Annotated in this window: 47 protein-coding genes and 6 pseudogenes (2 of these 53 running past the window's edge); 30 read left to right on the top strand and 23 right to left on the bottom strand. The window is 59.9% G+C overall.

Annotated elements, in window-relative coordinates:
* The 6 genes and pseudogenes from arnF to arnC all read right to left on the bottom strand — a co-directional run.
* Positions 1-49 carry the start of a 4-amino-4-deoxy-L-arabinose-phosphoundecaprenol flippase subunit ArnF gene (arnF, locus tag NIBR502773_RS30240; RefSeq protein ID WP_141157764.1) on the bottom strand. It extends 365 nt beyond the left edge of the window, so 49 of the gene's 414 nt are visible here — the first part of the coding sequence; it begins with the start codon at positions 47-49; its stop codon lies beyond the left edge, outside the window.
* Entirely contained in the window at positions 46-393 is a 348-nt protein-coding gene (gene arnE / locus NIBR502773_RS30235) for a 4-amino-4-deoxy-L-arabinose-phosphoundecaprenol flippase subunit ArnE (RefSeq protein WP_141157763.1), read from the bottom strand. Before arnE ends, arnF begins: the two co-directional genes overlap by 4 nt.
* Positions 390-2,045, bottom strand: a complete 1,656-nt coding sequence (gene arnT, locus NIBR502773_RS30230) for a lipid IV(A) 4-amino-4-deoxy-L-arabinosyltransferase (protein ID WP_141157762.1) — start codon at positions 2,043-2,045, stop codon at positions 390-392. The genes arnE and arnT overlap by 4 nt, the downstream gene beginning before the upstream one ends.
* On the bottom strand, positions 2,042-2,926 hold the full coding sequence (arnD, locus tag NIBR502773_RS30225) for a 4-deoxy-4-formamido-L-arabinose-phosphoundecaprenol deformylase (RefSeq protein ID WP_115487322.1): 885 nt from the start codon (positions 2,924-2,926) through the stop codon (positions 2,042-2,044). The genes arnT and arnD overlap by 4 nt, the downstream gene beginning before the upstream one ends.
* Positions 2,926-4,917, bottom strand: coding sequence for a bifunctional UDP-4-amino-4-deoxy-L-arabinose formyltransferase/UDP-glucuronic acid oxidase ArnA (arnA, locus tag NIBR502773_RS30220; protein WP_141157761.1), 1,992 nt, complete (start codon positions 4,915-4,917; stop codon positions 2,926-2,928). Before arnA ends, arnD begins: the two co-directional genes overlap by 1 nt.
* Positions 4,914-5,950, bottom strand: a pseudogene (gene arnC / locus NIBR502773_RS30215) (undecaprenyl-phosphate 4-deoxy-4-formamido-L-arabinose transferase). Before arnC ends, arnA begins: the two are co-directional and overlap by 4 nt.
* 514 nt (positions 5,951-6,464) lie before the next feature.
* Between arnC and NIBR502773_RS30210 the strand changes: the two are divergent.
* A complete protein-coding gene (locus NIBR502773_RS30210; RefSeq protein WP_141157760.1) occupies positions 6,465-7,277 on the top strand; it encodes a M949_RS01915 family surface polysaccharide biosynthesis protein in 813 nt (270 codons plus the stop codon).
* 108 nt (positions 7,278-7,385) lie between these two features.
* A complete protein-coding gene (xerC, locus tag NIBR502773_RS30205) occupies positions 7,386-8,300 on the top strand; it encodes a tyrosine recombinase XerC (RefSeq protein ID WP_115487324.1) in 915 nt (304 codons plus the stop codon).
* Between the two features lie 16 nt (positions 8,301-8,316).
* On the opposite strand, the gene NIBR502773_RS30200 is transcribed toward xerC, so the two are convergent.
* Both NIBR502773_RS30200 and NIBR502773_RS30195 read right to left on the bottom strand, forming a co-directional pair.
* Positions 8,317-9,174: an SDR family oxidoreductase gene (locus NIBR502773_RS30200; protein WP_141157759.1), complete on the bottom strand. Its 858-nt coding sequence runs from the start codon at positions 9,172-9,174 to the stop codon at positions 8,317-8,319.
* A 100-nt stretch (positions 9,175-9,274) separates the two neighbouring features.
* On the bottom strand, positions 9,275-10,483 hold the full coding sequence (locus tag NIBR502773_RS30195; protein ID WP_141157758.1) for a multidrug effflux MFS transporter: 1,209 nt from the start codon (positions 10,481-10,483) through the stop codon (positions 9,275-9,277).
* A gap of 136 nt (positions 10,484-10,619) precedes the next feature.
* Here NIBR502773_RS30195 and NIBR502773_RS31530 point away from each other — a divergent pair.
* The 5 genes and pseudogenes from NIBR502773_RS31530 to NIBR502773_RS30175 all read left to right on the top strand — a co-directional run.
* Positions 10,620-11,327: pseudogene (locus tag NIBR502773_RS31530) on the top strand (MCP four helix bundle domain-containing protein); the annotation flags it as partial.
* A 42-nt stretch (positions 11,328-11,369) separates the two neighbouring features.
* Positions 11,370-12,233, top strand: coding sequence for a methyl-accepting chemotaxis protein (locus NIBR502773_RS31525; protein WP_371263379.1), 864 nt, complete (start codon positions 11,370-11,372; stop codon positions 12,231-12,233).
* Between the two features lie 199 nt (positions 12,234-12,432).
* A complete protein-coding gene (gene rbsK, locus NIBR502773_RS30185) occupies positions 12,433-13,353 on the top strand; it encodes a ribokinase (RefSeq protein ID WP_141157757.1) in 921 nt (306 codons plus the stop codon).
* Positions 13,354-13,379: 26 nt separating this feature from the next.
* Positions 13,380-14,711, top strand: coding sequence for an L-fucose:H+ symporter permease (gene fucP / locus NIBR502773_RS30180; protein WP_027605850.1), 1,332 nt, complete (start codon positions 13,380-13,382; stop codon positions 14,709-14,711).
* Positions 14,708-15,754 (top strand): aldose 1-epimerase family protein, encoded by a 1,047-nt coding sequence (locus tag NIBR502773_RS30175; protein WP_141157756.1) that lies wholly within the window; start codon positions 14,708-14,710, stop codon positions 15,752-15,754. Before fucP ends, NIBR502773_RS30175 begins: the two co-directional genes overlap by 4 nt.
* Here the strand turns inward: NIBR502773_RS30175 and deoR are convergent.
* Positions 15,751-16,509 (bottom strand): DNA-binding transcriptional repressor DeoR, encoded by a 759-nt coding sequence (deoR, locus tag NIBR502773_RS30170; protein WP_141157755.1) that lies wholly within the window; start codon positions 16,507-16,509, stop codon positions 15,751-15,753. The genes NIBR502773_RS30175 and deoR overlap by 4 nt on opposite strands.
* Before the next feature lie 128 nt (positions 16,510-16,637).
* On the opposite strand from deoR, the gene deoC reads away from it, so the two are divergent.
* From deoC to NIBR502773_RS30145, 5 genes and pseudogenes are all read left to right on the top strand, one after another.
* On the top strand, positions 16,638-17,321 hold the full coding sequence (gene deoC, locus NIBR502773_RS30165; RefSeq protein ID WP_141157754.1) for a deoxyribose-phosphate aldolase: 684 nt from the start codon (positions 16,638-16,640) through the stop codon (positions 17,319-17,321).
* A 189-nt stretch (positions 17,322-17,510) separates the two neighbouring features.
* Complete coding sequence (locus NIBR502773_RS30160; protein ID WP_074846798.1) at positions 17,511-17,870, top strand: response regulator; 360 nt, start codon at positions 17,511-17,513, stop codon at positions 17,868-17,870.
* Positions 17,870-18,481, top strand: a complete 612-nt coding sequence (locus NIBR502773_RS30155; RefSeq protein WP_065941511.1) for a chemotaxis protein CheC — start codon at positions 17,870-17,872, stop codon at positions 18,479-18,481. The genes NIBR502773_RS30160 and NIBR502773_RS30155 overlap by 1 nt, the downstream gene beginning before the upstream one ends.
* 12 nt (positions 18,482-18,493) lie before the next feature.
* On the top strand, positions 18,494-19,822 hold the full coding sequence (locus tag NIBR502773_RS30150; RefSeq protein ID WP_141157753.1) for an ATP-binding protein: 1,329 nt from the start codon (positions 18,494-18,496) through the stop codon (positions 19,820-19,822).
* Between the two features lie 2 nt (positions 19,823-19,824).
* A pseudogene (locus NIBR502773_RS30145) lies at positions 19,825-20,229 on the top strand (response regulator); the annotation flags it as partial.
* Positions 20,230-20,307: 78 nt separating this feature from the next.
* Here the strand turns inward: NIBR502773_RS30145 and NIBR502773_RS30140 are convergent.
* Positions 20,308-20,667 (bottom strand): helix-turn-helix domain-containing protein, encoded by a 360-nt coding sequence (locus NIBR502773_RS30140; protein ID WP_027605843.1) that lies wholly within the window; start codon positions 20,665-20,667, stop codon positions 20,308-20,310.
* A 99-nt stretch (positions 20,668-20,766) separates the two neighbouring features.
* Here NIBR502773_RS30140 and NIBR502773_RS30135 point away from each other — a divergent pair, with 99 nt between their 5' ends.
* Positions 20,767-21,516: an SDR family NAD(P)-dependent oxidoreductase gene (locus NIBR502773_RS30135; protein WP_141157752.1), complete on the top strand. Its 750-nt coding sequence runs from the start codon at positions 20,767-20,769 to the stop codon at positions 21,514-21,516.
* Between the two features lie 334 nt (positions 21,517-21,850).
* Here NIBR502773_RS30135 and solA read toward each other — a convergent pair whose 3' ends face one another.
* Entirely contained in the window at positions 21,851-23,035 is a 1,185-nt protein-coding gene (solA, locus tag NIBR502773_RS30130; RefSeq protein ID WP_141157751.1) for an N-methyl-L-tryptophan oxidase, read from the bottom strand.
* Between the two features lie 276 nt (positions 23,036-23,311).
* Here solA and NIBR502773_RS30125 point away from each other — a divergent pair, with 276 nt between their 5' ends.
* On the top strand, positions 23,312-25,093 hold the full coding sequence (locus tag NIBR502773_RS30125) for a GGDEF and EAL domain-containing protein (protein WP_141157750.1): 1,782 nt from the start codon (positions 23,312-23,314) through the stop codon (positions 25,091-25,093).
* Here NIBR502773_RS30125 and NIBR502773_RS30120 read toward each other — a convergent pair.
* The 4 genes from NIBR502773_RS30120 to NIBR502773_RS30105 all read right to left on the bottom strand — a co-directional run bounded on the left by NIBR502773_RS30120 (position 25,046) and on the right by NIBR502773_RS30105 (position 29,726).
* Positions 25,046-25,723: a dTMP kinase gene (locus tag NIBR502773_RS30120; RefSeq protein WP_257228091.1), complete on the bottom strand. Its 678-nt coding sequence runs from the start codon at positions 25,721-25,723 to the stop codon at positions 25,046-25,048. The genes NIBR502773_RS30125 and NIBR502773_RS30120 overlap by 48 nt on opposite strands.
* Before the next feature lie 178 nt (positions 25,724-25,901).
* Entirely contained in the window at positions 25,902-27,269 is a 1,368-nt protein-coding gene (locus tag NIBR502773_RS30115) for a glutamine synthetase family protein (RefSeq protein ID WP_141157749.1), read from the bottom strand.
* Positions 27,270-27,325: 56 nt separating this feature from the next.
* Complete coding sequence (locus tag NIBR502773_RS30110; protein ID WP_141157748.1) at positions 27,326-28,726, bottom strand: aspartate aminotransferase family protein; 1,401 nt, start codon at positions 28,724-28,726, stop codon at positions 27,326-27,328.
* Between the two features lie 211 nt (positions 28,727-28,937).
* A complete protein-coding gene (locus NIBR502773_RS30105) occupies positions 28,938-29,726 on the bottom strand; it encodes an SDR family NAD(P)-dependent oxidoreductase (RefSeq protein ID WP_141157747.1) in 789 nt (262 codons plus the stop codon).
* Between the two features lie 97 nt (positions 29,727-29,823).
* Between NIBR502773_RS30105 and NIBR502773_RS30100 the strand changes: the two genes are divergently transcribed.
* Positions 29,824-30,729, top strand: coding sequence for a LysR family transcriptional regulator (locus NIBR502773_RS30100; RefSeq protein ID WP_092484232.1), 906 nt, complete (start codon positions 29,824-29,826; stop codon positions 30,727-30,729).
* Between the two features lie 21 nt (positions 30,730-30,750).
* On the opposite strand, the gene NIBR502773_RS30095 is transcribed toward NIBR502773_RS30100, so the two are convergent.
* Positions 30,751-31,641, bottom strand: coding sequence for a LysR family transcriptional regulator (locus tag NIBR502773_RS30095; RefSeq protein WP_027605835.1), 891 nt, complete (start codon positions 31,639-31,641; stop codon positions 30,751-30,753).
* A 165-nt stretch (positions 31,642-31,806) separates the two neighbouring features.
* On the opposite strand from NIBR502773_RS30095, the gene NIBR502773_RS30090 reads away from it, so the two are divergent.
* The 6 genes and pseudogenes from NIBR502773_RS30090 (at position 31,807) to NIBR502773_RS31515 (ending at position 38,761) form a co-directional block, all read left to right on the top strand.
* Positions 31,807-32,889, top strand: a complete 1,083-nt coding sequence (locus NIBR502773_RS30090; protein ID WP_141157746.1) for a 4-oxalomesaconate tautomerase — start codon at positions 31,807-31,809, stop codon at positions 32,887-32,889.
* A 44-nt stretch (positions 32,890-32,933) separates the two neighbouring features.
* Entirely contained in the window at positions 32,934-34,247 is a 1,314-nt protein-coding gene (locus NIBR502773_RS30085) for a dicarboxylate/amino acid:cation symporter (RefSeq protein ID WP_141157745.1), read from the top strand.
* A 134-nt stretch (positions 34,248-34,381) separates the two neighbouring features.
* Complete coding sequence (locus tag NIBR502773_RS30080; RefSeq protein WP_027605832.1) at positions 34,382-35,686, top strand: CitMHS family transporter; 1,305 nt, start codon at positions 34,382-34,384, stop codon at positions 35,684-35,686.
* A 100-nt stretch (positions 35,687-35,786) separates the two neighbouring features.
* Positions 35,787-37,031 (top strand): OprD family porin, encoded by a 1,245-nt coding sequence (locus NIBR502773_RS30075; RefSeq protein ID WP_373682405.1) that lies wholly within the window; start codon positions 35,787-35,789, stop codon positions 37,029-37,031.
* Between the two features lie 59 nt (positions 37,032-37,090).
* A pseudogene (locus NIBR502773_RS31520) lies at positions 37,091-37,855 on the top strand (cache domain-containing protein); the annotation flags it as partial.
* A gap of 84 nt (positions 37,856-37,939) precedes the next feature.
* On the top strand, positions 37,940-38,761 hold the full coding sequence (locus tag NIBR502773_RS31515) for a methyl-accepting chemotaxis protein (protein ID WP_373682404.1): 822 nt from the start codon (positions 37,940-37,942) through the stop codon (positions 38,759-38,761).
* On the opposite strand, the gene NIBR502773_RS30065 is transcribed toward NIBR502773_RS31515, so the two are convergent.
* Positions 38,751-40,121 carry an LLM class flavin-dependent oxidoreductase gene (locus NIBR502773_RS30065; protein WP_141157742.1) on the bottom strand — a complete coding sequence of 457 codons (1,371 nt, stop codon included), beginning with the start codon at positions 40,119-40,121 and terminating at the stop codon, positions 38,751-38,753. The two genes, NIBR502773_RS31515 and NIBR502773_RS30065, sit on opposite strands and share 11 nt — an antisense overlap.
* A gap of 23 nt (positions 40,122-40,144) precedes the next feature.
* A complete protein-coding gene (locus tag NIBR502773_RS30060; RefSeq protein WP_141157741.1) occupies positions 40,145-41,101 on the bottom strand; it encodes an ABC transporter substrate-binding protein in 957 nt (318 codons plus the stop codon).
* 301 nt (positions 41,102-41,402) lie between these two features.
* Between NIBR502773_RS30060 and NIBR502773_RS30055 the strand changes: the two genes are divergently transcribed.
* The 5 genes from NIBR502773_RS30055 to NIBR502773_RS30035 all read left to right on the top strand — a co-directional run bounded on the left by NIBR502773_RS30055 (position 41,403) and on the right by NIBR502773_RS30035 (position 48,784).
* Complete coding sequence (locus NIBR502773_RS30055) at positions 41,403-42,272, top strand: oxaloacetate decarboxylase (protein ID WP_065941466.1); 870 nt, start codon at positions 41,403-41,405, stop codon at positions 42,270-42,272.
* A 170-nt stretch (positions 42,273-42,442) separates the two neighbouring features.
* On the top strand, positions 42,443-44,185 hold the full coding sequence (locus NIBR502773_RS30050; protein ID WP_141157740.1) for a class I SAM-dependent DNA methyltransferase: 1,743 nt from the start codon (positions 42,443-42,445) through the stop codon (positions 44,183-44,185).
* A complete protein-coding gene (locus NIBR502773_RS30045; RefSeq protein ID WP_141157739.1) occupies positions 44,182-45,810 on the top strand; it encodes a restriction endonuclease subunit S in 1,629 nt (542 codons plus the stop codon). Before NIBR502773_RS30050 ends, NIBR502773_RS30045 begins: the two co-directional genes overlap by 4 nt.
* On the top strand, positions 45,811-47,667 hold the full coding sequence (locus NIBR502773_RS30040; RefSeq protein WP_141157738.1) for an AAA family ATPase: 1,857 nt from the start codon (positions 45,811-45,813) through the stop codon (positions 47,665-47,667).
* Positions 47,660-48,784: a hypothetical protein gene (locus tag NIBR502773_RS30035; protein WP_141157737.1), complete on the top strand. Its 1,125-nt coding sequence runs from the start codon at positions 47,660-47,662 to the stop codon at positions 48,782-48,784. Before NIBR502773_RS30040 ends, NIBR502773_RS30035 begins: the two co-directional genes overlap by 8 nt.
* A 38-nt stretch (positions 48,785-48,822) precedes the next feature.
* On the opposite strand, the pseudogene NIBR502773_RS31510 reads toward NIBR502773_RS30035, so the two are convergent.
* The 3 genes and pseudogenes from NIBR502773_RS31510 to NIBR502773_RS30025 all read right to left on the bottom strand — a co-directional run.
* A pseudogene (locus NIBR502773_RS31510) lies at positions 48,823-49,299 on the bottom strand (methyl-accepting chemotaxis protein); the annotation flags it as partial.
* A gap of 159 nt (positions 49,300-49,458) precedes the next feature.
* Positions 49,459-50,088: pseudogene (locus NIBR502773_RS31505) on the bottom strand (PAS domain-containing protein); the annotation flags it as partial.
* Positions 50,089-50,302: 214 nt separating this feature from the next.
* Entirely contained in the window at positions 50,303-50,791 is a 489-nt protein-coding gene (locus tag NIBR502773_RS30025; protein WP_141157735.1) for a helix-turn-helix domain-containing protein, read from the bottom strand.
* A gap of 107 nt (positions 50,792-50,898) precedes the next feature.
* On the opposite strand from NIBR502773_RS30025, the gene fabF reads away from it, so the two are divergent.
* The 3 genes from fabF to NIBR502773_RS30010 all read left to right on the top strand — a co-directional run bounded on the left by fabF (position 50,899) and on the right by NIBR502773_RS30010 (position 54,670).
* On the top strand, positions 50,899-52,167 hold the full coding sequence (gene fabF, locus NIBR502773_RS30020; RefSeq protein ID WP_141157734.1) for a beta-ketoacyl-ACP synthase II: 1,269 nt from the start codon (positions 50,899-50,901) through the stop codon (positions 52,165-52,167).
* 72 nt (positions 52,168-52,239) lie between these two features.
* Entirely contained in the window at positions 52,240-52,620 is a 381-nt protein-coding gene (locus tag NIBR502773_RS30015) for a RidA family protein (RefSeq protein ID WP_141157733.1), read from the top strand.
* Positions 52,621-52,690: 70 nt separating this feature from the next.
* Entirely contained in the window at positions 52,691-54,670 is a 1,980-nt protein-coding gene (locus tag NIBR502773_RS30010) for a U32 family peptidase (protein ID WP_141157732.1), read from the top strand.
* Here NIBR502773_RS30010 and NIBR502773_RS30005 read toward each other — a convergent pair.
* Positions 54,648-55,550: a DMT family transporter gene (locus tag NIBR502773_RS30005; RefSeq protein WP_141157731.1), complete on the bottom strand. Its 903-nt coding sequence runs from the start codon at positions 55,548-55,550 to the stop codon at positions 54,648-54,650. The two genes, NIBR502773_RS30010 and NIBR502773_RS30005, sit on opposite strands and share 23 nt — an antisense overlap.
* 109 nt (positions 55,551-55,659) lie before the next feature.
* Here NIBR502773_RS30005 and NIBR502773_RS30000 point away from each other — a divergent pair, with 109 nt between their 5' ends.
* Complete coding sequence (locus NIBR502773_RS30000) at positions 55,660-56,103, top strand: Lrp/AsnC family transcriptional regulator (RefSeq protein ID WP_027605815.1); 444 nt, start codon at positions 55,660-55,662, stop codon at positions 56,101-56,103.
* Positions 56,104-56,410: 307 nt separating this feature from the next.
* On the opposite strand, the gene xylB is transcribed toward NIBR502773_RS30000, so the two are convergent.
* Positions 56,411-57,671, bottom strand: partial view of a xylulokinase gene (gene xylB, locus NIBR502773_RS29995; RefSeq protein WP_141157730.1) — the 3' portion only. It continues 200 nt past the right edge of the window; only the last 1,261 of its 1,461 coding nucleotides appear in the window; its start codon lies off the right edge, out of view; the stop codon is at positions 56,411-56,413.

Here is a 57,671-nt window from a genome sequence, read left to right as displayed (position 1 = left end):
CCAGGCCAACGCTGCCCAGGGCCAGGGCAACCCCATGCACGCGGCTCATACCTGGCGCCCCAGCAGCACCACACCGGCAATCACCAGCACCACACCCAGCCAATGCCGTGTGTCGATGGGCTCCTTGAACACACAGCGCGCCACCAGGGTGACCAGGACAAAATTGAGGCTGAGCATCGGGTAGGCGATGCCGACTTCCAGGCGCTGCAACACCAGCAACCACACCAGCAAACCAAAACCCAGGCACAGCAGGGCCGACCACAACCATGGCGAGCGCAGTTTCAGCGCCCAACCGTCGGGCTGGCCGCGCCAGCCTTCTACGGCGAATTTCTGCGAGACCTGGCCCATGCATGTCAGCAGGCAGGCCGCCAATAACAGGAGCAGTGTGATCATGGCGCAACCTGCGGGAACACCAGGATCACGATATTGCCTTGCTCGTAGCGCTTGCCGTCCTTGGGCAGCAAGTCCACTTCGGCGATTTCGTCGTCACCCTTGACGCGCATCACCACACCGACCGCGCCGTGTTTGCGCGCGTCGCTCATCCATTGCTGGACCTGTGTGGGGTCGACCTTGTGATGGGCCGCATCGTCGAAGGCCAAGCCATATTTCACTTCGCCGACGGTGTTATAGAGGGTCACGTCCGGGCGCTTGACGCGCCATGCGAGGGCGGAGGCTGCACCGAGGTCGTTGCTCAGCAACGCGCTGGTCTGGCTCAACTCCTGGAGGTGATCGATGATGAACTGGTCCGGGGTCTTGTTATAAACCACCGAATGGGGCAATGCGGCCGGGACCAGCGCCACCAGCAACCAGCTGCCGATCACCGGCGCTGCCCACAAGCGCAGCGGGCGCGAGGCCTGCAACAGGTTGGCAACGATCCAGCCGAACAGGAAGACAAACACCAGCACCAGGCTGAGGGTTTCACTGCCGTGCTCGTACACCGGTTTTTTCAGTTGGAACCAGGTCAGGGCCAGTAACGCCACAACGCCAATCACCAGGTTCAGCCAGCCGTTGATGCGCAATACACGACCACGGGCCTGGGCCAGTTTGTCGGCCAAGGTGTGGCCCATCAGCAACGCCAGCGGCAGCAGGCACGGCATGATGTAGGAAGGCAACTTGCCCTTGGCCAGGCTGAAAAACGCCAGCGGCATCAGCAGCCACAACAACAGGAAGGCGGTTTTCGCCGCGCGTTTTTCCTGCCACGCCTGTTTCAGGGTGGACGGCAACAGCGCCACCCACGGCAGGCAGAAGGCAATCAGCAGCGGCAGGTAATACCAGAACGGTTCGGCGTGCTGGGCATCGTCGCCGGCAAAGCGCTGGATATGCTCGTGCCAAAAGAAGAAGTTCCAGTAGTCCGGCTCCTGCAGGTGCACGGCCAGGGCCCACGGCAGGCTCACCGCAATGGCCACGACCACGGCGACCAGGCCGTAGCCGAGCAGTTCGCGAAAGCGCTTCTGCCAGATCGCGTAGGGCAGGGCGATCAACACCGGCAACAGCCACGCGAGGAAGCCCTTGGTCATAAAGCCCATGCCACAGGCAAAACCGAGCAGCGCCCAGGCCCCCAGGCGGCCGTTGCGGGTGGTGCTGTCGAAGCAGAACCACAGGGCGACGCCGGTCAGGTTGACCCAGAACGTGAACTGCGGATCGAGGTTGGCATAGCCCCCTAAAGCCGCCACGCTGACAAAACTCATGTACAGCACACTGCTGACCAGGCTTTTTTGCGGGTCATTCCACAAGCGGCGCGACACCAGGTACACCAGCAGGATGCTCAAGCCGGTGCTCAGCGCCGAGGCGAAGCGCACGCCAAACAGGTTTTGCCCGAAGATCGCCTGGCCCAGCGCGATCATCCAGTAACCGGCAGCCGGTTTTTCGAAGTAGCGGATCCCCATGAAGTGCGGCGAGGCCCACTTGCCGGTCAGCAGCATTTCCTGGCTGATCTGGGCATAGCGGGTTTCATCCGGAATCCACAGGCCGTGGGTGGTCAGCGGCAACAGGTAAAACACACCGAACGCCAGCAGGAGCAGGGGCAAGGCCCAACGCCGGATCATGCCTGCTGCACTCCGAGCCAACCCTCACGGCCGCTCAAGGCGCCGCGCACCAGGTGTTGCCGGGGCAGGGTGGTCAGGTCCGTAGGCAGCAAGTCGCCCAGGGGGTTGAAGTCGATGCCGCGCTGCCCTGCCTGGGCGAGCAACTGGCGAAAATCATTGGCCATCAGAATCCCTTCTACTTCTGCGTGGATCGTGTAGACGTTGAGCTTCGACTCGGCAAACCGGTCAAGAATGAAGCCGTTGAAGTCTTTGGCGGCCACCACCGGCCCGACGACTTCGTCGAAGGTCGGCAGGTCCACCGGAATTTGTGGCGTACCCGCGCTGCCATCGGCCAATGTCGGCCGAAACAGGCTGGTACCCCGGCAATCGCTGTTGTAGCGGAAGTTGAAACCTTGCTTGGCCTGCACCACACGCTCGTCGGCACGCCAACCGGCCGCCGCCGAACAGTCGATGCGCTCGCCGAGGATGTCGCTCAAGGTCTCCACGCCGCGTCGAATCTGCTCCACCAGCTGTGCATCGCTCCAACGCCCGGTGTTGGCCTGCCAGCCGTGGTGATCCCAGGCGTGCAGGCCGACTTCATGCCCCGCCGCCTTGGCCTGACGCATCAAGTGCCCCAGGTCGCGGCCGATCGGCTTGCCAGGCCAGGCGGTGCCGGCCAGCAGGATGTCCCAGCCGTACAGGCCGGCCGCGTTGGAACGCAGCATCTTCCACAGGAACTGCGGGCGAATCAGGCGCCACAAGTGGCGCCCCATGTTGTCCGGCCCGACACTGAAGAAGAACGTCGCCTTGACCCCGGCCTCATCCAGGGATTCGAGCAACCGTGGCACGCCTTCACGGGTGCCGCGGTAGGTGTCGACGTCGATGCGCAAGCCTGCCTTCATTACTTTTTGTCCGCGATTTCGAGCATGGCTTCACGCAGGAAGAAGTCCAGCGTGTTGCCGATGGTTTCGCTCATTTCCACGGTCGGCTCCCAGTTCAGCAGGCGCTTGGCGTTTTCGATGCTTGGCTTGCGGTGTGCCACGTCCTGGTAACCGGTGCCGTAGAACGCCTTGCTCTCGACGTCACGGAAACCGGCGAACGGCGGGAAGTTGCCGCGCAGCGGGTGCGCCTCGAACTGACGCAGCAGCTCTTCGCCCAACTGGCGGATGCTGGCTTCGTTTTCCGGGTTGCCGATGTTGATGATCTGGCCGTTGCAGGCATCGTTGTCGTTATCGATGATGCGCGCCAGGGCTTCGATACCGTCGGCGATGTCAGTGAAGCAACGCTTCTGCTCGCCACCGTCGAACAGGCGGATCGGCGTACCTTCCACCAGGTTCAGGATCAGCTGGGTGATCGCCCGGGAGCTGCCGATACGCGCCGAATCCAGGCGGTCCAGGCGCGGGCCCATCCAGTTGAACGGACGGAACAGGGTGAAGTTCAGGCCCTTGGCGCCGTAGGCCCAGATCACGCGGTCCAGCAGTTGCTTGGAGACCGAGTAGATCCAGCGCTGCTTGTTGACCGGGCCGACCACCAGGTTGGAGGTGTCTTCGTCGAAATACTGGTCCTGGCACATGCCATAGACTTCGGAGGTCGACGGGAAGATCACGCGCTTGTTGTACTTGACGCAGTAGCGCACCAGCTTGAGGTTTTCTTCGAAGTCCAGCTCGAACACGCGCAGCGGATTACGGGTGTATTCGATCGGTGTGGCGATGGCCACCAGCGGCAGAACCACGTCGCACTTCTTGATGTGGTACTCGATCCACTCGGTGTGGATGCTGATGTCGCCTTCGACGTAATGGAAGTTCGGGTGGCTGCGCAGGCGCTCGATGGCGTCGGAGCCGATGTCCAGGCCGTAGACTTCATAACGGTCGTCACGCAGCAGGCGCTCGGACAGGTGGTTACCGATAAAGCCGTTCACACCCAGAATCAGCACGCGGGTCCGGCGCGGCTTGCGGCCGGACTCGGCACCGCGCAGTACGGAGCCGTCGACCAGGCCCAGTTCGTTGGCCAGTGACGGGCCGGCCAGGTACAGGCCGTTGTCGTTGCGCTGGCCGAACTTGACCACCAGAGAGTCTTCGCCGCAGGCGATGCGCAGCGGGTTGACGCTGATCACACGGCCCGGCGCCAGGCCTTCATTGCCCTTGACCACTTCGGCTTGCCAGACGATGAGCTTGTGCTCGCCGACGGCGCAGAACGCGCCTGGGTACGGTTGAGTCACCGCGCGCACCAGGTTGAACAGTTCTTCAGCGGTTTTTTTCCACTCCAGCTTGCCGTCGGCAGCCGTACGGCGACCAAAGTAGGTGGCCTGGCTTTCGTCCTGGGCCGTCTCGCTCAGCTTGCCCGCAGCCAGTTGCGGCAGGGCGTCGCGCAGCAGGCTGGTGGCCGCATCACGCAGCTTGGCGTGCAGGGTCAGGCCGGTGTCGGTGCGCTCGATCACGACTTTTTGCTGGGCCAGGATCGCCCCGGCATCGGCGCGCTTGACCATGCGGTGCAGGGTCACGCCGGTTTCGGTTTCGCCGTTGACCAGCACCCAGTTGGCCGGGGCACGGCCACGGTATTTAGGCAGCAACGAGCCGTGCAGGTTGAACGCGCCTTTGCTGGCGGTGGCCAACAGCGGCTCGCTCAGCAGGTTGCGGTAGTAGAAAGAAAAAATGTAGTCCGGGTTCAGCTTGGCGATGCGCTCGATCCACAGCGGGTGGTTGGCGTCTTCCGGCGCGTGTACCGGGATGCCGTTGCGCGCGCAGAGTTGGGCGACGGAGCCGTAGAAATTGTTTTCCTTGGGGTCGTCGGCATGGGTGAACACGGCGGCAATGTCGTAGCCCGCAGTCAGCAGGGCTTCAATGCCCGCACAGCCAATATCGTGGTAAGCGAAGACAACGGCTTTTGAATTCATGACGAAACCTGATCGGAAGGAAAAGTAGTGGTGGAATGGGAAGACACCAGGCCGTCGACGACGACCACGGGTGCCGGTGCTGCCGGTTGGTTGCGCAGCACTTTTTCAATAAAGAAGCGGGGGCGGGCGCGCACGTCGCTGTACATGCGGCCCAGGTATTCACCCAGCAGGCCCATGCCGATGAACTGGCCGCCGGTGAACACGAACAGCACCGCGAACAGTACGAACAGACCGTCACCGGCCCAGTCAGCACCGAAGGCCAGGCGCATCACGATCAACGCAAAGGCGAAAAATACGCCCAGCGCGGCCAGGCTGAAGCCGACGATGGAGAGCAGGCGCAGCGGGGTGGTGGTCATGCAGGTCAGCAGGTCGAACATCAGGCTGATCAGGCGCATGGCGCTGTATTTGGATTCGCCGTGTTCACGCTCGGCGTGGTGCACCAGGATCTCGGTGGTGTGACGGGCAAAGCCGTTGGCCAGGATCGGGATGAAGGTGCTGCGCTCGCGGCAGGCGAGCATGGCGTCGACGATGGTGCGCCGGTAAGCGCGCAACATGCAGCCGTAGTCGCTCATGGCCACGCCGGTGGAGCGTTGCACGGCGAGGTTGATCAGGCGCGAAGGCCAGCGGCGAAAGGCTGAGTCCTGGCGATTGTTGCGCACCGTGGCGACCACGTCGTAGCCCAGGGCGGCCTGTTCAACCAGGCGCGGGATTTCTTCGGGGGGTTCTGCAGGTCGGCGTCGAGGGTAATCACCACGTCGCCCCGGCACTGCTCGAAACCGGCCATGATCGCCGCATGCTGCCCGTAGTTGCGATTGAGGATCACCGCCACCACGTTGCTGCCGTCTTGCGCGGCGGCGTCTTCGAGCAATTGGGCGGAGTTGTCGCGGCTACCGTCATCCACCAGGATGATTTCGTATTCGTAGGCCAGTTGCTTGCAGGCGGCAGTGGTACGACGCAGCAGTTCAGGCAGGCTTTCTTGTTCGTTGTAGACCGGGATAACGATCGACACGCAATGAATAGGGTAGGGTTTCAAAGATTCATGACCTCAGGGTTAGAGCAACTTGGAGCGTAAGACAACAGCAATCAATGGCCGAAAAGGCCGGCGCTTGGTTAAACCTTGCGTGGGTTTGTGATGTTCATCCGACCGTCCTGGTGGGCTAATGGGGGGCTTCCATGGGCATAAGGGAGTAAAGACCAAAATCTACAAAGGTAAAGCGGAATCAACGAGTTAGTTGGCACAACGCGGTTCGTTCTCAAGTCCTGACCCCAAGATTAAGCGTAAAAATGTTCAACGAATATGAAAGCCAGATGAAAAACTCGTTTATTTGACAGGTAGACAGCTAGTGTTCAGCTACACAACTAAGTCACTGAGGGCATTATTTATTGGGTGAAACAGGAACGGTTTACATGACGCGGGGCGGACTCGAAAGGCATCGGCCGCCGGATTGCGCCTTACCACCGCCTGCTACGTGTTTATATTGAAGAATCTTCTCTGCAATGCGCCTCAAGTGCCGGTAAAGTAAGCCATCTCTTGCCAGGGTACTCGGATGAATAGCGTGCAGCGTATAAGCGGCCAATGGCGGCCCGTTTTGATCGGATTGTTGATGACGGCGGCCTGCGTCACCGCCGTACGGGCAGATGATGGCGTGGCCCTGACCGCGCTCGCCCAAGTCCCTGAGGGGGTTGAAGTGCGCGGCAGGCAGGTCGCCGCCTATACCTGGGACGACCGCCAGGGCAAGAACCTGCTGGTGCTCTCCGAGCAGGTCAGCGAACGCGAGGATGACGGTACCCAGTCGGCGTTTGTCTATGCGGCCCAATACCTGATCGACGGTGACCGTCCCAAGCGCATGTGGATGCTCTACGACGACGTGCAGCATTGCCAGTTCGATGCGGCGCTGCGCTTCGACATGGCCGCGACCAAGGTCACCGACCTCACTGGCGATGGCGTCACCCAGGCCACCGTGGGCTATTCGCGCACCTGCACCAGCGATGTCAGCCCCAACGAATTCAAGCTGATCATGCATGTCGGCAAGTCGCAGAAGTACCGCCTGCGCGGGGTCGACCGGGTCGGCGCAGCCTGGTGGGATGAGGAGGCCGGGGCCCTGCGTGGCATGCCGCTGCCCAAGGATTGCAGCGTGGCCGGGCAGCAGGCGCTGGTCAGCCAGTACAAGGAGCAGGGCACGGAGTTGCCGTTGCCGGGTTGCTATGGCGATGAGAAGGACTTTGCCAAGGCGCCGGACGCTTACCTGGCCTTTATGCGTCAGCACTGGTTCGCCCTGATGCAGAAGCAGGATGCCGAATGGAGCCAGGCCCAGACCCAGCCCCAGGCACCCACCGAGGATGACGACACGGCACCGTGATTTTGTGCCAGGGCTTTTCCTGGGTTAGACTCAGCCTTCGCCAATTCACTAAATATCTCGATTAAACAATGAGTTGTTCGAGGTATTTAATCCAAAGGCTGATCTACCTTGACCGAGTCTATCCGCAACCCGTTGACCCTCTACCTCACCCGCCTGGCCCCCTCCAGCCAACTGACCATGCGCTACGTGCTGCAGGACGCCGCCGACCGCCTGGGCTTCGAAGACATCAACCTCGAAGACATCGACTGGCACCAGCTGCAACCCGAACATGTCATCGCCCTGGTCGCAGCATTGCGTGAAGACGGCTACGCACCGAATACCTCATCCTTGTATGTGAATGCCGTGCGCGGGGTGATGAACGAAGCCTGGCGCATGAGCCTGATCAGCCAGGAACATCTCCTGAAAATGCGCACGGTCAAGGCCACGCCCGGCACGCGCCTGGGTCAGGGCCGCAATCTGCGGCGCACGTTGATCCGGGAAATGATGGAAGTCTGCGCCGCCGACCCTCGCCCCCAAGGCCTGCGTGATGCAGCAGTCATCGGCATCCTGTACGGCTCAGGCATGCGTAAGTCCGAGTCGGTCAACCTCGACCTGGCGCAGATCAACTTCGATGAACGCAGCCTGCGGGTAATCGGCAAGGGCAATAAGGAATTGGTCAAGTATGCGCCGGACTGGGCTTTCGCCAAGTTGCAGGCATGGTTGGCCTTCAGGCGCGAACAGCTCAAGGAAGGCGAGCAGGACGACAGCTTCCTGTTCAACCGCATACGCCGGGGCAGCCATATCACCCGGGAACGTATCACCAAGCATGCGATTTACTACATCGCCCGCCAGCGGGGTGAGCAGGTCGGGGTGAAGATCATGCCCCACGACTTTCGCCGCTCGTTTATCACGCGGGTGATCGAGGAGCATGACCTGTCGATTGCACAGAAGCTGGCGCATCACACCAATATCCAGACCACCGCCAGTTATGACGTGCGTGACGACAACGAGCGGCGGCGGGCGGTGGATCGGTTTGATCTGTAGAAGAACAGCTGCGGACCTACAGAATCGGTTTGCCGCCGGTGACCGCATAACGCGAACCCGAGATATAGCTGGCCTCGTCCGATGCCAGCAGCACATAAATCGGCGCCACCTCCACCGGTTGGCCGGGGCGGCCCAGTGGGGTTTCGCTGCCGAAACTCTGCACGTCGTCATCGGTCATGGTCGCCACGATCAACGGCGTCCAGATCGGGCCGGGCGCGACGCTGTTGACGCGGATGCCCTTACTGCCGAGTAATTGCGCCAAGCCGCCGGTGAAGTTGGCGATTGCGCCCTTGGTGGCGGCATAGGCCAGCAGGGTCGGCTTGGGCATGTCGGAATTGACCGAGCTGGTGTTGATGATCGAACTGCCGGCCTTCATATGCGGCAGCGCAGCCTTGCAGAGGCGAAACATCGCGGTGATGTTGATATCGAAGGTCTTGACCCATTCCTCATCCTCGATCTCTTCGAGCGTCTCGTGGGTCATCTGGAATGCCGCGTTATTCACCAGCACGTCAATGCGCCCGAACTGTTCCACGGTCTTGTCGACCAGCGCCTGGCAGGTGGCTTTTTGCGCAATGTCACCGGGCAGCAACAGGCATTGGCGGCCCGCTTCCTCGACCCATCGCGCGGTTTCCCTGGCGTCCTCGTGTTCGTCCAGGTACGCGATGGCCACATCGGCGCCTTCACGGGCGAAGGCGATGGCCACTGCGCGGCCAATGCCGCTGTCGGCGCCGGTGACCAAGGCGATCTTGTTGGCCAGCCGGCCGGAGCCCTTGTAACTCTGTTCCCCACAGTCCGGGTACGGGTCCATGGTGCGTTGGGTACCGGGCACGTTTTGCGCCTGGGGGGCGAAGGGCGGGCGTGGGTAGTCAGTCATTTCCAATCTCCATAGGTTTCGAACGGTGCTATGGGATTAGTAGTTTCATGGCCGGCGATAGTTGTAATGGATGCCGGCCAGGCCCGACGAGCGGTATCGCTCAGCCGTGGGGCGGGGCGCTCGCCAGGTGTGCCGGCAGACGGCCCAAGGTCCACAGGGTGGTGAGCATCGCCGCGACGGCGCACAGCGCAATGCCGACCAGCATCGGCGCCGGAGTGTGGTCGGCGAACACTCCTACCAGGGTCATGGACACGGCAGCGGTGATCATCTGGATCGCGCCCAACAGGGCGGAGGCAGAGCCCGCCACAGCACCATGATCTTCCAGGGATAACACGCCCGCCGCCGGCAACAACAGGCCGAGGAAACCGAAGCCGATAAACAGCAACGCCATCATCAAGGCCAGGCTGTCGACCCACAGCGTGGTCGCGGCCAGCAGCACCATCACGGCGGCTACGGCGACCACCGACCAACGAATCAGTGGCGCCAGGCCAAAGCGCGCGCTCAAGCGTGCAGTGAGTTGGCTCATGGCGAAAAACGACGCGGCGTTCAGGGCGAAACACAGGCTGAACTGAGTAGGCGTGAGGCCGAAGTATTCGATATACACGAAGGGTGCACTGCCGATAAACACGAAGAACGTCGCCAGCCCGAACCCGCACACCACCGACAGACCGATGAAGACCGGGTCACGCAGCAGTACGCCGTAGCTGCTGAACGCCGTGCCCAAGGTCTTGCCCAGCCGGCGCTCGGCGGGATGGGTTTCGGGCAGCTGCACAATTGTCATCACCAGGCACAGCACGGCCACCACCGCGAGCACGACGAACACTTCGCGCCAGCTCCACAACGAAATCACCAAGCTGCCGGCCAGCGGCGCGAGAATCGGCGACACACTCATCACCAGCATCAGCAACGCCATCAACCGCGCGGCTTCATGGCCGGTGTACAGGTCGCGCACGATCGCCCGAGGAATGACCATCCCGGCACAGGCGCCGAAGGCCTGCACGGCACGAAAGCCGATCAGCACTTCAATGGTGGGCGCCAGCGCGCAGCCGACGCTGCCCACGGCAAAGATCAGCAGACCGGCGTAAATCGGCGGCTTGCGCCCGAACACATCGCTGATCGGGCCGTAGAACAGCTGGCACACCCCAATGACCATGAAGAACACGGTGAGGCTCATCTGTACCGCCGCCGGCGAGGCGTGCAGGCTGGCGCCCAGGGTAGGCAGGGCGGGCAGGTAGATGTCGATGGCGAACGGGCCGACGGCGGTGATCAACCCCAGCAGCAACGCAAGGTGGGCAATACTTCGGGACATGGGCGGTTTCCGGCAGCGCAAAAGTCGATCAGCTTAAGGGATCCGCGCAGATCCGCAAACTTAGGCTTCACTAACAGGGATTGATGCCGATAACGGTAAGAACGTTGCTTCGACGGTTGGGTATGGGGATGTCAGCATGACGATCAAATTACGCTTGATGCTGTTGATTGCCACCGGGTTGCTCACGGCTCTGGTCATGAGCCTGGCCGGCTACCTGGGGAATGTTCGGATGAGCGAGGCCGTACAGGATAGCGAGGTGAGCATGACGGTCCTGCGCAATCATATGGAAGCCGACATGATGCACGACGCACTGCGTGCCGACGTGCTGTCTGCCATGCTCGTGGGGTTGGGCAAAAGCACCAGCAGCAAGGATGAGGTCAACACCTCGTTGAAGGAACACGCCGAGCATTTCCGTCAGGTACTGGGCGACAACCTCAAGTTGCCGCTGGATGCCACGATCAAAAGCGGCCTGGAAAAAATCAGACCCAGCCTGGACACCTATATCAGTGCCGGCGAGCGCATCGTCGCGCTGGCACTGGAGAATCCTGAGGCCGCTCGCGGGGAACTGGACACCTTCAACAAGGCGTTTTCCCAGCTGGAAGATCAAATGGCGGCGATGAGCGAGCTGATCGAAAGCAATACCCAGGAGACCAGCGCCAGCACGCGGCAGACCATCAGCCACGCCAATTTGACCTTGGGCGCCGTATTGCTCGCCAGCCTGTTGCTGCTGCTGGCCCAGGGGCGCTGGGTGTTGTCGAGCATCATGGCGCCGCTGCAGGCCGCCAGTCGCATTGCTGCCAGTATCGCCCGGGGTAACCTGAGCGAGCCGATTGTCGAACCTAAGCGCAAGGACGAAGCCAGCTCGTTGATCCGCAGCCTTGCCACCATGCAGCGAGATCTACGCGGCATGATCGAGGTGGTGCGCAGCAATGCCCACGGCGTCAATGGCATGAGCGAACGCTTGAGCCAGGGCTGCCATGACGTCGCCGGCAGCAGCCAGCAGCAAAGCGCGGCCGCCAGCACCATGGCGGCGGCGGCCAGTGAAATGACCGCCAGTATCGAGGAAATCACCCGGCATGCCGGACGCGCCCTGGACATGGCCAACCAGGCCGAAGCCCTGGCCAAGGACGGCGGCCGGGTGATCCACCAGGTGGTGAAGGACATGGATGGCATTGCCCGCTCAGCGCAGCAATCGGCCCAGGTCATTCGTACGCTGGACAAGGAGTCCGAGGCGATCTTCAGCATTATCCAAGTGATCAAGGGCATCGCTGACCAAACCAACCTGTTGGCCCTGAACGCCGCGATTGAAGCCGCCCGCGCCGGCGAACAGGGACGCGGCTTTGCGGTGGTCGCCGATGAAGTGCGCAGCCTGGCGGGCCGCACCAGCGCCTCGACCCAGGAAATTGCCAGCATGGTCGGGCGTATCCAGCAGAACACCCGGGAAGCGGTGACCAGCATGGAGGAGGGCGTCACCCAAGTGGACAAAGGCATGGCGGTGACTGCCGAGGTGGAGCGAGCGATCCGCGATATTCTGCAGGCCACCCTGAATACCACCGAGTTGGTGAACGACATCTCGCGCACCATCGGTGAACAGAGCCTGGCCAGCAACGAGATCTCCCACCAGGTGGAGATGATTGCGGGGATGTCGGAAAACAACAGCCGCATCATCGGCGAAACCGCCTCGACCACCGATGAACTGGCCGGGCTGGCCGGCAAGTTGTCGCAATCCGTGGATCGCTTCAGCCTGTAACACCGCACAGACCTGATACACGCTTTATGGACCGGCCCCCTGTGGGTCGGTTTTTTTTGCCCGGTCCACCGGCCCACCCGCAGCGCTCATTGACCGGGCTTTGCAAAAAAAGATTGAATATTCACACCTAATGTTATTTAAATAACAAAACAAGAGCGCCACGACCTGCCTGGTCGGGGTGCAACAAGGTGGAATAGCAATGAGCAAGATCGCAGTCATCGGCAGCAATATGGTGGATTTGATCACCTACATCGACCGCATGCCGGCCCAGGGCGAAACCCTGGAAGCGCCTGGTTTTGCCCTCGGGTGTGGCGGCAAGGGGGCAAACCAGGCGGTGGCGGCAGCCAAGCTTGGGGCCCAGGTGCTGATGTTGAGCAAGGTCGGCGACGACATGTTTGCCGACAACACCCTGGCCAACTTCCAGCGTTTTGGTATCGACACCCGTCATGTGCAGCGGGTGCCTGGGGTTTCCAGCGGTGTCGCGCCGATTTTTGTGCGGGCCGACTCCCACAACAGCATTCTGATCGTCAAAGGCGCCAATGCGCATTTGTTGCCGGCGGACATCGACGCGGCGGCCGCCGACCTGCGCGAGTGCACGCTGATCGTGCTGCAGTTGGAGATCAATCTGGAGACGGTCTACTACGCCATCGAATTTGCGCACCGGCACGGCATCGCGGTGCTGCTCAACCCGGCACCGGCCCTGGCCGGCCTGAGCGGGGAGCACCTGGCGCAGCTGGATTTCCTGATCCCCAATGAATCGGAACTGGCGTTGATCACCGGCCAGGTTGTGGACTCGCCGGACGCCGCCCAACGCGCCGCGCGCACGCTGGTGGCCAGCGGTATTCGCCACGTGATCGTCACCCTCGGTGAACACGGTGCGTTGTACGTGGGAGAGGAGGGCGAATTCCGGGTGCCGGGCCGAAAGGTCGTGGCACGGGACACCACGGGCGCCGGCGATGCCTTTATCGGTTGCTTCATCCAGCACTGGAGCCGCGACGGTGGTATCCGGCAGGCCATGGAACAGGCCGTGGCGTATTCCGCCTGCTCGGTCATGGCGCTGGGCACCCAGACGTCATATCCCGACAGCGACGCGTTCGCCCGATTCCAGCAACAGCCGTAACCCCCAAACCAGCCCGGAGAACAATAATGAACAAACCTGCGCTGCAACAGACACCCGATGGTTTCTACCTGAACCGCACGCCCTGGTTCGCCTTTATCCTGCTGTGCAGCATCTTTGCGCTGTGGGCGGCGGCGGCAAGCATGAATGACGTGCTGATCGCACACTTCAAGAAAGCGTTTTTGCTCAGTGATTTCCAGACCGCCTTTGTGCAGTCGGCGTTTTACCTGGGTTACTTTTTCGTGGCGATTCCGGCGGCGATGGTGGTGCGTCGTTTCAGCTACAAGAGCACGATCCTGATCGGGTTGCTGCTGTACATGTTCGGCTGCCTGCTGTTTTTCCCGGCGGCGTCCACGGCCAAGTACGGCATGTTCCTGCTGGCGCTGTTTGTGATTGCGGCCGGCCTGTCGTTCCTGGAAACCGCCTGCAACACCTACTCGACCCTGATGGGGCCCCGGGAAACCGGGACGCGGCGCTTGAACATCTCACAGACGTTCCACCCCTTCGGTGCGATGGCCGGGGTGTACGTCGGCAGTTTCGTGATGTTCAAGGACACCGACGCGACCACGGAACAACTGACCCGGATGAGCGCCTCCGAGGCCGCCGTGCAGCAGTTGCAGATGATCCAGTCCACGCTGTTGCCCTACAAGTGGATGATCGCCGTGCTGGTGCTGATGTTTATCCTGGTCGCGATCACCCGGTTCCCGGCCTGCAAGGGCAATAAGCCAGCTGACAGCAAGCCTGGCAGCCTGCGCCACAGCCTGGGCCGACTGTGGCGTAACCCGCGCTTTACCTTTGGCGTATTGGCGCAGTTTCTCTACGTGGGCGCCCAGGTCGGCGTGTGGAGTTTTACCATTCGCCTGGCGATGCAAATGGGCGGAATGAATGAGCGCAGCGCTTCATGGTTTTTGCTGACCACCTTTGCCGCCTACTTTGTCGGCAAGATGATCGCCAACCTGTTGATGCGCCGCCTGCATCCGGCCAAGGTCCTGGCGATCTACGGTGTGCTGTGCATTGTGCTGCTGGCCTACACCATTCTGGTGCCGAATATTTCGGCGGTGTATGCAGCGGTCGGCGTGAGTATTTTCCTCGGCCCGTGCTGGCCGACCATTTACGGCCTGACCATCGATGGCCTGGGTGAAGACACCGGCGTCGGCGGTTCATTGCTGGTGATGAGCATCGTCGGCGGCGGGGTGATTCCGATCTTCCAGGGCCTGTTGTCCGATGCCAGCGGCGGCAATATGCAACTGGCCTACAGCGTGCCATTGCTGTGCTTTATCGTGATCGTGATGTATGCGGTCAAGTGTATGCGCCAACCCGGCACGTTGCCGTCGAGCGCCGCCGCGGCGGTGGCCTCATGAATACGCGGATCCCGCTGTATCCAGCGGTGTTTGCCGAGCAGGAGAGAGTCCTGTTGCAGTCCGAGGATTTCAAGGTCAGTGCCTGGATCTATCCGTCCGGCGTGCTGGCCGTGAGCCTGGAGAACAGCCGTGGACGCCTGGTGCTGCTGCCTTATCAAGGGCAGATGATCTGGTCGGCGGTGTTCGACGGCTGTGACCTGACCATGAGCAATCTGTTCGTGCAACCCCGGCCCAGCCCGACGGTCATTGATACCTACGGCTGCTTCATGTTTCACAGTGGCCTGCTGCGCAACGGTTGCCCGGCGCCGGATGACACCCACGCCTTGCACGGCGAAATGCCTTGCGCCCCGATGGACTCGGCCTGGCTGGACATCGGCGAGGGCTTTGTGCGCCTGGGCGGTTGTTATCAATATGCCAAGGGCTTCGGCGATCGCTACCGGGCGTGCCCCAGCGTGACCCTGCGCGCCGATTCGGCGGTGTTCGATATCGACATGGACGTGACCAACCTGGCCGGCAAGCCTATGGAACTGATGTACATGGCCCACATGAACTACGCCTTTGTGGCCGGCGCGCGGTTGGTCGAGCCATGGGGCATGCAGCGCCTGCGCCTGCGCACCAGCATTCCGGAACACGTCAAGCCGACGCCGGACTGGAGTGCCTACATGGCGCAACTGGCCGAACAACCTGGGCAATTGGCCTGTCTCGATCAGCCGGGGTTGTACGATCCTGAAATCGTGTTTTTCTTCGACGGCGTCGGCACGGACGCCACCGGCCAGGCCCACTTCCTGCTGGATCATCCCGGTGGCGCGGCGTTCTACACCCGCTATCGCCCCGAACAATTCGCCCACGCCGCACGCTGGATCCTGCATACGCCGGATCAGCAAGTGGCGGCGTTCGTGCTGCCATCGACGTGCGAACCCGAGGGCTATAACGCCGAGAAAGCCAAAGGCCATGTGCGTCTGCTGGCGGCGGGAGCCAGCGCTTCGTTCAGTGTCAGCACCGGCTACCTGAGCGCGCAGGAACGCCAGCGGTTGCTGGGTTAAACCAGCAATTGCGCGCCGTGGGCCTGGATGGCGTCCTTGTAGCTGCGGGGGATTTTCTTGTCGCTGACCACGTACTGAAAGTCTTGCAGGGCAGCAAAGTGAGCGGTGCGCACCGTGTCGAACTTGCTGAAGTCGGCGAGCAATACACGTTGCTGGGCCTGGCGCATGACCTTTTGCTTGACCTCGATTTCATTGAAGTTGAAGCACGTCACGCCGAATGCCTGGCTGACGCCGGCGGCCGTCACGAAGGCCCAGGTCAGGCGCACGCTGTCGAGGATGCTGCTTTCGGCACTGTTTTCAAACACCTGGTTCTTGCGGTGAAAAGTCCCGCCGCACAACACGATGTGGCAGTTGGGCTTGTTATGCAGCTTGAGCAGCACGTTCAGCGAGCTGCACACCGCCGTGAACTCCACTTCATCAGGGATGAAATCGATCACAAACGGCGAAGTGGTACCGCAGTCGAAAAATACCGTGTCACCGGGCTGGATCAGTCGCGCGGCGAGTTTGCCAATGCGGCGTTTTTCCTCGACGTGGCGGGTGTCCTGCTCGGCAACCCGGTAATCGCTGACCTCGCTGCCGACCCGGGTGATGTAGCCACCCAGCAGGCGCAGGTGATCACTGAAGTGGTTGAGATCGCGGCGCAGGGTCATCTCCGAAACCTCCAGCAGCGCCGCCATTTCCCTCAGGTGAATGGCGTTCTGGTCCTGCAAGGCTTGTTGGATAAGCTTGAGTCGCTCGGCTTTTCTACTGTCCACGAGTATTCCAGGGCTTGATTGTTTGTGTTAGATAAGTAACATTTAGTGTTATTATTATAACGCATTAGTGTGAGTGCTGTGACAAGCGGCACACGACCATTCGCAACATACAGGCAAGGGCACGTTAAATGAACACTCTTCAACCCGCAGCATTGGCCAAGTACATCGATCACACCTTGCTGGCGCCCGACGCCTCCCGCGAGCAGATTCGCACCTTGTGCGAGGAAGCCCGGGAGCACGGTTTTTATTCGGTGTGCCTGAACTCAGGGCAGGTGCCTTACGCCGCTTCCTGCCTGACCGACGACAGCGTGGTGATTTGTGCCGTGGTGGGCTTTCCCCTGGGCGCCGGCCTGAGTGACACCAAGGCCTTCGAAGCCGAACGGGCGATTGCCGCCGGGGCAGGGGAGATCGACATGGTGCTCAATATCGGCTGGTTGAAGGACGGTTTGCTGGAGGCAGTGCGCGAAGACATTGCCTTGGTCCACAAGGCCTGCGGCGCCGTGCCGTTGAAGGTCATCCTGGAAACCTGCCTGCTGGACGATGAAGAGAAAGTCCAGGCCTGCGAAATCTGCCGGGACCTGGGTGTGGCGTTCGTCAAGACCTCCACGGGGTTCAGCCGAAGCGGTGCCACCGCCAAAGACGTGGCCCTGATGCGTAAAACCGTGGGCGCTGCGGTTGGGGTCAAGGCGTCCGGGGGCGTGCGCGATTATCCGACGGCACTGAAAATGATTGAAGCCGGGGCGACGCGCTTGGGCAGCAGTTCGGGGATTGCGATTGTCGGCGGGGCGATGACGGCGGCCAGTGGTTACTGAGTTTCGGGCCGATGCCTGGCAGCCTGTAGGGAAATCCCTACAGGCTGCGCAACTCATTAGAGCACTATCCGGATTTCTTCATGGCTCTTTGCTATATGTCACGCTAGAGTGATTGGAAGATTCAATGAAGTCTTGATTTCTCCGGCCTCGGCCGAGGCCGCAGGACACTTCATACCTGTGGAGTGCACCATGAAAGTTCTAATCGCCGATGATTCATCCATGTCCCGCAAGATGGTCTTGCGTTCCCTGCCGGAATCACTGACCGAAGATGTTCGCCAAGCCTGTAACGGTGCCGAGGTGATGGAGGCCTACCACGCCGGGCAGGTCGATCTGCTTTTTCTCGACCTCACCATGCCCGTCATGGATGGCTTCCAGACCCTGGAGGCACTCAAGCGCGAAGACGCCAATGTGGTCGTCGTGGTGATCAGCGCAGACATCCAACCCCTGGCCAGGCAACGGGTATTCGACCTGGGCGCTGCTGCCTTTGTAGCCAAGCCGGTTACGGCTGAAGCTGTAGTCAATGCCTTGCACGTCATAGGAGTGCTTTGATGGAAACCTTGGCCGCACTCACCGAAGACCAACGTGATGCCCTGCAGGAACTGATGAACATCGCCATGGGGCAGGCGGCCGAGCGACTGGCGCTGCTGACCGATACCATGGTGACGCTTTCGGTTCCCTTTATTCACCCGCTGATCCGGGAACAGAATAACCTGTTGATTCCGGAGCATCTGCGCCGGAGCTTCATGATCGTCACCCGCCAGTCTTTTCTGGGTGAGTTACGTGGCGAAGTGTTCGTGTGCTTTGGCTCCAAGGGGGCCGATGAACTGGCCGAACTGCTGGGCTACAAGGGCAGCGGCCTGGAGCAGCAGCACGAGTTGATGCTTGATGTCACCAACATCCTGACCGGCGCCTGCATCAGTGGCCTGGCAAGGCAGGTGGCGACTCAGGTGAGCTATGACGCACCGTCCATTCTCGTCCACACCGAACATGCGGCGAATGCACTGGATGAATTGAACCTGAATGAACACCTGGCGATGGTGCTGGAAATCCGTTTCGAGGTTCAGGCTCATCAGTTCTCCTGCGACTTGTTGATCTGCATCACTGAACGTACGGCTGGGGTTGTCGTTCGGGCCATCGATCGTTTGCTGGACGAACTTTGAAGGGATCTCTTCATGACAGACATCAAGGCAATTTCCCGGGAAACCCTTGAGTCGATGCTCAAGGCCATCAACATGGGCGTGCTGCTGGTCGACCAGGACTGCAAGGTGCTGTTCTCTAACCAATTCATGTCCATCAACAGTGGCCGCAGCGCGGAAGAACTGGTCGGCCGTACGCTGTTCGAAGCCTTTCCGGAGCTGCCGGAGGCCTGGACCCGGCAGAAGATCAACAGCGTCATTACCCTGCAAAACTTTGCGTTCACGTCATGGCAGCAGCGGCCGCACCTGTTCAATTTCGAAAGTACCCGGCCCATCAGTGGCATGGTCCGGCTCATGTATCAGAACTGCACCTTCTTCCCCGTGCAAGATGCCGATGGCAGCAATCTTGGCGTGGGCCTGGCCATCAGTGACACGACCGATACCGCTGCCCGTCAACTTGAGCTGACGCACCTTAACAAGTTGCTGGAAGAAGAGAAGGGTGCCCAGGCGCTGCTGATCGCGCGGCTCGAAGACGCACAGGCGCAGTTGCTGCAGTCCGAGAAAATGGCGGCGATAGGGCAACTTGCTGCAGGCGTGGCCCACGAGATCAATAACCCGATCGGGTTTGTCGGCTCCAACGTCAACAGCCTGCGTCGTTACCTGGTGGACATCTTCGCGCTGCTCGAAGCCCATGAACAGGCGACCGACGACAGGCATGCCAGCGCTCATCCCGAGCTTGCGGTGATGCGGGACAAGATGGATTACACCTTCATGCGCCAGGACATCGACGACCTGCTGGCCGAGTCGGTCGACGGCCTTGACCGGGTCACTCGCATCGTCAAGGACCTGCGCGAGTTCTCCCACGTCGACAGTTACGAATGGCAGTTGGCCGACCTGCACAAGGGGCTCGACAGTACCCTCAACGTTATCTGGAACGAGATCAAGTTCAAGGCTCAGGTGATCAAGCGCTACGGCGATGTGGAACCCATCGAATGCATGGGCTCACAGATCAACCAGGTCTTCCTGAACCTGCTCATCAATGCCAGCCATGCCGTGGGGGCCGACGGCGAAATCACCCTCAGCAGCGGCAGGGAGGACGGGGGCGTCTTCGTCGAAATCGCCGACAACGGCCATGGCATTCCCCTTGAAATCCAGAACCGGATATTCGAACCGTTCTTCACAACCAAGCCGGTGGGCATGGGGTCGGGCCTTGGCCTGTCGTTGTCGTACAGCATCATGGTCAAGCACCATGGACGGCTCACCGTCGACAGTGAGCCGGGCAGGGGGAGTCGCTTCCGCGTCTGGTTACCCTTGCGCCAGCCGGTAATCGAGGCTGTCTCTACCTGCGCCGTTGAAGGACGCTGATCATGGACACGCTGTCTTCCTGCGAAAAACGACACATCGTCATGCTGGTGGATGATGAGGAAAGCATCCTCAACAGCCTTCGACGCCTGCTGCGCGCAAAGCCTTACGACTTGCTGCTGGCCACGAGCGGGGCCCAGGCGCTGAGCCTTTTCGAACAACACGCGGTGGACCTGATCGTCTGCGACGCGCGCATGCCGTTCATGGACGGGCCGACCTTGTTGCGCGAAGTGCATAGGCGCGATCCGCACTGCGTGAATATCCTGCTGACCGGCTACGCCGATATGAGCATGATCACCCAGGCGATCAATGATGGGTATGTGTTCCGTTACATCAGCAAGCCCTGGAATGATGACGATCTCAAGCTCAGTCTCGATCAGGCGCTGGAAATGAAGAGAGCGCTCGCTGAGGGTAACCCTGCGACTTCGCCCCCACGTCTATAACTCAACTAAATAGTCATTTAGTTGAGTTGGCTATCGGGGCAGGGCTCAGGCCTGGGCGAGGGCGCTGATACGCCGTTCGCTGATGCGTTCGACCGTGTCCATATGTTCGGTGCCCCACACGCACAACGCGCCCAGCGCAGTGGCCAGTGACTGCCCGAAGGGTGTCAGGGAATACTCGACCTTGGGCGGGATCTCCTGGAAGTCGATACGCGCGATGATTTCGTCGCGCTCCAATTCCTTGAGTTGCTGGATCAACACCTTGTCGGTCACGCCGCCAATCGCACGCCTTAACTCGCCATACCGATGAACATGTCGCGCCAGGTTATACAGGACCAGCGGTTTCCATTTGCCGCCAATCACCGCCAGGGCAGCCTCGAGCCCGCAATTGAAGGTGTTGTTCGCCATGTGATGGGTGCTCCAAAAGGGTACTTACTAAAAGGTGCATACTATTCAAAAGAATAGTCTGGATCTAGAGTTGGGCCTCAACATTCTTTGGAGTTAACCATGAGCAGGCTCGACGGAAAAATTGCAGTGATCACCGGTGGCAACAGCGGCATTGGCCTGGCAACCGCCATGCGCTTTGCAGCGGAAGGTGCACAGGTGGTGATTGTGGGACGCAGGCAGGAAGAACTGGACAAGGCGCTCGGGCTGATCGGGCCTGGAGCGCTCGCCATTCAAGGAGATATCTCGAGGCTGGACGACCTGGAGCGCATTTTCACCCAAATCAAAAGCGTCAAAGGTCGCGTAGACGTGCTGTTCGCCAATGCGGGCCTGGGGGATTTCCAGCCGCTCGGGTCGATCACTGAAGAGTCGTTCGATCGCACGTTCGGCATCAACGTCAAAGGCACACTGTTCACCGTGCAAACAGCGCTGCCGCTGATGCACGCCGGCGGTTCGGTGATCCTCACCGGTTCGACCACCGGCACCATGGGCACACCAGCGTTCAGCGTGTACAGCGCCACGAAAGCCGCATTGCGTAATTTCGCCAGGAGCTGGGCGCTGGATTTGAAAGGCAGCGGTATCCGCGTCAACGTACTTTCACCGGGACCGATCTCGACACCGGGCCTGGACCTGGCGCTTTCAAGTACCGGCCAGAAGGATGCAATCATTGACGACATGACGGCGCAGTTGCCACTGGGCCGTATCGGCCAACCGGAAGAAGTTGCGGCGGCGGCATTGTTCCTGGCGTCGGACGACAGCAGTTTCATGACAGGCAGCGAAATGTTCGTGGATGGAGGGTTCGCTCAGGTTTGAACCAGAGAGGGGTTTTGCCTGTTGGAATCTGACGGGCACTGCCCCTCATTACGTAACATCGTATTACGCATAATGTATATTATGTTAAATCATATGTCAGGCTCAGCCACTTCCAGCTCACGTCGCCTACTGCGGTGCACCATCGCTCTCATAGGTGCTGGGGTTCGTACCTGACGGCATTACTCATCGCCGGAGGGAACGCTAATGCTTGACTTACTTCTCAGCGAATCAAGATTCATGAGTGTGTTCCCGGAACGCTTACGTACTCGGCACCGTGAATCCGGCTTTACGTCGCGGACTTCACCCTTAATTTCATGCAGCAACTGGATGTAACTCAGGTATCGCCATGATAACGCTCGAAGCGTTTAAGGGAGAAAGACGAGAGATCCAAGTCGGTCGAACCGCGTATGCACCACTGTGCAAACGCTTCGCCTAACGCGGCGGAATGTTTGAAGCCGTGACCGGAACAGGCGGACACCACCAAGGTGTGCTGCCACGACGGATGCTCATCGATAATGAAATGGCGATCCGGCGTCACGGTGTAGGCGCAGACAGCAGACTTGACCACGTTCGAGGTAACACCGACGATGCGGCCGCGCACCTGGTGCTCATACATGTCCCGCTCTTCCGCCGACGAGACCGTACGATCCATTGTTTGCGGCAACGAAGTAGTGTGGTATTGCGCGGTGGCGATTTTCAGGCTGCCCTCGCCGTGTAATGCGGGAAAGCCGTAGTTGATTTTGTCGTCGCCACGGCCGTGAGTGAGGATAAACGTCGGTGAGTGATCCACCCACTCGGCGCCCTCCTCCAGCCCGAACCAGAACAGCTTCTGCCGGTAGACGCTGAGCAGGCTGTCAAACGGCTCGCCCAGCAAACCGCCGCTCCAGTTGCCGGCGCTAATCACAAGCTTGTTTGCAAAGAGCGTGCGCAGATTCGTAGTGACATGGACTCCCTGCTCATTCGAGCTAATCCCAGTGACGGTTTCGCCTTTGTAGAGGATTGCTCCGTGTTGCTCGGCCAACTTGAGCTGCACATCAATGCAACGTTCAGGACGAACAAAACCTCCACCTGGCTCGAAATAGCCGATGGCAGTGTCGTGTACGTTGGCAAATTGTGGAAAGCGCTGGCGAATCTGTTCGGCGGATAAAACGTCGTGCTCAATGCCATAGGCCTGTGCTAGGCCGATGGTGCGCAATGTGAAGTCGGTTTTATCGTTGGGGTCAAACTCGGGACTCGAAGTCAGAGCCAATAGACCCGACTGTTCGAACAGCGACTCCCCTGACAATTGCTCAAGCTCGCGCCAGATGCGGTGGGAATTGCGCACAATGGGAACGTACTGCGCGCCCTCACCCACCGAAAGCCGTGTAATACGCGTATCGCCATGGCTGGAGCCCAGGTTATGAGGTGGGTGATGGCGGTCGATACCCACAACATTCGCACCCGCCTTCGCCAACTGATACACCGTAGCGGCCCCCATGGCCCCCAACCCCAATACCACTACATCACACCGCTCGGACATCAACGCTCACCGGTCAAAAAGAAGCCAGTTGAAAGTGAAGCCGATTAAGAATCAACGACTAAAAGAGCATATGCATATTATCAACCGAGCATCACCGGCCACTCTGCTGCTGCAATACTACGCAGTGCTGAGGCCAAACACGCGCCTCTCCCGGCAACACACGAGAGGCCGCCTGCCTGCATACCGCTGAGCTATCAGAGGAATAGAAAAAACAACATCATAATGATGGCACTGTCTGATACCGTGCACATAAACACAGCCACTCCGAGGATTGTCATGGGCGCAGGCGCTCCTATTCCGCCGAATGAAATTGAACGGCTTAAAGAGGTCGCGAAATTTTGTCCAGCCGACAGCGAGTACGATACTGTCTTCGATAAAATCGTCGAGATGGTTTCTGCTTACTTCAACGCACCCATAGCGCTGATTTCGATCGTCGATGAGCATCAGCAATGGTTCAAGGCGCGCGTAGGGCTTAAAGAGACGCAGACACCACGAGAAGTGTCCTTCTGCGCTTACTCGACGCTGGATAACGCCCCGCTGGAGGTATTGGACGCGACGCTTGATCCCCGTTTTAAAGACAATTCCCTGGTAACGGGGCCTCCGTATATTCGTTATTACACAGGCACCCCACTGATTACCGAAGAGGGTTTTACGCTGGGAAGCCTGTGCATCATTGATACAGTCTCACGCGCCGCTATGAGTGAGCGTGATAGCGCGATGCTCAGCGGTTTTGCTGAACTGGTGATGATGCACATCCACAGCATGCGCTCTCGAAACTTCGTCGACCAACCCACAGGGTTATTTAATCGACTCCGGTTTGAGGAGGATATACGCCAAGCGCTCAAGACCCACAGCGCGTGCCAAGCGTATGCGGTTGACATCATCTCGCCAAAGTTCCTCAACGATATCGTGAAGGCGCTGGGTTACAGTTTTGCCACAGACTTGGTCCTGGCAATCAAAGCGCGCCTACAAAAACTATTACCGCCACAGTGTCTACTTTATAAAATTAGCCCGACGCGGTTTGGTTTCCTCCTTGAGGAGGATCAAACGGCCGAGCACATTTGTGAAAACATCCTCAAGGACTTCAAAAAGCCTGTCGAATGCCACGCCATCCCCATACTCATGCAAGTCGGGATTGGCGTCCTGCCTATTCATAGCTCAGGGCTCCAGCAAGACTGGCTTCGCCTGGTGGTCAGCGCTGCGGATGAGGCGCGTGACCGCAGGCTGGGATGGTCGCGCTATGAACCCCATTTTGATGCGGCTCAACAACGCGCGTTCATGTTGTTGAGTTCGTTGCCGGAGGCGGTCTGCGCCGACAAACAGTTCAGCCTGGTGTACCAGCCAAAAATCAAACTGCCCTCAGGACGGTGTCATTCAGTAGAAGCACTATTACGTTGGACACATCCTTTACTGGGGCCCATCAGCCCTGCTGAATTCATACCCTTGGCTGAAAAAACCGCACTCATACCCTCTGTTGGTTTGTGGGTGCTCAACGCAATCATCCAGCAAGCGGTTATTTGGAAAGCGCAAGGTGTGCGCCTGCGGATAGCGATGAACATTACCGTCAGCGATCTTGAAAGCGCCGAATTCGTCGACGCGATGATCCATGAGATTCAACAGCACGGCCTGGACCCCGCTGGCTTTGAACTTGAGTTTACCGAAAGCATGCTCATGACCAACCCTGAAGAAGTCATCCGGCAACTGGAACGTGTCCGTAAGTTTGGCGTAGAGGTTGCTGTTGATGACTTTGGCACCGGCTACAGCAACTGGGCTTATTTGAAGGAGCTCCCGGCCAATACCGTCAAGCTTGACCAATCTCTGATTAGCGGGCTGGGCAGCAATCAAAATGACAAGCAACTGGTTAAAACCCTGATCGGACTGGCTAAGGGGCTCGGCTACCGGGTGGTTGCAGAAGGCGTAGAAAATCAGGAAATCCTGGACCTGTTAATACAGTGGGGATGTTCCGAAGCACAGGGTTATTTGATAGCCAAGCCTATGAGCGCCGAGGCATTAGAAGCCTGGATAGCACAAGGAATCGATGGAGGTCGGGGCCGGTAGAATGACTGCCGGGGACGCGCAAGCAAGGACTCTGTAGATCGCGGAGATCACCTGCATCGTTGCGTCCTCGATCGTGCCTTCATTACGGCATACAATCCAACCGTGATCTGCCATCGCTCGCTCGAATGCCTGGGTACAAGCGCTATGTTCTTCCAGCTTATGGATCACCGTGCTGCTCAGCCCACGCCGTCTTGCCGCTGCCCTCGCCCATGAAATCTCAGGGGCGGTGACAATCCCGACATGCAGGTCCGGCACTCGCACGTTTCGATCAATGTTCAACTGCAGGATCTCTGCAAACGGAATTATCCGGCGAAACGCGGCATCCGACGGGTACCAGCGATCGATCAGGATGATGCTGCCTGGTGGCTGTTTAGCCAGCACCTGCCGGGAAATCCAGGCACGGCTGTCAGCAAAGCGTTCACACACCCGCAGCTCCAGCTCCCGGGAGGGACTTCTGACGAGCTGGTTAACAAGCGCCATTGTTCCCTCCCGGTACGGATCGCTTTTTCTCTCGCAAAGCCGGATCACCTTTTTGTTGTCTGCCCTCAGTGCTTTCGTAACGGCCTCCAACAGCGTGGTTTTGCCGGTGCCCTTGGGCCCATCCAGAGAAACAAACAGCGGACGATTCATTCTTCACTTAACAATTGAGATACCGTTTTTTTGCCCTGTCCGGACGCTGGAACTGCTCAGTGCGGCGACGCGAAGGCCCTTATGAACAGAAAGTGATGAACACTCTACCCTTGTTTTGGCTCAGGGGTCCCAAATCCACGGAGACAACCGCTGGTGAGCATCGATTATCGCCCATCAGTCATGCGTGAGTGAGGTACCAGCGCCAGTCCTGCTCCCCGACTTCAGCGTTGAATTGACGGAACTCGCGCCATTTGATCGCCAGATACACCTTCAGGAAGTCGGCGCCCAGCGCCTCGCGTGCCCACGTTGAATCCTGCAAGGCCTGCAACGCGGTCAGCCAGTCGGTAGGCAGGAAATCCGTTGCCTGTTCATACCCATTTCCCTCAATCGCGGCACCAGGATCGCTTTGATGGGTGATGCCGTGGTGAATCCCCGCCAGTAATGCGGCAGCGGCAAGATACGGGTTGGCGTCGGCCCCGCAAATGCGGTGTTCGATATGCCGACTTAGCGCAGGGCCGCCGGGCACGCGGAACGACACCGTACGATTGTTGACCCCCCAACTTTTGGCCAGCGGCGCGTAACTGCCGGTCTGGAACCGGCGATATGAATTGGCATGGGGGCAAAATATCGCCAGCGAGTCAAACAAGGTCGCCATCATCCCGCCAATTGAGTGACGCAACAGTGGCGTACCCTGTGGGTCTTCGCTCGCATACAGGTTGTTACCCTCCTCGTCGGCCAGGCTGACGTGCAAATGCATGCCACTCCCGGCCTGGTCACTGAACGGCTTGGCCATGAAGCAGGCTTGTAGCCCATGTTTGTTGGCGACACCTTTGACCAGGCGTTTGTAGCGTACGCCTTCATCAATAGCCTGGAGTGCGTCGAAACGATGTTCCAGGGTCAACTCCACTTGGCTTGGAGCGTACTCGGAGATGGCTGTGCGTACGGGCAGCCCTTGTAGCGCGCACGCAGCGTAGAGGTCATCAAGAAAAGGTTGCAGCTGTTCTAACTCGTATAGGCCATAAACCTGCGGTGCCTGGGGACGGATGCCGTTGGTCTGCTGCGCTGGCTGCGGCCGACCGTTGGCATCGCGTTGCTGGTCCAGCAAGTAAAACTCCAGCTCAACGGCCATTACCGGGTGGAAACCATCGGCTTTGAGTCGGTCAATGACATGCACCAGTACGTGTCGCGGGTCGGCCGGTGCGGCGGGAATACCTTGGGTCGGGTGCATGCTCACCTGCACCTGACCGGTGGGGTTGGTGCGCCAGGGTTGCAGGGTCAGGCTTCCCGCCAAGGGGTATGTCCAACAATCGGCATCGGCGACATCCCAGACCAGGCCTGTGTCTTCGACGTCTTCACCCTGTACGGTCAAGGCGAGAATGGAGCTTGGCAGCGGCCGACCGTTTGCGTAGATCGCCAGCAGTTCGTCGCGATGCAGCAGTTTGCCTCGCGGAACACCGTTCGCGTCGAGAAGGAACAACTCGATGCTCAGCACTTCAGGGTGGGCGGCCAGATAGTCTTCGGCCTCTTTTTTATCAGCAAATTTCATATCAAACCTCTCGGCGCTCATTCAAGCGACTGGACAGTATTCAAGAACAATGGAATTTATGAACAGATAACCCGCGCTCCAGGTAAGGCAAGCAGCGCGGTCAGCGCGTTATCCAACTCACCGATCAGCCTGTCGACATCCCCTTCACTTGTTTGCGGACAGCACAGGGTCATGTTGTGAAAAGGCGTGATCAGGATCCCGCGATTGATCAGATAGAGGTGCAGCGCCATTTGAAGGCTGTCATGAAAAGCCGCCTCGGCTTGCGCGCCGGTTCTGGGCGAGGTGGCACAGAATTGAAACTCACAACGAGCCCCCAACTCGGTTACCGACCAGTTCAATTGGTGCCGCTTGAACAGCGCTCGAAACCCCTGGGCCAGTCTTGAGGCCAGGGGCAACATGTGCTGGTACGCAGACTCGGTCATGACCTCTTCGAGACTGACGCGCATGCAACGCATCGCCAGTGCGTTGGCGGACAAGGTGGTTCCCATGCCGCTGTGACCATGCCCGCCGCTCGCTTCGCTGATGCTCTTCTGCGCATCGTGCATGGCCAACGCAACGTGCTCGGTCATGCCAAAGACTGCGCAAGGCACGCCACCGGCGATGGGTTTCCCCACTACGAAAAAGTCGGGCTTCAAATCCCATTGGCGCGTGCATCCACCGATGCCGGTAGAAATAGTGTGGGTCTCATCAATGACCAACAGGCTGCCGTATTTTCGCGTCAGCTCGCGGCACTGTTGCATGAACCCCGGATCGGGCAGGACCATGCCGATATTGGTCATCGCCGGCTCGCACATCAGCGCGCACACGTCGCCCTGAGCTAAAGCAGCCTCCAGTGCAGCGACATCGTTGAAGGGAATGGATCGACTGTATTGGGTCAAGTCGTAGGCTTGCCCCACCAGGCCCGAACGGTGCACGGTCTTGCCCTCTCGGTACCGGACCATCACGTCATCCACGGTGCCGTGATAACAGCCGTCGAACACCAGTAGAACATTGCGCTGGGTGATAGCGCGCGCCCAGCGCAGCACATAACGATTGGCGTCGGTAGCGTTGGCGGTAACTTGCCAATAAGGCAGCTCAAACCGCTGGGCCAGCAACTCTGCGCAGACCACCGCGTCTTCGCCGGGCAGCATCGTGGTCAAGCCATTGTTCGCCTGCTCGGCTATGGCGCGGGCAATAGGATCAGGTGAGTGGCCAAACATCGTGCCGGTGTCGCCGAGGCAAAAGTCTATGTAGTCATGACCGTCGACATCGGTGAAGCGGGCACCTTTGGCACGCTGGACAAAGAGCGGCGAAGGCATCGACCAATCGCTCATCCAGTGCATGGGCACACCGTTGAACAGCGCCGCCTTGGCACGCTTGGCCAGCGCCATCGACGCTGGGTTGTTTTCTATAAACCGGGCACGCTCGGCTGCGGCAAAGGCAGCAATCGCTGATTCACCAACTCCACTGTTCGACATGATTAGAACCCTTTATTAAGCATCACATTAGTTAAACTTCGTTGCCGTATAGATAAGCCACACTCCATCATTCTCCAGGTGCAGCATCAGCTCCCGAATATTGGGTGAATATCGCTCCGCAAACTTATAACATGGGTGTTGGCTTTAACTATTTACATTGCCGGCTGACATATAGCCTTGATATATCGCGCAGATGTTCATTCAAACGTCATTAACCGGATTGAGGGGCTTTATTCTCGACCAGGCAATTACCGCCATCGACCACGATAACTTCACCGGTGATGTAACTGGATTCTGGAGACGCCAGAAATGCAACCGCCGCCGCCACTTCGTGGGGACTGCCTGCCCGCCCGATCGGGGTAAAGCGCCCCGCCTCTGCTTCAACCGGCGTGGTTGAGCCCGTGGTGATCCATCCGGGCGCCACGCTGTTGACGGTAATCCCGTGCTTGGCGACTTCAAGTGCCAGTCCCATGTTCATGCCCACCATCGCGGCTTTGGCAGCGCTATAAGCGGCTTCGCCCGGATTGCTCCCCCGGGTGCCCGTGGTGGAACTGATATTGACAATGCGCCCGTAACTTCGCGCCCTCATACCGGGCAAAACAGCCCGCGTCAGAAGAAAAGCGGTGGTTAGGTTTCTGGCCAGTGAAAGATTCCACTCATGCAGTTCCATACTCGCCAACTCCGAGAAAACCTCAGGGCTGCCTTGCATGGCCATACCGGCATTATTCACCAGAATATCGACCCGTCCCCAGACCGACACCGCCCAGAGGCCGAATTCACGCACCTGACGTTCATCGGTGAGGTCAACCGCCCTGCCCTCAACTTCAAACCCTTCTGCGAGCAGCTCTTTAACGCGTTCCTCGATGCGGCGGCTACTGGCGGTGATGATCAATCTCGCACCCGCTGCACCTAGCCTGCGAGCGATCGCCATGCCAATACCCGCTTCACTTCCGGCACCACTGACAAGTGCCACATGCCCCCTCAAATCAGTATTTAACATCGTGTTCTCCACGTACTTCATTTGGAATAGAAGTGGAAATTAGGCTAATAAACCTGATAAATAAAGACGATCATCATCAGAAAATCTGACAACCACCATGGCGTTTACCAGTGAGTCACTGAAAGTTTTCCTTGCAGTTGTCGACAGCGGCTCCTTTTCTGCCGCCGCACGCAAATTGGGGCGGGTACCCTCGGCCATCAACATGGCGGTGTCCCAGCTTGAAGCCGAACTGGATTTATTGCTTTTTGACCGATCAACCCGCAAAGCCATTCCTACGGCAGCCGCCAAAGCACTTGAGCCCCAGGCTCGACAGGTCGCCAGCCAGTTAAACCTGCTGGACGCCCATGCGCTCCAGCTTCACCAGGGGTTGGAGGAGCGCTTGGTCCTTGCGATGGCGCCGGAGTTGCAAACAGGCGTGTGGAATCGTCCGCTGTCCATTATCGCCAGGGAGTTTCCCACGCTTGAAATCGAGATTCGCTCCGCGTCCCATCCGGAGGCGATGCGCATGCTCCATGAAGGGCGTGTGCAGTTGGCCCTTGGATTTGAACGACCAGGGCTTGACGAGCGGGAGACGTTTCTTGAAGCGGGGAGCCAACTGTTGGTAGCCGTTGCCGCTCCGGATCATCCTGCGGCCGCCGGCAAGAAAAGCCCCTTGAGTGAAGAGCAACTGGTCAACGTTCGGCAGATCATTGTGGCTACTGGAGGGCCTACAGACTCTGATCCACGTGTTGTGCTGTCACGGCGGATTTGGCACAGCGACAATTACCTGGCAACGCTGGATCTGGTCCAGCAAGGATTGGGCTGGGCTTATCTTCCACAGCCGTTGGTACAACCTCTGATCAGTTCGGGCGCATTGACGGAGGTGGTGTTTGACAACATGCCGAGTCAGATGCGGCTATGGGTCGATATCATCTGGGTAAAGAACCGTCCCCTGGGGCTGGCAGCGAGTCGCTACCTGAGCCTGATGCGCAAGATTGTCGAGGACGAGCCGCGTCGTGTTTGAGAAAAAAACCAGCCGTATGGCTCATTGAGGCCATTGCTCAAGCAGTATCGAGACGAATTTTTCCGCCGCCGGCGAAAGCGATGCTCCCCGGCGATAGACCAGGCCCAAGGAGCGGTTCACAACCGGCTCGATCAACGGGACGCTGACCAAGGTTGGATGATCTTCAGCCGGCATGGCCAGGCTCGGCATTGCCGAAACCCCCAGGCCGGCCTCCACCAGGCCCAGCGAAGTCGAGAGGTGCTGGACTTCGTAGAACCATTGCGGCCGCCAACTCAGGCCAGACAACGCGTGATCGAGCAGCATGCGGTTGCCGCTCAGGCGCCCTACCCCGATCAGGCGGTAATCGCTCAATTCGGACCAGGTGACCGAACTGCGTCCAGCCAACTCGTGATCACGCCGGCACGCCAATACAAAGGGCTCGCTGACCAGGGGCACGAACTCAATGTCCGGATGCTGCCCACTCATCATGTTGATCCCGAAGTCGGCCTCTCCCCGCAGCACCGCTTCAAGCCCCTCATTGGCACTCAAGTCCAGCAGGCGGATGCGGATTTTTGGGTAGCGCTCGTTATAAAGGCGAATGACTGACGGCAGGAAATAGAAAGCCGCAGTAGGGATACACGCCAGGGTTACCCGGCCAATCTGGCGTTCGGCCAGTTCACGGATATTGAGAATCGACTCATCGAAGTCATCGAGCAACCGACGTGCCTTTGGAAGAAAGTCACGACCGACGCTCGTGAGGCTGACCTTACGAGTGGTGCGATCAAGTAACGAGGTGCCCAACCCCTCTTCCAGTTTTTTAATTCGGCGACTGAGTGCCGGTTGAGACAGGTGCAAGGCATCGGCTGCTTCGTGAAAACTGCCGAGTTCAGCGATTTTCACGAAGGATCGAATGTCATTCAGCTCATATTCCATGTCTTATCTCACCCGCACAAGGCGTCAAAAGGAAACTCAGCGTAAATTTATCATTCGTAAAACGCAATAATCTCTTCAATCTTTGCATTTGAAACATTTTTTAAAGCTTGAGACTCTTGCTCCAAGAACATCAATTACACCGATTGATCAACAAGAGTCAGTATCATGCAAAGAATTCCCTGTGTGCTGATGCGCGGCGGCACCTCGAAAGGTCCGGTTTTTCTTGACTGGGATTTGCCCGCCGCCGTTGAGGCCCGCGACGAACTGCTACTCAACCTGATGGGCTCCGGTCATGAACTGGAGATAGACGGCATCGGCGGTGGCAGCCCGCAAACCAGCAAGGTTGCGATTGTCAGCCCTTCGCTGCACCCAGATGCGGACGTTGATTACCTGTTCGTTCAAGTGATGGTTTCACAACGCAGGGTCGACAGCGCCCCCAACTGCGGCAACATGCTGTGCGCGGTGGGCCCGTTCGCCGTCGAGCAGGGTCTGGTCAAAGGCACCCCAGAGCGCACCCGTGTGCGTATTCGTAACGTAAACACCGGCACCTTCATTCACTCCGACGTGTACACGCCGGATGGCAAAGTCAGTTACGAGGGCGATACCGCCATTGATGGCGTGCCCGGTACGGCCGCACCGGTGCAACTGACGTTCCTCGACGCAGCCGGCAGCAAGACAGGCAAGCTCTTTCCCACCGGTAACACGCAGGACGTGATCGATGGCATTGCGGTGACCTGTATCGACATGGCGATGCCTATGGTGCTTGTCGAAGCCAGCCAACTGGGCAAGCGTGGCGATGAGAGCCCGGCGGAACTGGAAGCCGATAAGGAATTCCTGCGGCGCCTCGAGACACTGCGGCTTCAGGCCGGCCTGGCCATGGGCCTGGGCGATGTCAGCGACAAAGTGATTCCCAAGCCGGTACTGGTTTCGCCCGCGAAAGCTGGGGGCACGATCCAGGTTCGTTACTTCATGCCGCACAACTGCCACCGCGCGCTCGCCATTACCGGCTCGATTGGTTTGGCCACTGCGTGCGTGATCGAAGGCAGCATCGTTGCGCAGATGCTCGGCGGGATCAGTACGCCGCGCCTTGAAGCGGTGCGGATCGAACACCCGAGCGGCGGAATTGATGTCGTATTGTCCTACACCGGCGTGAACGGTGAGACAATTCAGGCCTCAGTCGTACGCACCGCCCGCAGGCTTTTTTCCGGCTACGTCTACGCCACTGACTCGCAGCGCCTTGCCGGATAAATTCCGATAGTCGTTGGCATTTTTGCATCCGCACAATTCTAAAAATGGGTGATGCCATGAAAGTTGTTAAATCGCTCTACTTCCAGATCCTCTGCGCCGTGGCGCTCGGCATCGTGGTCGGGCATTTCTGGGCCCAGCAGGCCATTGCACTCAAACCCCTGGGTGACGCGTTCATCAAACTGATCAAGATGATGATTGCGCCCGTGGTGTTCTGCACCATCGTCACCGGCATCGCCGGGATGAGCGACAAGCGCTCCCTCGGGCGCCTGCTGGGCAAAACCATGCTGTTGTTCTTTGTCCTCACGGTGATCAGCCTGGTGATTGGCCTGGTCGCGGTGTACGTGTTCCAGCCGGGCGCCGGCATGAACATCGATCCCAGCCAGCTGAGCACCAAAGGATTGGCCCAGTACACGGAGTCGGCCGCAAAACTTGGGGTGGTGGAGTTTTTCATGCACATCATCCCCGAGACGTTTATCGGCGCCTTCAGTAAAGGTGAAGTGTTGCCGGTGCTATTTATCGCGGTGTTGTCCGGCTTTGCCTTGTCGTCGCTGGGCGAGCGTGGCAAACCGGTACTCGACGTGCTCGAATCCGCCTCGCAAATGGTCTTCAAGATCTTTTCCTATCTGATGCGTTTTGCACCGGTCGGCGCTTTCGGGGCCTTGGCGTTCACTGTCGGCCAGTACGGCATCACCTCGCTGGGTTCGCTGGCGAAGTTGATCATGACCTTGTACATCGCCTGCGGCTTTTTCGTCTTCGTGGTACTGGGCAGCATTTGCCGCGCCAACGGCTTCAGCCTGTGGAAGCTGCTGCGCTATTTTCGCGAAGAGTTCCTGGTGGTACTCGGCACCTCCTCCACGGAACCGGTGATGCCGCGCATGCTGGAGAAACTCGAGGCACTGGGTTGCAAAAAAGGCGTCGTCGGCCTGGTACTGCCCACCGGCTACTCGTTCAACCTGGACGGCACGGCCATCTACCTGTCGTTGGCGGCGATTTTCATTGCCCAGGCCTGCAACATTGATCTGAGCCTGATGCAGATCATCACCATGCTGGCGATCATGCTGCTGTCCTCCAAAGGCGCCGCCGGGGTTACCGGCAGCGGGTTCGTGGCACTGGCCTCGACCCTGACGGTCATTCACGACATCCCATTGGCCGGCCTGGCATTGCTGATCGGCGTTGACCGCTTCATGTCTGAAGCACGCGCCCTGACCAGCCTGGCCAGTAACGCCGTAGCGACGGTGGTGATTTCGATGTCTGAAAATGCCTGCCACCGCGACACGCTGAACCGGATGCTCGACGCAAAATCTTCTGCCGCACCGGGAAAAGCCTGGGACGACCTGAAGGACGCCAAGCGCGTCTAGAGACAACCGGATAACGCTTCCCCCCTGACTTGACTGACCCCCCTCCCCGCCAGGCGCGTTGTGCCGCCCGGCGGGTCAGGGCTCGTGCGCCTCGGCGTCAGCCATTTTTACGATAACAACAAGAGAATCGTCCTATGCTCGCTTTCCTTGGCTTGGCCATGGTGGTCGTATTCACCTATCTCATCATGACGAAGCGCTTGTCGCCCATCGTCGCGCTCACCGTGGTTCCCATCGTCTTCGCGGTGATCGGCGGCTTTGGCGGCACCACCGGCAAGATGATGCTCGACGGCCTGAAAATGGTCGCCCCGTCTGCCGCGTTGCTGCTGTTTGCGATCCTGTTCTTCGGCCTGATGATCGACGCAGGCCTGTTCGACCCGCTGATCCGCAAAATCCTGAAGAGGGTCAATGGCGACCCAATGAAGATCGCCGTAGGCACGGCCCTGCTGTCGTTGCTGGTAGCGCTCGACGGCGACGGCACAACGACCTACATGATCACCTGCGCCGCAATGCTGCCGCTGTATAAACGCATCGGCATGAACCCGATGATCCTGGCAACCATCTCCATGCTGTCGCTGAGCATCATGAGTGGCATGACGCCCTGGGGCGGCCCTGCGACACGGGCTATTGCCGCGCTGGGCCTGGATGCCGGCGAGTACTTCGTGCCGTTGCTGCCGACCATGATCGGCGGTGCCCTGTGGGTGATCTTCACGGCCTTCATACTGGGTCGCGCAGAGCGCAAGCGTATCGGCAACGTGCAGCTGCAAAGCGGCGGCGGCGATTGCTACATCGACGCGATTCTCGAGGACACGCCCCACAAACGTCCGAAGCTGGCCTATGTCAATCTGGTGCTGGTGATCGCGGTGATGGCGGCGCTGGTGATGGGGCTGATGCATTCCGCGATCCTGTTCCTGATCGGCTTCGTGCTCGCGCTGATGATCAACTACCCGCAATTGGACATTCAGAAAGAACGCATCCTGGCGCACTCGGGCAATGCCATGACCGTGGTATTGCTGGTATTTGCCGCCGGGATCTTTGCCGGGATCTTTTCCGGTACAAAGATGGTGGATGCCCTGGCACAAACCCTCGTCGACTGGATCCCCCCATCCTGGGGCCACCTGTTTCCATTGGTGGTTGCGATCACCAGCATGCCGCTGACCTTTGTACTGTCCAATGACGCCTACTATTTTGGCGTGGTGCCGATCCTGGCCAATGCCGCCGCCGCTTATGGCATCGACCCGGTCGAAATCGCCCGCGCCTCGATCCTGGGCCAGCCTGTTCACCTCATGAGTCCGCTGGTGGCCTCGACCCTGCTGCTGGTGGGCATGGTCGATCGCGATATCGGCGACTTCCAGAAGGCCACCGTCAAATGGGCCGTGCTGACCTCCCTGGTCGTCACCGCCCTGGCCTTGTTGACCGGTGCCATCAGCCTGTTTACCTGATCCACCCATAACCCCTGCTGCCTTCCAGCGCGCCTCACTCACGAGGCGCGTGCCGACCTGTACCCCAAATAACAACAACGAGTCATTTGCCATGAACCCTATGTATACCCGTCGAGCTTTGTTTTGCGCGTTAGGCCTGGTACCCGTCGCGGCGGCCAACGCCGAAGGTTTTATTGATGACAGCAAGCTCAAGCTGCAACTGCGCAATGTGTATTTCAACGAGAACTTTCGCGACGAGCATGGCTTGAGTGCGCGGGCCGCCAGAACGGCAAAGAGCGAACGCACCGAGTGGGCCCAGGGATTTCTGCTGGACTATCAGTCCGGATTTACCGCGGGCACCCTCGGCTTCGGCGTGGACGCCCTGGGGCTCTATGGGGTAAAGCTCGATTCAGGGCGCGGGCGCAGTGGCACCGGGCTCATGCCGGTGCATGATGACGGGCGGGCGGCCGGCGAGTTTGCCAGCGCCGGCGCTACGGCAAAAGCCAGGTTCGCCAAAACCACGGTCAAGTACGGCACCTTGCTGCCCAAGACGCCGGTGCTGATTTACAACGATGCACGCTTGTTGCCCCAGACCTACCAGGGCACCCAGGTCAGCAGCAGCGACATCGAGAACCTGACAGTGACCGGCGGGCATCTGGACCGTTTCAAACTGCGCGACTCCACCAACAGCGTGCCGATCGTGCCTGATGGCTACAGCGGGGAAAAATCCGGTGATTTCAACTACGCCGGGGCTGAGTACAAATGGGGCAAAAACCTGCGTTTGAGTTATTTCTACGGGGAACTGGAGCACTTCTACCGACAGAACTTCGCCGGTATCCAGCACGACCTGCCGCTGGCCGGTGGCGTGCTGACCAGCGACCTGCGCTACTTCAACAGCGTTGATAGCGGCTCGGCCTACGCAGGCAAAATCGACAATGACATGTTCAGCGGCCAGTTGTCCTACGTGATTGCAGGCCATACCCTCGGTGGCGGCTACCAGGCCCTTCGCGGTGATGCCGGATTACCCTACATCAGCGGCGCGACCGTCTACTCGTTCAGTAATGCCGGCATCGGCAAATTCATTGAGGAGGACGAGAAGACCTGGATGCTCAACTATGGCTACAACTTCGCCGCCGTCGGCGTGCCCGGCTTGACCTTCTCAACGCGCTACCTGAGCGGCAATGACGGCAAGTCCGCGACCACGGTCAAGGAATGGGAGCGTGATACCGAGCTGGCTTACGTTGTGCAAACCGGCACGTTCAAAGGGCTGGGCGTGCGCATGCGCAACTATGTCTACCGTTCTGAGTTCTCCCGCGGCCGCGACAGCAATCGCCTCTACCTCACCTATGACATCGCCCTTTGGTAAGTCGACGATCGCGGCCCTTGCGGCCGCTTTCCTACAGATTCAGGTGAGGAACCCCACGCATGCTGTTTAAAAACAAAGTACTGATGCTGGTGCTGGCCCCGGTGGTGCTGTTATCCACAGTACTGGCGCTGACAACGAGCACCACCTTGCTGTCGAGCGCCGAGCAGGAAGTCACGGCGACCCGGGAACGCCTGCTGGATGAAAGCCGGGAACGCTTGAAAGACTACGCCAACCTTGCCCGAACCTCGGTAGCGGAACTGTATGCGCAGGCCGAGACAGGGGACACAGCAACGCGTGCGCTGGCGATCGCGCGGCTGTCCCGGATGAAGTATGGGGACGACGGCTATTTTATCGGCTACGACAGTCAGGTCGTGCGCCTGTTTCGTGGCGACAGCAGCGAAGGCGTCGGCACCAACATGAGTGAGCGCAAAGACAGGAACGGGCTTTACCTGAACCGGGAAATGGTTGCCGCCGCGAAGAACGACACCCACTTCGTCAACTATTCGGGGGCCCTGATCAATACGGATAAAGTCGTTCCCAAGCTGGCTTACAGCTTTTACCTGCCGGCCTGGGACATGGTCGTGGTCACCGCGATCAATCTCGACCGAATCGAAAGCCAGGTTGCCCAAGTACGAGGGGAAATCCATCAGCGTGTGCGCAGCCTGGTCTACGGGATAACCGTCATTGCCTTGATTGCGCTCGGGATCACCGGCGTGCTCGCAGTGTTAATGGTTAAAAGCAGCCTGCGTCCCCTGTCGCGGATTCGCGAGCACCTCGATGAGATCGCCGCGGGCGAAGGCGATCTGACGCGGCGCTTACCCATCAGCCGCGACGAGTTCGGCCAGGTGGCCGTGTCGTTCAATGCCTTCGTCGATAAGATTCATGGGCTGGTCGGCCAGATCGTCGGCATGGCCAGAGAACTGAATACGTCCGTGACCCAGGTGGCCGAACAGAGCAAATGCATCGATCAGGTCATGGAACAGCAACGCCAGGAAACCGATCAAGTCGCTGCAGCAATCAATCAGATGTCATCTGCGGCGCAAGAGGTCGCCAACAGTGCCCAGAGCGCTTCAGAGGCAGCAGGCGAAACCGATGTGCAGGCCCAGCACGCCAGGCAGGTCGTCAATGAAAGCATCACCCGGTTGGGCAGCCTGACCGAGGACCTGTCCGCGGGAGGCGCCTCGCTGAAAAGCCTGCAAGGCGATGTAGCAGGCATTGTCACGGTGCTGGATGTAATCCGCTCGATCGCCGAGCAAACCAACCTTCTCGCACTCAATGCCGCGATCGAAGCCGCCCGGGCCGGGGATGCAGGTCGTGGATTTGCCGTGGTTGCCGACGAAGTACGCGCGCTGGCAAGCCGGACGCAACTCAGCACCCAGGAAATTCAAGCGATGATCGAGCGCCTTGACCAGGCCACCACCAAGGTCGTCACTGCAATGAGTCACTCCGGCGCAGCAGGTCATGGCGCCAGCCTGCACGCTGAACAAGCCGGGCAGTCGCTGGGCAAGGCGGTCGAGTTGATCGTTACCATCAACACCATGAACGCGCACATCGCCAGCGCCGCGCAAGAGCAGACGTCGGTTGCCGAAGCCATCAATCGCAGTGTCCACCAGATAGCCCGCGCGATTGAAAACGTCGCAGACCAGACCCAAAGCGGCGTACACACGGTCGATGAGCTGTACGCCATCGGTCATCGCCTGGAAGGCCTGTTGAGGCAATTCAAGATTTAACCGGCGTGTTTTCGGTGCCCAGTGCGTTGAGGCATTGTCCGCGGCGCTCAAAGCGCGGAATCGGCAACCCCAGGCTTTCGCGCAGGGTCGTCCCTTCATACGCTTTGCGATACACGCCACGGGCCTGTAATAACGGTATGACGTCTTGGGTAAAACGCTTGAATTGCTCGGGGTGCCCGATGTAGATGTTGAAGCCATCCACGGCGCGGGCCTCGAACCAGTCGGCCATTTTCTGCGCGACCGTGTCAGCTGTGCCGACGAATGCGCCGGGACGCAGTTGTCGACCAAACTCTACGGCCTGGCGCAGCGTGAAACCTTTCTCGCGGGCCTGATCGGCAATCCGTTTGGCCGCAGTAAAAAAGCTGCTGCGCGCAGACTCGAGGCTTTCCTGGGGAAACGGCGCATCGAGGTCGTACTGGCTGAAATCATGCCAGCCAAAGTTACGTCCGAATTCCTTCAGCGCGAGCTCAAAGCTGTGGTCGACCTGATGGTAGTGCTGCTCGATTTCACGGGCGTGCTCATCCGTGTCGCCGACGTAAATTTCAGCGCCAGGCATGACCAGTATCTGCTCCGGGTCGCGCCCCCGTTGTGCTGCCCTGCCCTTTACATCCCGATAGAACGCCTGGCCCTGTTCGATACTGGCGGCATGGGTAAAGATCACATCCGCCGTGGCGGCACCCAGCTCGCGCCCCTGGGGCGAATCACCGGCCTGGAATATCACCGGCTGGCCTTGGGGTGAGCGTTGGATATTCAGCGGGCCGACCACCGAAAAGTGCTCGCCCTGGTGATTCAGGCGATGCAGTTTGCTCGGGTCAAGAAACTGCCCGGTCGCCCGGTCGCGCACGAAGGCATCTTCCTCGTAGGAGTTCCACAAGCCCTGCACAACCTGAACGTGTTCAGCCGCTCGGCCGTAGCGCGTGTCGTAATCGTAGTGTTCGTCCCGGCTGTAATTGCCGGCGGTACCGGCATCGCCGCTGGTCACCACGTTCCATCCCGCACGACCTTTGCTGATCAGGTCCAGTGAAGCCAGGCGCCGCGCAACGTTGTAGGGCGAGTTGTAAGAGGTGGTCAGCGTACCGACCAAGCCTATATGGCGTGTGCTCACGGCCAGCGCCGAGAGCAGCGTCAGCGGTTCCAGCCGATTCAGATAATGGGAGGGCGACCCCGGTGTGATGAACTGGCTGTCGACGATAAACATCAAGTCGAACAACGCCGCCTCGGCCTGACGCGCAATATCGATGTACCAGTCGACGTTGATGCTGGCGTCGGCCGGTAATTGCGGATCGAGCCACAGGTTATGGCGACCCGGCCCGCCACTGCCCATCGTCAAGGCACCCAGTTTGAGCTGTCTGTTAGTCATGTTCAGAGTCTTCCTTGACGCCTTCACGGCTGGTTCTCAGCGACGGCCGGCTGCAGGGACGCCGCGAATGACTGATCGAACAGATTGGCTGCCGGGTACGACTTGACCAACCCTTGGCCGGCAAAAAAGTCCACAGTCTTTTGCGCCTCTACTGGCGACTGCGCCGTCACGGGCTCGACGGTCGTGCGCGCACGGGCAAACCAGGCCCGCGCTATACCAGCGTCCGCACGCGTACGCCTGGCCCACGCATCGGCATAAGCGTCGGTGTTGGCCGGGGTTTGGCGAGCCCAGTCACGCGCCTTTTTCAGGCGCAGGAGAAAATCGCTGATCTGCACACGCTTGGCTTCGACGGCACGGGCGTTGGCTGCAATGAAGCTCTGGGCCGGAATCAATCCATCAGCCGTCGCGAGCACCCGCGCGCCTTGGCGTTCCTGCTGCGTAACGTAAGGTTCCCAGGTGGCGATAACGTCCACCGAGCCGCCTTCCAAGGCATGGGAGGCATCCAGCGCACTGAGGTAGCGCAACTCCAGTGAGTCCGATGGCACGCCGGCTTTATCCAGCGCCGTCAACAACAGTTGCTGGCTCCAGGAGCCTTTCCAGATGGCCGCACGTTTGCCTGCAAGGTCCGCAAGGCTCCTGATGGGCGAATCGTTTTTCACCAGAATGGCCACGCCGTCGAGATTTTGCCGACTGACCGCAATCACCTTGATGGGCGCGCCCAATGCGCCCAGGAACAGCACGGGCGCATCACCCAGCAAGCCAATGTCCAGGCTGCCGACGTTGAGTGCTTCGGCAACCGGCGACCCGGCGGTGAACTGCTTCCATTCAAGGGTATAGGGCAGGTTTTCAAGCACCCCCGCCGCTTCCATCGCGGCCTGGGCGTTGTAGCTTTGGTCGCCCACCACCAGCGTTTGCGCATTCGCGGTCAGGCACAGCAATACGGCCGCCAACCCGGCCGCCAGTCTCGTCAGGTAACGCACGTTCGTCTCCAGATGCCTTGTCAGGCCGTTCAAGTCGATCCGCGCGTACGGTCTCGGTAGTGTTCACAGGAATAATCTGCCCACACCATAAGGACCGGACTGGCCGCTGTAAACTTCTTATAATGCATAACGTAATTCTATAATAATGCGGAATCAGCATTTTAAGGCCGACGTGCACCATCTGTTTCCAGCATACCCCATGCTCAAACGTCATAATCCCCGCCCCGCCTGCATGGTAATCTCGGGCGACCACGAATAGACATAGATCGTCACATGACGATGACCAGAGCCAGGAAAGAACATGCCCAAAAAATCTCACTCGACGCTGCGCCGCAATTTCCGCGAACTGCTGGCCAAGCCGAGCTGCGTTGAAACCGCTTCCGTATTCGACCCCATGTCCGCCCGTATCGCGGCAGACCTGGGGTTTGAGGTGGGTATCCTGGGAGGGTCAGTTGCGTCGTTGCAGGTATTGGCTGCGCCCGACTTTGCCTTGATCACGCTGAGTGAGTTCGTCGAGCAGGCCACCCGTATCGGCCGCGTCGCCCAGTTGCCTTTTATTGCCGATGCCGACCACGGTTACGGCAATGCACTCAACGTGATGCGCACCGTCGAAGAGCTTGAGCGCGCCGGCGTTGCGGCATTGACGATTGAAGACACGCTGCTGCCTGCACAATTCGGGCGTAAATCCACCGACCTGATTTCCATCCAGGAAGGCATCGGCAAGGTCCGCGCCGCCCTGGAAGCCCGTGTCGATCCTGAACTGTCGATCATCGCCCGGACCAACGCCGGCGTATTGCCGACCGAAGCCGTTATCGAGCGTACCCTGGCCTATCAAAAGGCCGGTGCCGATGGGATTTGCATGGTTGGCATCAGCGACTTCGAGCATCTGGAAAAAATCGCCGAAAACCTCACGGTACCGCTGATGCTGGTGACCTACGGCAACCCCAAGCTCCATGACGCCCAACGCCTGGCCAGCCTAGGCGTGCGCGTGGTAGTTGCCGGTCATGGCGCGTATTTTGCGGCGATCAAGGCCACCTACGACAGCCTGCGTGCCCAGCGTCAGTTGACCCACAGCACCTCGAACCTCAGCGCTACCGAACTGACCCATACCTACACGTTGCCAGAGAGCTATGTGGCGTGGGCTGAAGAGTTCATGGATGTGAAAGAGTAATCCCGAACCATCACCCTCCTTGCCTGGGTTGACTGACCCATCCACCTGCCCAGGCTTGGGCCTGCCCTTAGCCTGGTCCTGCCTTCAATTCTCCCGCCTTGGCTGCCAATTCTGGCCATTTGCCTCTATGCTTGCCGGCTTGACCGCCACACCTATCGAAAAGGACTCCGATGTCGACTGAACACGCCCCTAATCAAGCCGTTGCGCTGTGGAATATCCTCGTGGCCTCCGGTCTCGCGTCTTCGCCTCAGGTCGCTGTCGAGCAAATTGCCTGCCTGATTCTGATCAAGTATCTGGAGCACCTGCGGTTTGACCGGTCCTGGACCGCGCTGCTGGAGAGCGCCGACCCCGCTCCCCTCCTGGCGGGCAATGTCTTTCGGCGCCTGCGGGACTATGAAGCGATCCACGATGTGTCCGACAAGGTGCGCCTGGACTTGAATGGGCTGTTCAGCGACGCCTATTTCCAGTTGGAATCCTCCAAACCCGAAGCCTTGCTCATGCTGTTGAAGGCCGTGGACGGGCTGTTCAACTTCGTTGAAAAAAGAACGCTTACAGCCCCGTCGGCCGGCAAGGCGTTCGATGATCTGCTCAAGCTCGCCGCCGTGGGTGGAAACTCGCTGAATACCACGCCGCCGCGACTGTCGCGATTTATCGTGTCGTTGTTGGACCCCACACCCGGTGCCCGCTTGATCGATCCCGCTGTGGGCACGGCGCGGTTATTGCTCGACGCCGAGCACTACATGATGAATAGCGGCAGCAAAGCTTCGCGCAGGATCCCTGTGGGCATCGACGTAGACAAGTCAATGGCGCGCATCGGCTGGATGAGCATGCTCTTGCACAAGCTCAATCCCACCCAGTTGCACACCGGTAACAGTGTTTCCCGACTGCTCGACGGTCATGCCGTCAAAAGGTTGCTGCAAAGCGCTCATTACGATTATGTCCTGTGTGACCTGCCACTGGGCAACGTAGGTGATGATGCCCTGCCGGCCAGTGCGGGTTACCTGCCGCCTAGCGCATTCAGTGAAAAAGATAAACTCACCCGCCGGCTGGAGCTGCTGTTCATTTGGCGCTCCCTTGATTTGCTTAAAATCAAAGGCCGTGCCGCCTTGATCGTGCCCCAGGGCGTGCTCTACGGAACCACGCGAGCACAGCGCCGATTGCGCCACGAGTTGCTCGTGCGGCATGTCGTCGAGGGGGTGATTCTGCTGCCGCCCGGAACACTGCCACAAGTCTCTACCCCCGTCGCTTTGCTGATCTTCAAGAAAGTCCAGAGTTCGGAGCATGCCTCAGCGCTGGACACCCACACCGCACCCCAGACCGGCAGCGTGTGGTTTTACGAAGTCGGGGAAGACAAGAACGACCTGTACGACGCCATGGTGCACTTTCGGCGGCGAAATAAGCGGTTGGAAAGCGGTGTGTATTATCAGCCTCTGGATGGGACAAAACAGGCCACTCGCGACTACTTTGTGAACGAAGTCATCGCGCTGTCTACAAACGACCTGGATGGCAGTGCTCCGGGTCGTCAGTTCATGCAGTTCTTCCCAAGCCGGGCCAGCGTTACCAAGCAATGGCGAGTGCCTGTTCGCGAGTGGGTGCCCAACCCCGAATGGCAGGACCTTACCGGTCAAATCAAGGGTTCCCACGACGAGGCCCGACGCGTGCGTCCGGAATACGCGGCAGAGATGGCGCGGCAACTCTATGTCGACGGCGTCCTGCAGAAGGGTTTCCTGGCCCCCCACTGTATCGAGGCCAACCAATGGAGCCTGGATCTCAATGATTACCGCTGGCCTGAAGCGCCGAGGGTTCCTGAGGGCGCCAGCACGCTGGAGCTGCTTGATGAGCTTTGCGCGATAGAACAAAGCATTCTCGACCGGTTGGGCGACTTACGTGGGCTGCTGGAGGCGGGCCAATGAGTGCCGTTTCCCGTTGGCGGGAAGTGCCGTTGCTGCAGGTGTGCAAGCTCAACCCGAGGCACAGCCTGCCCGCCGATGAATTGTCGGTCGACTACGTCGACTACGCGGGAATTGACGATGAAACCGGCGAAATCCTGAACACCAACCAGCGCTTGTTGGCCGACGTCCCTGAAGGCACCGCCATGTTTTGCCAGGGCGATGTGTTGTTTGCCGGCGTCACGTCAGGGCGTTGGATTTCGGCGGTGGTCGGCGACTTGCCACAGGGGGTGGGATTCGGCCCCCAGATGAGCGTTCTACGCCCAGGCCCCCAACTCTCTGCCCACTATCTCTGGCATTTCTTCCAACAACCTTGGCTCCGGCAACTCGCCGCACGCAGTAACACCTCAACGCGCAGCCAGCCCACCTTGTCCCATGGCTTTTTTCGCAACCTGCACATTGCATTGCCCTCAATCGACGAGCAGCGGTATATCGTCGACGCGCTTGAGCAAGCGAGTGTCCGTCCCTATCGCGAAGCCGTAAACAGAGCCCACCACCTCAAGCGCGAGCTGGCAACGCGGCTCATGTTGCCGCCTGCCGGGACAACAGGGCCAGGTTGGGCACTGCTGACGTTGGCTGACATCGTTTGGATCAACCCTCACGATGACGGGGCCAAGGCTGGGTACGCAGCGGATACCGAGGTGGCGTTCTTTGCCCACCGGGATCTTTTAATGTCCCACCTACGGCCAACCTTGGTGCGTTTACACGACATGCCCAATCCCGGCCGTGAAGTTCGCACCGGTGACCTGTTGCTCGGAGCACATCCCGACCGGGTTACCTATGGCCAAGTGGGCGTTGTGCCCGAGGGGGATATGCCGAAATTCGCCTCACGCACATTGACCGTCTTGCGCCCAAAGAATGAGGTTTGCGCTGACTACCTCGCGTCGTTGTTCCGATCGGCCTGGTTCGGCCTGACCGTAACGACCGAACGGCCTCTCGTTGAAAAGTATCTGGGGCGCATGAAGGTTGCACTGCCAACTCGGGCCGAGCAGCGCCGCATCCTTGGAATACTTGACGCGGTGCCTGTGACCGCGCTTGAGCAGGCCAAGAAAAAGTCCCGTGTTCTCTATCATGCAATCGCTAGGGACGCCTTCGACGGCAAGTTGTCCGCACGTTGGCGCGCGCCTTCACCGCCGTATGTGGCGCTATCGGTACCCGACGATGAAATCGACGCCAGTGAGGTTTCACCGGTCTTATCCAGCGCATTCAGGCGTGCCTACCGCACCACGGCGACTGAACAACTCTCCTTGCTCCAACGCCTGGTATGGCGCGGCCTGCGTGGACGCCGCCAGGCGCTGATTGTCGACGACCCTGAAAGCTTCGACGCCTTCTGCACCTCGCACGCCTTGAACCCTCTGCATGAATACGTCAGTCCCAGCCAGATCCGCCGGACCTTGGAACAACTCTGCGCGCTGGGCTTGATCCAGCACATCAGCCTTCCGCCCCGTGGCCAAGGCGATGCGGCGCCCTATCTGGCAGCGTTCCGCGCCTATCGGCAGAGCGCGGACGGGCACGTAAAAGACGGCCTGGCATCACGGGATGCCAAAGCATTGAGAGCGAGCATTCTCGAAGCCGAGTTGGGGTTATAAATGCGCCTGCGTTATCTGAGTATCGACCGTTACCCTCCACTGTCCCACGTCAAGATCAGTTTCTCGAACAAGGCCCCTTGGCCGGTGCTGGGTGATGAAACCAACCGCTGCGGGATCCATTTCATCGCCGGGCTTAACGGAAGTGGCAAGAGCCATCTGCTCAGGGCGATTTCCGCAATCTTCCTGGCAATGGCGGACGGGCAGCTCCCGGGTTTTCCCTTTACGCTGATCTATGAGTTGGGCGCGGATGAACAGTTTTCCGAAATCGTCTTCGACAACCCTGGCAAAAAAAGCGAAGCCGCCATCTGGCAACGCACGCAGAATCCTTTTCCCAAGCATTGCGCCGAAGCCACGTTCACCCAGTGCCTTGCCGCGTTGCGCAAGGGTGAGCATGAGTCACTTGGATTCGTCACGCGGGTCCCCAGGGGCAGCTTCCCCCAGGGCGTGAAAGATCTGCTGCCCAAGGTCCTGGCCTACACATCCGGGTCATGGAGGCCCTGGCAAGCCATCTGGCAGCCACCGCTCAGCGCCGATGCGCTCCCCGACATCAACGATCAGGAGCTCTACGGCCAGGGCATGGAGCGCCCGGCCGGCTGGACTCATTACGACGAGAGCAGCGTACGGCTCGCAGAGTTGCCGAGCCGGCAGAGCAGCCCCTTGGCGTATATCAACCGTGATGCAAGTGACCTGCTCAGTCGGCCTTTCCTGCTGAGCGACAATCGTCCTGATGCAGCCCTGCTGGCGGTGGCGCTGCACGATAGCCTGGTTACCCGCAACGGCCAGGGAGAGCCTCGGTTGGCCGCGCTGCTGCAAACAGCAGGCTGGCATCAATTGGTCAGTGTGGGCCTGCTGATTGACTTGGATAAAGTGAAGGACGCGCCGCCCGCGTTCCAGAAAAAAATCCATGACCTGCTGCTGATGGCCGGTGATGTGATTGCAATCCCCCATCCGAATCGCTCCTTGCGCAGGGTTTATTTCGATATCGAAGGAGATGTGCCTGCTACGCGAACGTCCTGTTTCGACGCACGCTTTCACAACCAGGGCATTCAACATCAGGGCGACGTACTGGCGCTGATGCTTGGGGAAGCCAGCCAAAGTCCATTCAGTCGCTTCCATGAGTTGATCCGCTGGATGGCCCTGGGCTTGGTTGGCGATCTTGAGATGTGCATTCGTCGCGATGGCAAAACCAGTCGCGAAGACGCCCTCCACGACCAAGGCATCATGGCCTACAGCGAAATGTCGGACGGCGAACAGATGGTCCTGCGGCGCTGGGCGCTGTTTTATCTGCTGGCCGGCGAGCCGGATGCGCTGTTGCTGTTGGACGAACCCGAGACCCATTTCAATGACAGCTGGAAGCGCGAAATTGTCAGCATCATCGAGCACGCCATGGGCAGGGACAACAGCGCCGTGCTGGTGGCCAGCCATTCGTCAATTGTGTTGTCCGACGTGTTTGACGAGGAAGTCATTTTCATCGCCAAGGACAGCGTCGGCCACTCCCGCGCCGGCACATTGAAAACACGCACCTTCGGCACCGAGCCTGGGGCGCTGTTGATGTCGGTGTTCAAGGCCAAGGACAGCATCGGTTCACGGGCGAAGGCTCGCATCGAGAAATTCCTGGACGAGGTGAAAGGTATCGAAGTGCCGCTGGCTGAGGACATTGCCCGCGTCGAAACCTTGATTGCGCACCTGGGCACGGGTTTCCACCGTTCGGAACTGCGGGTGCTGTTAAACCGCTGGAAGGAAGATGACGAGGTCAGGGCATTGAAGCAACTGCTGCCAAGCTTGAAAGACGGTGCGATGCGCAACGGTGTCCTTGAGTTGCTCAAGCAACATTACGAGGGCAAATCGGGTGCTTAAGCCGATTCAATACAGCAAGTGGGCACCGGCGTTGGCAGCCTGCCAGAAAATGATGCACACCTTTGCCTTGTGGTTGTGTGAACCCACGGTCCACAGCGGCCGACTCACTGAAGCAGAACTCATCAAGGCACTGGGCACGCGGATCGAGGGTAAATGGCTCTGGCACTTTCTGGGGCGAAAGGTGGGTAAAACACCGCTGTTGACGCACGCCATTCGATTGGCCGATCTCAGCGTCAGCGACAAAAACAACCTGAAACAGTGGGTGATGAAAACCAGCGATGTGTCGGGCTATTTTTCATTGGCGCCCAACACCCCTGTGCTCCCGATCAAAAAACCATTCCAGACCGATGCCGACTGGGACGCGCTGCAAATACTGATGGAAGCGTTCTACTCGCCAGGGTTGCGCAAGGGATTGCCCTATGGTGTCGCGGGCAATGTCACTGACGACAAGCCCAGCCAGGTTACCTACGAGTTCTTCAAGCAGGACTTTCAGCAGATTCACAAAGTCGACGACCATCCCGATGCTCGCGAGGCGTGCGTAGTGTGTGGGGCTGAACTGGGCAAGGCGCATGTGGATCACTGGGTAGCCAAAGCGCAATTCCCGATGTTGTCAGTGTGCAAAGACAACCTCATCCCCATGTGCGACGACTGCAACGAAGCCCCGAATAAAGGAGCGGACAAGGTCCACACAGATGGCTCGTTTCAAGAGTGGTTCCATCCCTACAAACGGCCACCGGCGGGAAAGTTTGCGCTGAAGCTGCTGCCGGTCGACCTTAAGGTTGAACTGGAAAGCATCGACCCGATTGATGCACCAAGGGTTGTCAACCTGAATGGCGTGTTCAATCTGAGCGAACGCTGGAGCAAAGAAGTGCGCGCCGAATACCGTCGGGTCCAGCGCTGGCTGGAGCGCTGGCAGGTGGATAAAAAGGCCGCCCTGACAACCCAGGAACTTGATCGGGAAGTGTTGGATATGGCCAAGCGTCTTTGCGCGGCAGAACCCAATCATGCCGTGCATCAGGCATTGTTTGAGGTGATCTGCGATCCAGCTCGACTGCTGGCGTGGCAGACCGAGCTAAAAGCTGACTTCGAGGAGAAAGTAGCACTGGGCCTGGTCTGAGCCCTGCCCGTGCAGGTAAGCCTGTCGGTACGCGGGAATTATCCCACCCAGCCGACAGCCGTCTTGGGAATAACCTCCGACTCATCCAGTTTCGACGCAAACATACTCACGGCCTGCACCGCATCACTGGTGCTGGTGCGGATCTGCAAAATCACCGAGCCCGCCTGGTCCGCCAGGTTCACGCCACGCTGCGCGCCTTCCTGGGTGGCGCTCATGCTGGCCACCGCGTCGCGGGTTTCCGAAAGGATCATGCCGATCATTTCGGCGATTTCCGCAGTCGAGCGGCTGGTACGCCCCGCCAATTGCCTGACCTCATCGGCCACCACGGCAAAACCACGTCCTTGGTCGCCCGCACGGGCAGCCTCGATGGCCGCGTTGAGCGCCAACAGATTGGTCTGGTCGGCGATGCCTCGAATGGTATTGACGATGGCGGTAATTTGCTCGGAGCGGTCGCCCAGCTGCCCGACCAGGCGCGCCGATGCGCCGATGTTCTCGGCGATCCGGCGCATCTCTGTCGCCGTATCCTGGATCACCTGGGTACCGTGCTCGGCAAACCGCTCGGTCTCGGAGGAAATATGGTAGGCCCGGGAGGCGCCGCGTGAGTCTTCCTCGAACTTTTCCACGCGTTCAGTGATGTCACTGGCAAACTTGACGATCTTGATCAGCGTGCCGTCGCCGTCGTAGACCGGGTTGTAACTGGCCTCCAGCCACGCGACACGGCCATGCTTGCCGAGACGTTTGAACTGCCCGGTGAAAAATTCACCGTTGTTCAAGCGTCGCCAGAAGTCGGTGTACTCGCTGCTGTTGATCAGGCTGGGTTCGCAAAACAGGCGGTGGTGCTTGCCTTTGATTTCGGCCAGCGTATAGCCCATGACGTGCAGAAAGTTCTCGTTGGCGTCCAGCACCTGACCGTTCAAGTCGAACTCGATCACCGCCATTGCCCGATCCACTGCGGCCAGTTTGCTGCGGGTCGCCGCCTCCTGTTCGACTTTGGCGGTGACATCCAGGGCGTACTTGACCACTTTCAGCACTTGGCCACGCTCATCCAGCACCGGGTTGTAGCTGGCTTCCAGCCAGACGGTTTTGCCGTGGGCATCCACGCGCTTGAAGGTGCCCGATACGAACTTACCGGCCTTGAGCTCACCCCAGAACTGGCTGTAGGCGGGGCTGTTGGTCAGCGCCGGCAAGCAAAAGTCCCGGTGGGATTTGCTCGCCAATTGGTCGCGACTGTAGCCCAGGGTTTTCAGGAAGTTATCGTTGGCACGCAGGACCTTGCCGTTGAGGTCGAATTCGACGACCGCCATGGAGCGTTCCAGGGCGCTGATCAGTCCTTTGTACTCGGTGACTTCGGCCGTCCTGGCCGCCAGTTCGTTTTTGAGTGTTGTATTGAACATGACGAGCCCTCAGCCGTGCGGAAAAACCTGTGTCTTGACTCGCTATCGGCTGGGAAATACGCGACTTTAAGGGGTGCAGCAGGATTATTTTCTGGCGTCAAATTATTGCTTGAGCCCGCAGGATTCAAGGCTTTGCGGCAAGCGAAGCCAAGCGCTCCCGCATACCGGTACTGGCCGCCGGGCCGGCCTGCAACACACAGTCCTCCAACGCTACGATGTGTCCCTCTGCACTCGCCAACATCGGCTGCACCGGCCGCCCCGTGTCCCGCTCGACCAACTCGACACTGGTGCCCTCTTCGGCGTAATGCCGGTTACCCCACGCCACCAGCGACATCAGCACCATGCGGAAATCCTCGCCCTTGGCGGTCGGCACATATTCATAACGCGGCGGCCGCTCACTGTAGGCCCTGCGCTCCAGCATCCCCGCCTCCACCAACGCTGTCAGGCGACGCGTGAGCATGTTCGGCGCGATGCCCAGGCTGCGCGAGAACTCATCGAAGCGGCGCAGCCCCTGCAACGCGTCGCGCATGATCAGGATGCTCCACCACTCCCCTACCCGGTCGAGGCTGCGGGCGATGGGGCATTCGTCGCGGGTCAGGGACTTGCGTTGCATAAGGATTCCTTGGGGCCGGTGCACAGTTGTGTGATGCCATGTTACTTTCATCATGATAGTGACGTCCATAAGGTCTGGACCCTCAACGCAACCGGAGTCGATTGATCATGAGTAAACGTATCGTTGTGACAGGCATGGGTGCGCTGACACCGTTGGGCGCCGATGTGGAGTCAACCTGGAAGCGCCTGTTGAACGGGCAGTCGGGTATTCGTCGCCTGCCTGAAGAACTGATCGGCGACCTGGCCATCAGCATCGGCGGCCAAGTGCAGAGCGTGCTGCAGGACCCTGAAGCCGGGTTCGATCCTGATCGCCTGCTGGCGGCAAAAGAGCAGCGCAAGATGGACCGTTTTATCCTGTTCGCACTGGCGGCGGCCGACGAAGCCTTGAAGCAGGCCGGCTGGGCACCGAACACCGCGCAGCAGCAGGAACGCACCGCCACCATCATTGCCTCGGGCGTCGGCGGTTTTCCGGCCATCGCCGAGGCGGTACGCACCACCGACAGCAAGGGGCCGCGACGTTTGTCGCCGTTCACCATCCCATCGTTCCTGAGCAACATGGCCGCCGGGCATGTGTCGATCAACTATGGCTTGAAAGGCCCGCTGGGAGCGCCGGTCACGGCCTGTGCGGCGGGGGTGCAGGCGATTGGCGACGCTGCGCGGATGATCCGTGCCGGTGAAGTGGACGTGGCGGTGTGCGGTGGCGCCGAAGCGGCGATCCACCGCGTCAGCCTGGGCGGCTTCGCGGCGGCACGGGCGTTGTCCAGCGCCTTCAATGACGCCCCCGAGCGCGCCTCGCGCCCGTTCGATCAGGCGCGTGACGGCTTTGTCATGGGCGAAGGCGCCGGCATCCTGGTCATCGAGGAGCTGGAACACGCCCTTGCACGCGGTGCCCGGCCTATTGCCGAATTGGTGGGCTATGGCACCAGTGCCGATGCCTACCATATGACCGCCGGCCCGGAAGACGGCGACGGTGCGCGCCGGGCGATGACGCAGGCGTTGCGTCAGGCGGGGATCGAGGCGTCTGCGGTGCAGTACCTGAATGCCCACGCCACCTCGACGCCGGTGGGCGACAAGGGCGAATTGGCAGCCATCAGGACCGTGTTCGGTGTCGATGGCCAGCTGGCGATCAGCTCGACCAAGTCCGCCACCGGCCATTTGCTGGGCGCCGCGGGCGGCATTGAGGCGATCTTCACCGTACTTGCCCTGCGCGATCAGGTCGCACCGGTGACCCTCAACCTGGAACACCCGGATGATCTGGCCGAGGGGCTGGACATGGTGCGCGGTGATGCGCGGGCGATGGCGATTGAATACGCGCTGTCCAACGGCTTCGGGTTTGGTGGCGTGAATGCCAGCGTGTTGTTCCGCCGCTGGGTATAAGCCAGCGGTTTGCCCCTGGGATTGTTTTCGGGGACCATGGCGCCTTTCCGTTATTGCCAACAAGAGGCGCCCATGGCCAACCACGACCTGTCCTACACCCCCGATCCGGATGCCGAGTCGATTTCCTCCGACGTTGTCGGTTTCAACGGCATCCTGGTCTCCACCCAGATCCCGACCCGCGCCGACGGCAGCCTGGAACTGGGCGATATCACCCTGCAAAGCGAATGCACCCTGCAAGCGCTGAAAGTGGCCCTGGAAAAGGCCGGCAGCTCCATGGACCGGGTCATGCACCTGACCATTTATCTGACCGATATGGCCGACCGCGCCGCGTTCAATGAGGTCTACAAACGCTTTTTTGCCAAGCCATGGCCCGTGCGTGCGGCGGTTGGCGTGGCTGCGCTGGCGGTAGACGGCATGCGCGTGGAAGTCACCGCGATGGCCGCTCAAGCCTGAAGTAATGCCGGTCAGGCATTTCACAGCTACAATGCGCGCCTCAACCGTGACAAGCCTGACTAAAAAAACTATGTCCTTGCCCAAGCATCACCTGGAATTGCTCAGCCCTGCCCGCGATGTCGCCATCGCGCGCGAGGCCATCCTGCATGGCGCCGACGCCATCTACATTGGCGGCCCGAGCTTCGGCGCGCGCCATAACGCGTGCAACGAAGTGAGCGATATCGCTCAACTGGTGGAATTCGCCCGTCGTTACCACGCCCGCGTCTTCACGACTATCAACACCATCTTGCATGACAACGAACTCGAAGCCGCGCGCAAGCTGATCCATCAGCTCTACGACGCCGGTGTCGATGCATTGATCGTGCAGGACCTTGGCGTGATGGAGCTGGATATTCCGCCCATCGAGCTGCACGCCAGCACCCAGACCGACATCCGTACCCTGGGCCGCGCCAAGTTCCTCGACCAGGCCGGTTTTTCGCAGTTGGTGTTGGCCCGCGAGCTGAACCTGCAGGAAATCCGCGCCATCGCCGACGAGACCGATGCCGCCATCGAGTTCTTTATCCACGGTGCCCTGTGCGTGGCGTTCTCCGGGCAGTGCAATATCTCCCACGCGCAAAATGGCCGCAGCGCCAACCGTGGCGACTGCTCCCAGGCGTGCCGCTTGCCGTACACCTTGAAAGACGACCAGGGCCGCGTCGTGGCCTTTGAAAAGCACCTGCTGTCGATGAAAGACAACAACCAGAGCGCCAACCTGCGCGCGCTGGTGGAAGCCGGCGTGCGTTCGTTCAAGATCGAAGGCCGCTACAAGGACATGGGCTATGTGAAGAACATCACCGCCTATTACCGCCAGCGCCTCGACGAAATACTCGAAGACCGTCCGGACCTGGCGCGCGCGTCCAGCGGCCGTACCGCGCACTTCTTCCTGCCCGACCCGGAAAAAACCTTCCACCGTGGCAGCACCGACTACTTTGTCAGCGACCGCAAGATCGACATCGGCGCCTTCGACACCCCGACCTTCACCGGTTTGCCGGTGGGCGTGGTGGAAAAAGCCGGCAAGCGTGACCTGCAAGTGATCACCCATGAGCCGCTGTCCAACGGCGACGGCCTCAATGTGCTGGTCAAGCGCGAAGTGGTGGGTTTCCGCGCCAACATCGCCGAGCCCAAGGGCGAGTTCGAGGAAGACGGTGAGAAGCGCTACCGCTACCGCGTCGAGCCGAATGAAATGCCGGCCGGCCTGCATCAGTTGCGCCCGAACCACCCGCTGAACCGCAACCTCGACCACAACTGGCAACAGGCGTTGCTCAAGACCTCGGCCGAACGCCGTATCGGCCTGTCATGGGTCGCGCGTTTGCGTGAAGAGCAGTTGGACGTCACCGCCACCAGCGAAGAAGGCATCCACGCCAGCGTCACCCTGCCCGGCCCGTTCGGCGTGGCCAACAAACCGGAACAAGCGCTGGACACCCTGCGCGACCTGCTTGGCCAACTCGGTACCACCGAGTATCACGCCACCCGTATCGAACTGGATGCACCGCAGGCGTTCTTCATTCCCAACTCGCAGCTCAAGGCATTGCGCCGCGAAGTGATCGAAGCGTTGACCGCCGCCCGTGTTGCCGCCCACCCCCGTGGCGGGCGCAAGGCCGAAACCACGCCGCCGCCGGTGTACCCGGAAGCGCACCTGTCGTTCCTGGCCAACGTCTACAACCAGAAAGCCCGCGACTTCTACCACCGTCACGGCGTGAAACTGATCGACGCAGCCTTTGAAGCCCATGAAGAGAAAGGCGAAGTGCCGGTGATGATCACCAAGCACTGCCTGCGTTTCTCCTTCAACCTGTGCCCTAAACAGGCCAAGGGTGTCACGGGCGTGAAGACCAAGGTCGCGCCGATGCAGTTGATTCATGGCGACGAAGTGCTGACCTTGAAGTTCGACTGCAAACCCTGCGAGATGCACGTGGTGGGCAAGATCAAGGGGCATATCCTTGGCTTGCCACAGCCGGGCAGTGTGGTGGAGCATTTCAACCCGGAAAATATCATCTTTCAGGGCACGCACTGACCCTCCTGGAGCGGGGCCACCACCAGCCCCGCTGCAACCCCGCCGCCGCCAGCAGGATCGCCGCCACCCCCAGCCATTGCAGCCAACCCAGGCGATGCCCGAAGGCAATCCAATCGACGAAGATCGCCGCAATCGGGTAGATAAACGACAGTGCGCCGGTGATGGCGGTGGGCAGTTTCTGGATCGCGCCATACAGCAACACATACATCAAACCGGTGTGCACCACGCCGAGCGTGACCAATGCCGCCCAGGCGTTGGTGGTGGCAGGCAAACTATTCCAAGGTACCAAGGGCGCCAGCAACAGTGCGCCGGTGGTCACCTGGATCAACGCCATCAAATGCGGCGGTACGTCCTTCAAACGCTTGATGATCAGTGCGGCAATCGCGTACAGCAATGCCGCGCCCAGCGCCAGGGCGATGCCTGCAAGGTAATCGTCGCCGGTTGGCTGATCGCCATGGGCGGTGACAATCGCCAGCATTCCCTGGAACGCCAGGCTCAGCCACGCCAGTTTCTGCATAGTGATCTTTTCCCCGAGGAACAGCGCCGCCAGCATCACCAACATGAACGGCTGCACGTTGTACACCGCCGTGCTGATGGCGATCGAGGCGCGGGAATAGGATTCGAACAGCAGCAACCAGTTGCCGACAATCGCCACGCCACTGAGCATCGCCAGGCCGAACGTGGCCCAACTGAGCAGGTCCAGGCGCAGATAACCCAGTAGCGCGCACACCAGCAACAGGCTCAGCCCGCCGATCACGCAGCGCCAGAACACCACTTCGATCACCGATACACCGGACACCAGCACAAACCAGCCGATGGTGCCCGAGATCAGCATGGCGGCGATCATTTCCCACGAACCGCGACGGATGGATGAATCCATGATTGATGCTCCTCAAGTGAGGCTCAATTATGGCAATCTGCTTGTGCGCGGCTCCAGTGACTAAAAAAGGCAAAATTCCGCAATCACCTTTTCTTATTAGGCGAACACCATGATCGACACCATCGACCAGCAACTCATCGCCGCTTTGATGGATGACTCGCGGCTGTCCCTCAAGGCCCTGGCGGGCATCACCGGGCTGTCCTCGCCCAGTGTGGGCGAACGCCTGCGCCGCCTGGAAGAACGCGGCGTGCTGACTCACTACACCGTCGACATCGACCCCAGGCACTTCGGCTACCTGCTGCAAGCCATCGTGCGCATCCGCCCCCTGCCCGGCAAATTGCAGGAGGTGGAGCGCCAGATCCAGGCGATCCCCGAATTCACCGAATGCGACAAGGTCACCGGCGAAGACTGCTTCATCGCACGCCTGCACGTGCGCACCATGGACCATCTCGACAGCCTGCTGGATCGGATCAATGCCTATGCCGAAACCAACACCGCCATCGTCAAGAAAACCCCGGTAAAGCGACGTTTGCCACCGCTGACCAACGACTGAACAACAACACACCGATTCTTGTGGAGAGTGGGCCGGGTGTGGTGAGCAGGCTTCCTGTGGCAAGCAGGCCTGTTGTGGTGAGCGGGGCTGTTGTGGTGAGCGGGCTTGCCCCGCGCTGGGGCGCGAAGCGGCCCCTAAACCTGACTACTCACTATGCCTGGAGAAACGCGGTGCCTTTATTGGATTGGGGCTGCTTCGCAGCCCAGCGCGGGGCAAGCCCGCTCACCACAACAAGCTCACTCACCACAACAGGCCCGTTCACCACAACAGGTCTGCTCACCACAACAGCCCCACCCACAACAGGAGCCTAGTCGTGAAGGGCCTTGGCGGCGGGCAGCAAACTTTGAAAACTGCGATAACGCGCCGCCAACACCGGCTGCTGCAACAGGTCAGGCTTATATCGCGCCTTGACCGGCATCCCCGCCGCGAGCAGCTCCGCTCCCTGCCCCATCGCCACAAACCCGAGCTTTGCCGCGCCAATACACGCGCTCAATTCACTGCCGTGCAAGGTGAAGATTTCCCGCTGCAGGATATTCGCCAGCAGCTGCGCCCAGTACTCACTGCGCGCACCGCCGCCCACCAGGGTAAAGGCTCCCACGTCGGCGCCGGTCGATTGCACCGCGCGCAACGCATCGAGCAAACCGAAACCCACCCCTTCCATCACCGCGTAACCGAGCATCGCCGGCGTGCAATCGTGGCCCAGGTTCATGAAGCCGCCGCGCAGCATAGGATCATTGTGGGGCGTGCGTTCACCGGCCAGGTACGGCAGGAACAACGGCGTCTCCAAAGGCACGTGCTGCTCAATCGGCAATTGCGCCTGTACCTGCTCCAGCAACGTCTGTTCATCGGCCATGCCCGTCAGCCGTGTGACCCAGCGCAGGCAACTGGCGCCGGCGAGCATGGCGCCCATGGTGTACCAGCGGTTGGGCAGCGCGTGGCAGAAGCTGTGCACTGCACTGGCCGGGTTGCCTGCAGCGTGATCGGTGATCGCAACAATGGCCGCGCTGGTGCCAAGGGTGATAAAGCCATCACCGGCGTTGACCGCGCCGATGCCGACTGCCGCCACGGGGTTGTCACCGCCACCGCCGGCAATCACCACGTCAGCTGACAGGCCCAGTGCCGTGGCCGTCAAGAGCGCGCTCGCCGCACCACCCTCCACCAGCCTGGGCAATTGCCCGGGCGTAAGGCCTGTAGCGCGAACCATAGGGGTAAACCATGCCCGCCGCGCCACATCCAGCCACAACGTACCCGCCGCGTCGGACATCTCGCTGATGCGCTCGCCACTCAAGCGCAAGCGCAGGTAATCCTTAGGCGACAGCACGCAGTCAATCGCCTGGAACACCTCGGGCTCATGCCGTTGCAGCCACAGCAGTTTCGGCGCGGTCAGCCCGGCCATGGGCAGGCTGCCGGTGACGTCGGCGAAGCCGGGACCCAGTTGTTCGGCCTCGGCCACGGCACGGGAGTCGTCCCACAGGATCGCCGGGTACAACACGCGGTTGTCCGCCCCCAGCAACACCGCGCCGTGCATCTGCCCCGACAGGCCGATACAGGCCACGCGGGTAAACGCC

The sequence above is a fragment of the Pseudomonas sp. NIBRBAC000502773 genome (assembly GCF_006517195.1).
Lineage (GTDB): Bacteria > Pseudomonadota > Gammaproteobacteria > Pseudomonadales > Pseudomonadaceae > Aquipseudomonas > Aquipseudomonas marginalis.
This window is presented reverse-complemented; position numbering and strand designations above follow the sequence as displayed.

Bases quoted from the DNA above. Each gene is read 5' to 3' on its own strand.
- NIBR502773_RS30050 (WP_141157740.1), top strand. From the start codon at position 42,443: ATGTCGACTGAACACGCCCCTAATCAAGCCGTTGCGCTGTGGAATATC.
- deoC (WP_141157754.1), top strand. From the start codon at position 16,638: ATGAACACTCTTCAACCCGCAGCATTGGCCAAGTACATCGATCACACC.
- arnE (WP_141157763.1), bottom strand. From the start codon at position 393: ATGATCACACTGCTCCTGTTATTGGCGGCCTGCCTGCTGACATGCATG.
- arnA (WP_141157761.1), bottom strand. From the start codon at position 4,917: ATGAATTCAAAAGCCGTTGTCTTCGCTTACCACGATATTGGCTGTGCG.
- NIBR502773_RS30200 (WP_141157759.1), bottom strand. From the start codon at position 9,174: ATGACTGACTACCCACGCCCGCCCTTCGCCCCCCAGGCGCAAAACGTG.
- NIBR502773_RS30085 (WP_141157745.1), top strand. From the start codon at position 32,934: ATGGGTGATGCCATGAAAGTTGTTAAATCGCTCTACTTCCAGATCCTC.
- NIBR502773_RS30025 (WP_141157735.1), bottom strand. From the start codon at position 50,791: ATGCAACGCAAGTCCCTGACCCGCGACGAATGCCCCATCGCCCGCAGC.
- NIBR502773_RS30015 (WP_141157733.1), top strand. From the start codon at position 52,240: ATGGCCAACCACGACCTGTCCTACACCCCCGATCCGGATGCCGAGTCG.
- NIBR502773_RS30005 (WP_141157731.1), bottom strand. From the start codon at position 55,550: ATGGATTCATCCATCCGTCGCGGTTCGTGGGAAATGATCGCCGCCATG.
- NIBR502773_RS30010 (WP_141157732.1), top strand. From the start codon at position 52,691: ATGTCCTTGCCCAAGCATCACCTGGAATTGCTCAGCCCTGCCCGCGAT.
- NIBR502773_RS30175 (WP_141157756.1), top strand. From the start codon at position 14,708: ATGAATACGCGGATCCCGCTGTATCCAGCGGTGTTTGCCGAGCAGGAG.
- NIBR502773_RS30075 (WP_373682405.1), top strand. From the start codon at position 35,787: ATGTATACCCGTCGAGCTTTGTTTTGCGCGTTAGGCCTGGTACCCGTC.
- NIBR502773_RS30120 (WP_257228091.1), bottom strand. From the start codon at position 25,723: ATGAATCGTCCGCTGTTTGTTTCTCTGGATGGGCCCAAGGGCACCGGC.
- NIBR502773_RS30105 (WP_141157747.1), bottom strand. From the start codon at position 29,726: ATGTTAAATACTGATTTGAGGGGGCATGTGGCACTTGTCAGTGGTGCC.
- NIBR502773_RS30110 (WP_141157748.1), bottom strand. From the start codon at position 28,726: ATGTCGAACAGTGGAGTTGGTGAATCAGCGATTGCTGCCTTTGCCGCA.
- NIBR502773_RS30055 (WP_065941466.1), top strand. From the start codon at position 41,403: ATGCCCAAAAAATCTCACTCGACGCTGCGCCGCAATTTCCGCGAACTG.
- NIBR502773_RS30065 (WP_141157742.1), bottom strand. From the start codon at position 40,121: ATGACTAACAGACAGCTCAAACTGGGTGCCTTGACGATGGGCAGTGGC.
- NIBR502773_RS30045 (WP_141157739.1), top strand. From the start codon at position 44,182: ATGAGTGCCGTTTCCCGTTGGCGGGAAGTGCCGTTGCTGCAGGTGTGC.
- NIBR502773_RS31515 (WP_373682404.1), top strand. From the start codon at position 37,940: ATGGCCAGAGAACTGAATACGTCCGTGACCCAGGTGGCCGAACAGAGC.
- NIBR502773_RS30000 (WP_027605815.1), top strand. From the start codon at position 55,660: ATGATCGACACCATCGACCAGCAACTCATCGCCGCTTTGATGGATGAC.
- NIBR502773_RS30210 (WP_141157760.1), top strand. From the start codon at position 6,465: ATGAATAGCGTGCAGCGTATAAGCGGCCAATGGCGGCCCGTTTTGATC.
- NIBR502773_RS30040 (WP_141157738.1), top strand. From the start codon at position 45,811: ATGCGCCTGCGTTATCTGAGTATCGACCGTTACCCTCCACTGTCCCAC.
- NIBR502773_RS30125 (WP_141157750.1), top strand. From the start codon at position 23,312: ATGGGCGCAGGCGCTCCTATTCCGCCGAATGAAATTGAACGGCTTAAA.
- fabF (WP_141157734.1), top strand. From the start codon at position 50,899: ATGAGTAAACGTATCGTTGTGACAGGCATGGGTGCGCTGACACCGTTG.
- NIBR502773_RS30135 (WP_141157752.1), top strand. From the start codon at position 20,767: ATGAGCAGGCTCGACGGAAAAATTGCAGTGATCACCGGTGGCAACAGC.
- fucP (WP_027605850.1), top strand. From the start codon at position 13,380: ATGAACAAACCTGCGCTGCAACAGACACCCGATGGTTTCTACCTGAAC.
- NIBR502773_RS30155 (WP_065941511.1), top strand. From the start codon at position 17,870: ATGGAAACCTTGGCCGCACTCACCGAAGACCAACGTGATGCCCTGCAG.
- NIBR502773_RS30140 (WP_027605843.1), bottom strand. From the start codon at position 20,667: ATGGCGAACAACACCTTCAATTGCGGGCTCGAGGCTGCCCTGGCGGTG.
- NIBR502773_RS30095 (WP_027605835.1), bottom strand. From the start codon at position 31,641: ATGGAATATGAGCTGAATGACATTCGATCCTTCGTGAAAATCGCTGAA.
- NIBR502773_RS31525 (WP_371263379.1), top strand. From the start codon at position 11,370: ATGCAGCGAGATCTACGCGGCATGATCGAGGTGGTGCGCAGCAATGCC.
- NIBR502773_RS30160 (WP_074846798.1), top strand. From the start codon at position 17,511: ATGAAAGTTCTAATCGCCGATGATTCATCCATGTCCCGCAAGATGGTC.
- solA (WP_141157751.1), bottom strand. From the start codon at position 23,035: ATGTCCGAGCGGTGTGATGTAGTGGTATTGGGGTTGGGGGCCATGGGG.
- NIBR502773_RS30100 (WP_092484232.1), top strand. From the start codon at position 29,824: ATGGCGTTTACCAGTGAGTCACTGAAAGTTTTCCTTGCAGTTGTCGAC.
- NIBR502773_RS30150 (WP_141157753.1), top strand. From the start codon at position 18,494: ATGACAGACATCAAGGCAATTTCCCGGGAAACCCTTGAGTCGATGCTC.
- NIBR502773_RS30080 (WP_027605832.1), top strand. From the start codon at position 34,382: ATGCTCGCTTTCCTTGGCTTGGCCATGGTGGTCGTATTCACCTATCTC.
- arnD (WP_115487322.1), bottom strand. From the start codon at position 2,926: ATGAAGGCAGGCTTGCGCATCGACGTCGACACCTACCGCGGCACCCGT.
- NIBR502773_RS30090 (WP_141157746.1), top strand. From the start codon at position 31,807: ATGCAAAGAATTCCCTGTGTGCTGATGCGCGGCGGCACCTCGAAAGGT.
- NIBR502773_RS30115 (WP_141157749.1), bottom strand. From the start codon at position 27,269: ATGAAATTTGCTGATAAAAAAGAGGCCGAAGACTATCTGGCCGCCCAC.
- NIBR502773_RS30195 (WP_141157758.1), bottom strand. From the start codon at position 10,483: ATGTCCCGAAGTATTGCCCACCTTGCGTTGCTGCTGGGGTTGATCACC.
- rbsK (WP_141157757.1), top strand. From the start codon at position 12,433: ATGAGCAAGATCGCAGTCATCGGCAGCAATATGGTGGATTTGATCACC.
- arnT (WP_141157762.1), bottom strand. From the start codon at position 2,045: ATGATCCGGCGTTGGGCCTTGCCCCTGCTCCTGCTGGCGTTCGGTGTG.